This is a genomic window from Edaphovirga cremea (assembly GCF_003332275.1).
Lineage (GTDB): Bacteria > Pseudomonadota > Gammaproteobacteria > Enterobacterales > Enterobacteriaceae > Edaphovirga > Edaphovirga cremea.
In genome coordinates this window covers 57,672-115,342 of record NZ_QOVA01000011.1, presented here as the reverse complement: position 1 = coordinate 115,342, position 57,671 = coordinate 57,672, and the positions used below count along the sequence as shown (strand labels likewise).

General features: G+C 49.3%; 53 protein-coding genes and 1 pseudogene (2 of these 54 cut by a window edge). 24 read left to right on the top strand and 30 right to left on the bottom strand.

What is annotated here, in order from left to right; translation table 11 throughout:
- From DRI82_RS15670 to gmk, 6 genes are all read right to left on the bottom strand, one after another.
- A protein-coding gene (locus DRI82_RS15670; protein ID WP_114194844.1) for an AsmA family protein crosses the window boundary here: on the bottom strand, nucleotides 1-1,657 show its 5' portion. The gene continues 35 nt to the left of window position 1, outside the view; 1,657 of the gene's 1,692 nt are visible here — the first part of the coding sequence; it begins with the start codon at nucleotides 1,655-1,657; the stop codon falls past the left edge of the window.
- 145 nt (nucleotides 1,658-1,802) lie between these two features.
- Nucleotides 1,803-3,194, bottom strand: a complete 1,392-nt coding sequence (locus DRI82_RS15665; RefSeq protein ID WP_114194843.1) for a nucleobase:cation symporter-2 family protein — start codon at nucleotides 3,192-3,194, stop codon at nucleotides 1,803-1,805.
- Between the two features lie 259 nt (nucleotides 3,195-3,453).
- The gene (gene recG / locus DRI82_RS15660) at nucleotides 3,454-5,535 is read right to left on the bottom strand and encodes an ATP-dependent DNA helicase RecG (RefSeq protein WP_114194842.1); all 2,082 of its coding nucleotides are present in this window, start codon (nucleotides 5,533-5,535) and stop codon (nucleotides 3,454-3,456) included.
- 126 nt (nucleotides 5,536-5,661) lie between these two features.
- On the bottom strand, nucleotides 5,662-7,767 hold the full coding sequence (gene spoT, locus DRI82_RS15655) for a bifunctional GTP diphosphokinase/guanosine-3',5'-bis pyrophosphate 3'-pyrophosphohydrolase (RefSeq protein ID WP_114194841.1): 2,106 nt from the start codon (nucleotides 7,765-7,767) through the stop codon (nucleotides 5,662-5,664).
- Between the two features lie 19 nt (nucleotides 7,768-7,786).
- A complete protein-coding gene (rpoZ, locus tag DRI82_RS15650) occupies nucleotides 7,787-8,062 on the bottom strand; it encodes a DNA-directed RNA polymerase subunit omega (protein WP_114194840.1) in 276 nt (91 codons plus the stop codon).
- Nucleotides 8,063-8,116: 54 nt separating this feature from the next.
- A complete protein-coding gene (gmk, locus tag DRI82_RS15645) occupies nucleotides 8,117-8,740 on the bottom strand; it encodes a guanylate kinase (RefSeq protein WP_114194839.1) in 624 nt (207 codons plus the stop codon).
- Between the two features lie 280 nt (nucleotides 8,741-9,020).
- Between gmk and ligB the strand changes: the two genes are divergently transcribed.
- Nucleotides 9,021-10,709, top strand: a complete 1,689-nt coding sequence (gene ligB / locus DRI82_RS15640; RefSeq protein WP_114194838.1) for an NAD-dependent DNA ligase LigB — start codon at nucleotides 9,021-9,023, stop codon at nucleotides 10,707-10,709.
- 45 nt (nucleotides 10,710-10,754) lie between these two features.
- On the opposite strand, the gene DRI82_RS15635 is transcribed toward ligB, so the two are convergent.
- Nucleotides 10,755-11,372, bottom strand: a complete 618-nt coding sequence (locus tag DRI82_RS15635) for a trimeric intracellular cation channel family protein (protein ID WP_114194837.1) — start codon at nucleotides 11,370-11,372, stop codon at nucleotides 10,755-10,757.
- Between the two features lie 355 nt (nucleotides 11,373-11,727).
- On the opposite strand from DRI82_RS15635, the gene DRI82_RS15630 reads away from it, so the two are divergent.
- Entirely contained in the window at nucleotides 11,728-12,195 is a 468-nt protein-coding gene (locus DRI82_RS15630) for a DUF3574 domain-containing protein (protein WP_114194836.1), read from the top strand.
- Nucleotides 12,196-12,215: 20 nt separating this feature from the next.
- On the opposite strand, the gene DRI82_RS23890 is transcribed toward DRI82_RS15630, so the two are convergent.
- Nucleotides 12,216-12,485, bottom strand: coding sequence for a hypothetical protein (locus tag DRI82_RS23890; RefSeq protein ID WP_484068167.1), 270 nt, complete (start codon nucleotides 12,483-12,485; stop codon nucleotides 12,216-12,218).
- Between the two features lie 122 nt (nucleotides 12,486-12,607).
- Here DRI82_RS23890 and DRI82_RS15620 point away from each other — a divergent pair, with 122 nt between their 5' ends.
- The 5 genes from DRI82_RS15620 to nagA all read left to right on the top strand — a co-directional run bounded on the left by DRI82_RS15620 (nucleotide 12,608) and on the right by nagA (nucleotide 19,139).
- Complete coding sequence (locus DRI82_RS15620) at nucleotides 12,608-13,228, top strand: TetR/AcrR family transcriptional regulator (RefSeq protein WP_114194834.1); 621 nt, start codon at nucleotides 12,608-12,610, stop codon at nucleotides 13,226-13,228.
- A gap of 149 nt (nucleotides 13,229-13,377) precedes the next feature.
- Nucleotides 13,378-14,652 carry a beta-ketoacyl-ACP synthase II gene (gene fabF, locus DRI82_RS15615; protein ID WP_114194833.1) on the top strand — a complete coding sequence of 425 codons (1,275 nt, stop codon included), beginning with the start codon at nucleotides 13,378-13,380 and terminating at the stop codon, nucleotides 14,650-14,652.
- A gap of 338 nt (nucleotides 14,653-14,990) precedes the next feature.
- Entirely contained in the window at nucleotides 14,991-16,562 is a 1,572-nt protein-coding gene (locus tag DRI82_RS15610) for a PTS transporter subunit EIIC (protein WP_114194832.1), read from the top strand.
- A gap of 11 nt (nucleotides 16,563-16,573) precedes the next feature.
- Nucleotides 16,574-17,926, top strand: coding sequence for a class-II fumarase/aspartase family protein (locus DRI82_RS15605; RefSeq protein WP_114194831.1), 1,353 nt, complete (start codon nucleotides 16,574-16,576; stop codon nucleotides 17,924-17,926).
- Entirely contained in the window at nucleotides 17,919-19,139 is a 1,221-nt protein-coding gene (gene nagA / locus DRI82_RS15600; RefSeq protein ID WP_114194830.1) for an N-acetylglucosamine-6-phosphate deacetylase, read from the top strand. Before DRI82_RS15605 ends, nagA begins: the two co-directional genes overlap by 8 nt.
- 65 nt (nucleotides 19,140-19,204) lie before the next feature.
- Here nagA and DRI82_RS15595 read toward each other — a convergent pair whose 3' ends face one another.
- The 4 genes and pseudogenes from DRI82_RS15595 to DRI82_RS15585 all read right to left on the bottom strand — a co-directional run bounded on the left by DRI82_RS15595 (nucleotide 19,205) and on the right by DRI82_RS15585 (nucleotide 22,382).
- A complete protein-coding gene (locus DRI82_RS15595) occupies nucleotides 19,205-20,701 on the bottom strand; it encodes a BglG family transcription antiterminator (RefSeq protein ID WP_245956860.1) in 1,497 nt (498 codons plus the stop codon).
- Between the two features lie 191 nt (nucleotides 20,702-20,892).
- The gene (locus tag DRI82_RS15590) at nucleotides 20,893-21,813 is read right to left on the bottom strand and encodes an alpha/beta hydrolase (RefSeq protein ID WP_114194828.1); all 921 of its coding nucleotides are present in this window, start codon (nucleotides 21,811-21,813) and stop codon (nucleotides 20,893-20,895) included.
- Between the two features lie 61 nt (nucleotides 21,814-21,874).
- A pseudogene (locus tag DRI82_RS24770) lies at nucleotides 21,875-22,063 on the bottom strand (hypothetical protein); the annotation flags it as partial.
- Nucleotides 22,050-22,382 carry a helix-turn-helix domain-containing protein gene (locus DRI82_RS15585; protein WP_114194827.1) on the bottom strand — a complete coding sequence of 111 codons (333 nt, stop codon included), beginning with the start codon at nucleotides 22,380-22,382 and terminating at the stop codon, nucleotides 22,050-22,052. The pseudogene DRI82_RS24770 and the gene DRI82_RS15585, both read right to left, overlap by 14 nt.
- 186 nt (nucleotides 22,383-22,568) lie before the next feature.
- Between DRI82_RS15585 and DRI82_RS15580 the strand changes: the two genes are divergently transcribed.
- A complete protein-coding gene (locus tag DRI82_RS15580; protein ID WP_157968087.1) occupies nucleotides 22,569-23,030 on the top strand; it encodes a hypothetical protein in 462 nt (153 codons plus the stop codon).
- A 152-nt stretch (nucleotides 23,031-23,182) separates the two neighbouring features.
- On the opposite strand, the gene DRI82_RS15575 is transcribed toward DRI82_RS15580, so the two are convergent.
- Nucleotides 23,183-24,046, bottom strand: a complete 864-nt coding sequence (locus tag DRI82_RS15575; protein ID WP_114194825.1) for a YicC/YloC family endoribonuclease — start codon at nucleotides 24,044-24,046, stop codon at nucleotides 23,183-23,185.
- A gap of 125 nt (nucleotides 24,047-24,171) precedes the next feature.
- Between DRI82_RS15575 and rph the strand changes: the two genes are divergently transcribed.
- The 4 genes from rph to DRI82_RS15555 all read left to right on the top strand — a co-directional run bounded on the left by rph (nucleotide 24,172) and on the right by DRI82_RS15555 (nucleotide 28,384).
- Nucleotides 24,172-24,888, top strand: coding sequence for a ribonuclease PH (gene rph, locus DRI82_RS15570; protein ID WP_114194824.1), 717 nt, complete (start codon nucleotides 24,172-24,174; stop codon nucleotides 24,886-24,888).
- A 93-nt stretch (nucleotides 24,889-24,981) separates the two neighbouring features.
- A complete protein-coding gene (pyrE, locus tag DRI82_RS15565) occupies nucleotides 24,982-25,623 on the top strand; it encodes an orotate phosphoribosyltransferase (RefSeq protein WP_114194823.1) in 642 nt (213 codons plus the stop codon).
- A 36-nt stretch (nucleotides 25,624-25,659) separates the two neighbouring features.
- Complete coding sequence (locus DRI82_RS15560) at nucleotides 25,660-27,861, top strand: DUF4401 domain-containing protein (protein WP_114194822.1); 2,202 nt, start codon at nucleotides 25,660-25,662, stop codon at nucleotides 27,859-27,861.
- Nucleotides 27,854-28,384 (top strand): GDYXXLXY domain-containing protein, encoded by a 531-nt coding sequence (locus tag DRI82_RS15555; RefSeq protein ID WP_114194821.1) that lies wholly within the window; start codon nucleotides 27,854-27,856, stop codon nucleotides 28,382-28,384. Before DRI82_RS15560 ends, DRI82_RS15555 begins: the two co-directional genes overlap by 8 nt.
- Nucleotides 28,385-28,422: 38 nt before the next feature.
- Here DRI82_RS15555 and slmA read toward each other — a convergent pair whose 3' ends face one another.
- The 3 genes from slmA to coaBC form a co-directional block, all read right to left on the bottom strand.
- Nucleotides 28,423-29,019: a nucleoid occlusion factor SlmA gene (slmA, locus tag DRI82_RS15550; protein ID WP_114194820.1), complete on the bottom strand. Its 597-nt coding sequence runs from the start codon at nucleotides 29,017-29,019 to the stop codon at nucleotides 28,423-28,425.
- Between the two features lie 168 nt (nucleotides 29,020-29,187).
- Nucleotides 29,188-29,646: a dUTP diphosphatase gene (gene dut / locus DRI82_RS15545; protein WP_114194819.1), complete on the bottom strand. Its 459-nt coding sequence runs from the start codon at nucleotides 29,644-29,646 to the stop codon at nucleotides 29,188-29,190.
- Nucleotides 29,624-30,841: a bifunctional phosphopantothenoylcysteine decarboxylase/phosphopantothenate--cysteine ligase CoaBC gene (coaBC, locus tag DRI82_RS15540; RefSeq protein WP_170138721.1), complete on the bottom strand. Its 1,218-nt coding sequence runs from the start codon at nucleotides 30,839-30,841 to the stop codon at nucleotides 29,624-29,626. Before coaBC ends, dut begins: the two co-directional genes overlap by 23 nt.
- A gap of 189 nt (nucleotides 30,842-31,030) precedes the next feature.
- Between coaBC and radC the strand changes: the two genes are divergently transcribed.
- The 4 genes from radC (at nucleotide 31,031) to mutM (ending at nucleotide 33,375) form a co-directional block, all read left to right on the top strand.
- Nucleotides 31,031-31,699: a RadC family protein gene (radC, locus tag DRI82_RS15535; RefSeq protein ID WP_114194817.1), complete on the top strand. Its 669-nt coding sequence runs from the start codon at nucleotides 31,031-31,033 to the stop codon at nucleotides 31,697-31,699.
- A 279-nt stretch (nucleotides 31,700-31,978) separates the two neighbouring features.
- Nucleotides 31,979-32,215, top strand: a complete 237-nt coding sequence (gene rpmB, locus DRI82_RS15525; protein ID WP_032816691.1) for a 50S ribosomal protein L28 — start codon at nucleotides 31,979-31,981, stop codon at nucleotides 32,213-32,215.
- An 11-nt stretch (nucleotides 32,216-32,226) separates the two neighbouring features.
- The gene (rpmG, locus tag DRI82_RS15520; RefSeq protein WP_004392084.1) at nucleotides 32,227-32,394 is read left to right on the top strand and encodes a 50S ribosomal protein L33; all 168 of its coding nucleotides are present in this window, start codon (nucleotides 32,227-32,229) and stop codon (nucleotides 32,392-32,394) included.
- 171 nt (nucleotides 32,395-32,565) lie between these two features.
- Nucleotides 32,566-33,375, top strand: a complete 810-nt coding sequence (mutM, locus tag DRI82_RS15515; protein ID WP_114194816.1) for a bifunctional DNA-formamidopyrimidine glycosylase/DNA-(apurinic or apyrimidinic site) lyase — start codon at nucleotides 32,566-32,568, stop codon at nucleotides 33,373-33,375.
- On the opposite strand, the gene coaD is transcribed toward mutM, so the two are convergent.
- The 3 genes from coaD to waaA are packed head-to-tail and all read right to left on the bottom strand — an operon-like array spanning nucleotide 33,372 to nucleotide 35,917.
- Nucleotides 33,372-33,860: a pantetheine-phosphate adenylyltransferase gene (gene coaD / locus DRI82_RS15510; RefSeq protein ID WP_114194815.1), complete on the bottom strand. Its 489-nt coding sequence runs from the start codon at nucleotides 33,858-33,860 to the stop codon at nucleotides 33,372-33,374. The genes mutM and coaD overlap by 4 nt on opposite strands.
- Nucleotides 33,857-34,639: a glycosyltransferase family 2 protein gene (locus DRI82_RS15505; RefSeq protein WP_114194814.1), complete on the bottom strand. Its 783-nt coding sequence runs from the start codon at nucleotides 34,637-34,639 to the stop codon at nucleotides 33,857-33,859. The genes coaD and DRI82_RS15505 overlap by 4 nt, the downstream gene beginning before the upstream one ends.
- Complete coding sequence (waaA, locus tag DRI82_RS15500; RefSeq protein WP_114194813.1) at nucleotides 34,640-35,917, bottom strand: lipid IV(A) 3-deoxy-D-manno-octulosonic acid transferase; 1,278 nt, start codon at nucleotides 35,915-35,917, stop codon at nucleotides 34,640-34,642.
- A gap of 121 nt (nucleotides 35,918-36,038) precedes the next feature.
- Between waaA and DRI82_RS15495 the strand changes: the two genes are divergently transcribed.
- Nucleotides 36,039-37,055 carry a glycosyltransferase family 9 protein gene (locus tag DRI82_RS15495; RefSeq protein WP_114194812.1) on the top strand — a complete coding sequence of 339 codons (1,017 nt, stop codon included), beginning with the start codon at nucleotides 36,039-36,041 and terminating at the stop codon, nucleotides 37,053-37,055.
- A 40-nt stretch (nucleotides 37,056-37,095) separates the two neighbouring features.
- On the opposite strand, the gene DRI82_RS15490 is transcribed toward DRI82_RS15495, so the two are convergent.
- The 3 genes from DRI82_RS15490 to rfaQ are packed head-to-tail and all read right to left on the bottom strand — an operon-like array spanning nucleotide 37,096 to nucleotide 40,399.
- Nucleotides 37,096-38,193 (bottom strand): glycosyltransferase, encoded by a 1,098-nt coding sequence (locus DRI82_RS15490; RefSeq protein WP_114194811.1) that lies wholly within the window; start codon nucleotides 38,191-38,193, stop codon nucleotides 37,096-37,098.
- A gap of 2 nt (nucleotides 38,194-38,195) precedes the next feature.
- A complete protein-coding gene (locus DRI82_RS15485; RefSeq protein WP_114194810.1) occupies nucleotides 38,196-39,323 on the bottom strand; it encodes a glycosyltransferase family 4 protein in 1,128 nt (375 codons plus the stop codon).
- Complete coding sequence (rfaQ, locus tag DRI82_RS15480; RefSeq protein ID WP_114194809.1) at nucleotides 39,323-40,399, bottom strand: putative lipopolysaccharide heptosyltransferase III; 1,077 nt, start codon at nucleotides 40,397-40,399, stop codon at nucleotides 39,323-39,325. Before rfaQ ends, DRI82_RS15485 begins: the two co-directional genes overlap by 1 nt.
- A gap of 210 nt (nucleotides 40,400-40,609) precedes the next feature.
- On the opposite strand from rfaQ, the gene DRI82_RS15475 reads away from it, so the two are divergent.
- The 4 genes from DRI82_RS15475 to DRI82_RS15460 are packed head-to-tail and all read left to right on the top strand — an operon-like array spanning nucleotide 40,610 to nucleotide 44,829.
- Nucleotides 40,610-41,566, top strand: coding sequence for a polysaccharide deacetylase family protein (locus DRI82_RS15475; RefSeq protein ID WP_114194808.1), 957 nt, complete (start codon nucleotides 40,610-40,612; stop codon nucleotides 41,564-41,566).
- 1 nt (nucleotide 41,567) lies between these two features.
- A complete protein-coding gene (locus DRI82_RS15470; RefSeq protein WP_114194807.1) occupies nucleotides 41,568-42,719 on the top strand; it encodes a glycosyltransferase family 9 protein in 1,152 nt (383 codons plus the stop codon).
- Entirely contained in the window at nucleotides 42,701-43,624 is a 924-nt protein-coding gene (locus DRI82_RS15465) for a glycosyltransferase family 2 protein (RefSeq protein ID WP_157968086.1), read from the top strand. The genes DRI82_RS15470 and DRI82_RS15465 overlap by 19 nt, the downstream gene beginning before the upstream one ends.
- Nucleotides 43,612-44,829, top strand: coding sequence for an O-antigen ligase family protein (locus tag DRI82_RS15460; RefSeq protein ID WP_114194805.1), 1,218 nt, complete (start codon nucleotides 43,612-43,614; stop codon nucleotides 44,827-44,829). Before DRI82_RS15465 ends, DRI82_RS15460 begins: the two co-directional genes overlap by 13 nt.
- A 34-nt stretch (nucleotides 44,830-44,863) precedes the next feature.
- Here the strand turns inward: DRI82_RS15460 and waaB are convergent, their stop codons facing one another.
- The gene (waaB, locus tag DRI82_RS15455; RefSeq protein WP_114194804.1) at nucleotides 44,864-45,946 is read right to left on the bottom strand and encodes a lipopolysaccharide 1,6-galactosyltransferase; all 1,083 of its coding nucleotides are present in this window, start codon (nucleotides 45,944-45,946) and stop codon (nucleotides 44,864-44,866) included.
- A gap of 27 nt (nucleotides 45,947-45,973) precedes the next feature.
- The gene (locus DRI82_RS15450) at nucleotides 45,974-47,071 is read right to left on the bottom strand and encodes a glycosyltransferase family 9 protein (protein WP_114194803.1); all 1,098 of its coding nucleotides are present in this window, start codon (nucleotides 47,069-47,071) and stop codon (nucleotides 45,974-45,976) included.
- 659 nt (nucleotides 47,072-47,730) lie between these two features.
- Between DRI82_RS15450 and DRI82_RS15440 the strand changes: the two genes are divergently transcribed.
- Entirely contained in the window at nucleotides 47,731-48,315 is a 585-nt protein-coding gene (locus DRI82_RS15440; RefSeq protein ID WP_114194801.1) for a glycosyltransferase family 9 protein, read from the top strand.
- Here DRI82_RS15440 and rfaC read toward each other — a convergent pair.
- The 3 genes from rfaC to rfaD are packed head-to-tail and all read right to left on the bottom strand — an operon-like array spanning nucleotide 48,281 to nucleotide 51,271.
- Nucleotides 48,281-49,261: a lipopolysaccharide heptosyltransferase RfaC gene (gene rfaC, locus DRI82_RS15435; protein ID WP_114194800.1), complete on the bottom strand. Its 981-nt coding sequence runs from the start codon at nucleotides 49,259-49,261 to the stop codon at nucleotides 48,281-48,283. The genes DRI82_RS15440 and rfaC overlap by 35 nt on opposite strands.
- Nucleotides 49,261-50,310, bottom strand: coding sequence for an ADP-heptose--LPS heptosyltransferase RfaF (rfaF, locus tag DRI82_RS15430; protein WP_114194799.1), 1,050 nt, complete (start codon nucleotides 50,308-50,310; stop codon nucleotides 49,261-49,263). The genes rfaC and rfaF overlap by 1 nt, the downstream gene beginning before the upstream one ends.
- Before the next feature lie 28 nt (nucleotides 50,311-50,338).
- Entirely contained in the window at nucleotides 50,339-51,271 is a 933-nt protein-coding gene (gene rfaD, locus DRI82_RS15425; RefSeq protein ID WP_114194798.1) for an ADP-glyceromanno-heptose 6-epimerase, read from the bottom strand.
- 242 nt (nucleotides 51,272-51,513) lie between these two features.
- Between rfaD and DRI82_RS15420 the strand changes: the two genes are divergently transcribed.
- Nucleotides 51,514-52,710, top strand: coding sequence for a glycine C-acetyltransferase (locus DRI82_RS15420; RefSeq protein ID WP_114194797.1), 1,197 nt, complete (start codon nucleotides 51,514-51,516; stop codon nucleotides 52,708-52,710).
- A gap of 8 nt (nucleotides 52,711-52,718) precedes the next feature.
- Nucleotides 52,719-53,744: an L-threonine 3-dehydrogenase gene (tdh, locus tag DRI82_RS15415; RefSeq protein ID WP_114194796.1), complete on the top strand. Its 1,026-nt coding sequence runs from the start codon at nucleotides 52,719-52,721 to the stop codon at nucleotides 53,742-53,744.
- 55 nt (nucleotides 53,745-53,799) lie between these two features.
- Here tdh and DRI82_RS15410 read toward each other — a convergent pair whose 3' ends face one another.
- From DRI82_RS15410 to gpmM, 3 genes are all read right to left on the bottom strand, one after another.
- Complete coding sequence (locus tag DRI82_RS15410) at nucleotides 53,800-54,828, bottom strand: divergent polysaccharide deacetylase family protein (RefSeq protein ID WP_114194866.1); 1,029 nt, start codon at nucleotides 54,826-54,828, stop codon at nucleotides 53,800-53,802.
- Between the two features lie 14 nt (nucleotides 54,829-54,842).
- Nucleotides 54,843-56,108 (bottom strand): murein hydrolase activator EnvC, encoded by a 1,266-nt coding sequence (gene envC, locus DRI82_RS15405; protein ID WP_114194795.1) that lies wholly within the window; start codon nucleotides 56,106-56,108, stop codon nucleotides 54,843-54,845.
- Nucleotides 56,109-56,487: 379 nt separating this feature from the next.
- On the bottom strand, nucleotides 56,488-57,671 hold the 3' portion of the coding sequence (gene gpmM, locus DRI82_RS15400; RefSeq protein ID WP_114194865.1) for a 2,3-bisphosphoglycerate-independent phosphoglycerate mutase. The gene runs 361 nt beyond the window's last position; 1,184 of the gene's 1,545 nt are visible here — the last part of the coding sequence; the start codon falls outside the window, past its right edge — the gene reads right to left on this strand; its stop codon occupies nucleotides 56,488-56,490.

The following is a 57,671-nucleotide window of genomic DNA, read 5'->3' as shown; positions in this document are numbered from 1 at the left end:
TCATTTGCTGGGTCACGTGCTGCCCTTCCGCGGTCGTCGCAGTCAGCGTGCCACGCAGCGTCGATTTGAACGGTGTGTCTGCCGCCACTTGCCCACGTAGGTTGAGTTGCAGATTGCCCTCTCCTTGTAACGGTAACTCCGGCCATCCCCAATTCTGCAATATATTGATCGGCACTGAACGACCATTCAGGGTGGTGCTGAAAGAGCGCTGCGGTTGCTGGCTGATATTCACCGAGGCTTCAAGCAACCCTTTTTGGGTAAAGGCGCTGAGTTCACTGAAGGTAATCTGGCCATCATTGGCTTCCAATGTCAGTGAAGGACGGCGCACATCGACTTTATTGAACGTTGCATCGCTGGCATTCAGATTGAGTTTACCGGCCCATACGCCCCATTTATGATTACGGGCCAGCAGCAGGTTACTGCCATACCCATCCAGAGCCGTTAACTGGAACGGGAAATCAGGTGTGATATCAATCACCAGATTGCGATTGGTGGATAACCGGGAGATCCCCACTTCAGCCAGCCAATTTGGCAATGTCTCCATCCACAATGCCCGCCAATTTTCCGGCAAAGTGTATTCCAGAGCAGCCACGGCCAACTCGTTGAGTTGCAAACGATGGTTTTCCCTCGTCCAATTACCGGTCGTTCGCAGTAACCCTCCCTCCCAACGCGTACTCAATTGTTTGATCTCAATACCTTTCTGGTTAAGGGTCATATCAACAATGGGATCGCTGAAATGAAGATTACCATTAATCAAATCGCTGGCGTTGAAGGCCAGTGAGCCGTCATCCGTCTGCCAATCTCCTTGGGAGAAAGTGATGTTTTGCAACGTTAGATCGAGATCATTGAATGCCCAATCCTGTCCCTGCAAGCGGGCATCAATCAGATCTGCGCGGTTAATTTTCACTTTGGGCAACTGTTCAAAGTCTTTCCAGAATGCAGAGAGTGTTTGCGAGGTTTGCATGCGGATACTGCTCAGCCGCAGGTTATCCACCAACCAACTGCCATCTGGCGCCCGGCTGGCGTTGCCAGTGAGCTGCCCTCGGGCAAAGTCCGCACCTATATCATTGAGAAATAACCGATCATCTCGAATCTCACCCTGAACCAGAACATTGCTGGCGGGAATATCATTGAGAGTCAGTTCCCCGGCACTGAGCTGGAACTGGGCGTTATTGCCCAAAAGATGCTGCTCAGAAGGCAACCAGGGTTGAATTCCGGCATTAACGCGTTGTGCATTGATTTTCCAACTGTCTTTGTTACTGATTAACCGCATATTCGACAGTTGCAACAGGTCAGCTTTTATCGGTAATGGCCGGGCAGGAGAGGTGAGATTCAGGCTACCGTCACGTAATACCAAACGATCAAAATAGCGCGGCTCAGTGATTTGCCGCCAGCTTAAGCCCAGTGTGACATCCCCTGCGCTCAATATTTCTGGTTGATTGGCGAGAGCGAGACGAACGTCAGAAAAACTGATTTCAGTTGGCGATGACAAGGAATGGTTTATCTTGCCCAGTGACACGTGATATTCGCTGTTGTCGCTGACCCAACGGCTGATCCAACCGGATGCCCAGGTTGTTTGTAGCAATACATATAACAGTACTATTACCAATACCAACAATAGCAACAGTGTCAGCAGCAGTTTTCCGATAAATTTCATCGTCCAATCCATGTAGGTCAGGAGTTATACAACTGTTTATGCCGTAAACCGTTGATTATCTCAATAGGCTAACATGTTAAGGACAATAAAAAGCGGTCAGTGTTCCAATTCACTGACCGCAACTGGTGGGGTTTGCAGCAGCTGTTTATTTTTCTTGTGGAAATACCAAATTCAGAATAATGGCAGTGACCCCACCCGCAGCGATACCCGAAGAGAACAGATTTTTAATCCAGTCCGGTGCAAATTGCAGAATCAGCGGTTGTTGGGAGACACCCAGACCAACAGCAAGTGACAGCGCAATAATCATTATCGCCCGGCGATTAAGGGTTTCGCGGGACACGATGCGCACGCCTGACGCGGCGATAGTACCGAACATCACCAGTGTGGCACCGCCTAGAACGGGTTCCGGGATATGCTGAACCAGCGCACTGACGCCGGGGAACAGACCGAGCACAATCAGCATCAGCGCTACAACAAATCCAACATGGCGGCTGGCAACGCCGGTCAGTTGGATCACGCCGTTATTCTGACCAAAACAGGAATTTGGGAAGGTATTGAACACCGCTGACAGCATTGAGTTCAGGCCGTTGGCCAATACGCCGCCCTTGATGCGCTTCATGTAAAGTGGACCGGTGACTGGTTGTTCTGATACGTCTGAGGTCGCCGTGATGTCCCCGATGGTTTCAAGTGACGTCACCATGAAGATCAACATCAGGGGCAATAACAAATTCCAGTCAAAGCCAAGACCGTAGTAGAGCGGCGTCGGAATGACAATCAGTGAGCTTTCTTGCGCAGGCGGTGCAACGGGCAACATATCGGTGGCCCAGGCCAGCAGATAGCCGACGGCCATGGCGATCACCAGTGACGAAACGCGCAGATAGGGATTACGCTGACGGTTGAGCAAAATGATCACGACCAGCACGGCTGCCGCCAGCAGTAAATTCTTGGGTGCGCCGAAAGTATGATCGCTCATTGCGCCGTAACCGCCGCCGATCGAGGTCAGGCCGACCTGAATCAGGGATAGACCGATAATCATTACCACAATCCCGGAAACCAAAGGGGTAATGATACGGCGTGCCAGATGCAGTACGCGAGACAGCAGGATTTCGGTGCACGAGGCAACCATCAACGTACCAAACAGTGCTGCCATCATGGTAGGAACATCGGCTCCACCATTCTTCAGCGCCAACCCGCCCATAATCAGCGGGCTGACAAAATTGAAACTGGTTCCCTGAATGGAGAGAAGCCCAGAACCTACAGGCCCCCAGGTTTTGATTTGCAGAATGGAAGCCAGCCCGGAAGCAAACAGAGACATGCTGATGATGTGTTGGGTATCCTGTGCCGGAAGGCCAAGCGCCTGACAAATCAGCAATGCGGGTGTAATCACCGCGACAAACATCGCCAGTAAATGTTGGCAAGCAGCAAATAGCGTTTGCGGTAGAGGAGGGCGATCTTCCAGCCGGTAAATCAGTTCACTGTTTCGGTGCGAAGTGGGTGCGGACTGCTTAAGTTGTTCTTCAACTGATTGCAAGCTCATGATGTTGGCATTTTCCCGAGGCGCAAAGGGGGCATTTTAATGATCCCCTTCACAAAAGCAAACGTTTGCCTGCCCATGTTTTTAACACATATCGTTATATACCAAGTCGTTATTATTCTTTTTCTCTATTTTTAGCGGCTAGTTTGTCGTGTGAGCAAGATGAAATTGTTGATTAATAATATATATTTCATCGAGTTGCAGGGTTTTGATTGATTTTTTAACGCTAGAATGGAAAACCCACTCCAGCGGGAAGCGAAGATCACGCGTTGGTGTAACGTGCGCGTTCCGGTAGCCAGCGTTCGATTAAGGCTCTGGCATGTTCTGGATAGAGCTGGTGGATATGCCGGGCGACGCGTTGCACTTCAGGAATCATCGCCTGATCGCGTAAAAGATCGGCGACTTTGAATTCGGCACTGCCCGTTTGTCGCGTACCCAACAATTCGCCAGGTCCACGAATTTCCAAGTCCTGCTGCGCAATCACAAAACCATCATTACTGTCACGCAACACTTGCAGGCGTTTCTGTGCCGTTTTACTCAACGGTGTTTTATAGAGCAATACGCAATGGGAAGCGACGGCCCCGCGACCAACACGTCCGCGAAGCTGATGCAACTGCGCCAGACCAAGCCGCTCCGGATTTTCAATAATCATCAGGCTGGCATTAGGGACATCAACACCCACTTCTATCACCGTGGTTGCAACCAGCAGTTGCGTTTCGCCTTGTTTGAACGCCTCCATAACGGCCAGCTTTTCCTGGGGTTTCATTCGCCCATGAATCAACGCCACCTTCAATTCAGGCAACGCTACTTTTAGTCCTTCAAACGTCGCCTCGGCGGCTTGCGCCTCAAGCATTTCCGATTCTTCAATCAGGGTACATACCCAATAAGCCTGTCGGCCTTCCTCAATACAGGCATTTTTCACCCGTGTAATAATGTCGCTACGGCGGGTATCAGGAATGGCGACCGTTGTGACCGGTGTTCTGCCAGGAGGGAGCTCGTCGATAACCGACGTATCGAGATCGGCATAAGCCGTCATCGCCAGCGTTCGCGGGATAGGCGTTGCGGTCATAATCAATTGATGCGGATGAAATCCCTGCTCTTCGCCTTTTTCCCACAGAGCCAGACGCTGATGAACACCAAACCGATGCTGTTCATCAATGATAACCAGTGCCAATCCACTAAAACGAACCTGTTCCTGAAAAATCGCGTGGGTACCCACTACCATCGACACTTGTCCGCTGGCGATGGCCTCTTGCTGCGCCAATCGGGCTTTACCTTTTTGCTTACCTGCCAGCCAACCGACTTCAACGCCGAGCGGCTCGAACCACTGACGGAAATTATTCGCATGCTGTTCGGCCAATAGCTCGGTGGGAGCCATCAACGCAACCTGTTTGCCTTGCGCAATTGCCCGCAGAGCGGCCAGCGCAGCCACCAACGTTTTACCTGAGCCCACGTCACCCTGAACCAAACGCATCATCGGGAAATCTTTTGCCATATCCTGTTCGATCTCTGCCACAACCCGTGTCTGGGCAGCCGTTGGGCGAAAGGGAAGGGCGGCAAGGAATGGGTCTTTGAGCGTATCGTCTGCTTTCAGGGAGAGTGCCTGATAGCTCTGCGCACCCGCACGTACCGCCAGCATGCTGAGGTTATGCGCCAGCAACTCCTCCATAATCAGGCGGCGTTGAGCGGGATGCTGACCTTTTTCCAGGTCAGCCAACTGCATGTCCGGTGGTGGACGATGTAAAAGATGCAACGCTTGTGGAAGTGCAATCAGCGATCTGCCCAACTCTTCAGGCAGCAGTTCTGCTATCGGAACGGTATCCAATAACGCCAACGCCTGATCGGTGAGCTTGCGTAACGTAGCCTGACGAATACCTTCAGTGGTCGGATAAACCGGCGTAAGGGACTCTTGCAGAATGACTTCGGCATTTTCACCCTGAATGCGATATTCAGGATGGATAATTTCAGCGCCATGCGTCCCGCGTTTGATCTCACCGTAGGCTGTAACGCGGCGACCAGTCGCGAGGCTATTTTTCATTGCGGCGTTGAAATTGAAGAAGCGTAGCGTGACCATGCCCGTGCCATCGCTGATCTGGCATGTCAGCATGCGGCGTCGACCAAAACTGATATCAGTACGCAGAACTTCGCCTTCTATAGTGGCAAATATTCCAGGGAGCAGATCATTGATAGGATAAAGCTGGGTGCGATCTTCATAACGGAGCGGCAGGTGCAGCAGGAGATCCTGAATGGTTTCCAGACCAATCTTTGCCAGTTTACCAGCCTGGCTGGCTCCCACACCGGAAAGCGATGTCAGTGGAATTGCGTCCAGCAAGCGACCCTTCATTATGCCTCCGTGGCCAGTATTCCGGCCCAGCTATCACAGTTATCTGACGCTCTTTTGCTGGTGGGCGCTGGCAGCGAGTCTGCTAACAGCGCCGCCTAAACGGCATAAGGCGTTGCGGAGCATGCATTAGTTGCGATTGCGGGTAACTTTAATCACGTCTGGCATGATACGGATTTTACGCATGATATTGGCCAGATGAACGCGATCGCGTGCAGTCAGACGGATAAATGCACTGTATACGCGACCGTCTTTCTCTTCTGTACTCAGACTTTGGATGTTCGATTCTGCGGTATTGATTGCCGCCGTCAGGTTTGCCAAGGCACCCTGATGATTGAACATATCTACCTTGATCTCAGTAATAAATTCCTGCTCAGTTTCCTGGTCATCCCATTCAACCGCCATGAATTTTTCGGGTTCTTTCTGATAACCACGAATATTTCGGCACGACTCGTGATGAACCACCAGACCTTTGCCCGGACTGACGTGGGCAATAATCGGGTCACCCGGAATGGGTCGGCAGCATTTGGCGAAAGTGATCAGAATGCCATCCGCACCTTTGATCGGCAGATTCCGCATGCCTGACACGCCGATATTCGACTGGTCGCCCTGCAGGTTTTTAGCGACGACAACGCTCATTGCGTTACCAAGGCCAATCTCGGCAAGCAGATCGTCCATGGTTGCCAGTTTCATGCGAACCAACTCGTGCTGGATATTTTCTTTAGGGATATCAGATAACTTATGCCCGCTGCCCAGAGCATGATTCAGCAATCGACGACCTAATGAAATAGAGTCGTCACGCTTGAGGTTCTTCAACATCTGCCTGATTTTTGCCCGAGCCTTGGAACTGACAACAAAATTCAGCCAGGCGGCATTTGGCCGTGCACCGGGCGCCGTAATAATCTCGACGGTCTGGCCGCTGGAGAGTGATTGCGACAGTGGATAAGGCTGGCGATCGACGCGGGCTCCGACGCAAGCGTGACCAATATCCGTGTGGACGGCATAAGCGAAATCGACCGGCGTGGCACCGGCTGGTAATTCAACGATGCGACCTTCAGGCGTGAAAACGTAAATTTCATCAGGGAACAGATCGGATTTAACGCTTTCAATAAATTCAAACGAACTGCCTGCACTTTGCTGTAACTCAAGCAGGCTCTGCATCCAGCGTTGCGCCCTGATTTGCGCGGTGGTGCCAGATTCGCCCTGTTCTTTATAAGCCCAGTGCGCGGCAACCCCCATCTCTGCCATCTGATCCATATCTTCTGTACGGATCTGAACCTCAACCGGCACGCCATGTGGCCCGATCAGTGAGGTGTGCAGGGATTGATAGCCGTTGGCTTTCGGGATAGCGATGTAATCTTTCACTCTGCCAGGGCGGGGTTTATAGAGGTTGTGAGCCTGACCCAGTACGCGATAGCAGGTATCGACTTCTTTCACGATAACGCGGAAAGCATAGATATCCATGATGGAGTGAAAGCGCTGCTCTTTCAGGTGCATTTTGCAGTAGATAGAGTAGAGATGCTTTTCACGGCCACTGACCCGGCAGGGGATCCCGGCTTCTGTCAGTCGCCCTTCAATTTCAGAAAGGATCTTTTGAATCATTTCCTTGCGGTTGCCGCGCGCTGCTTTCACGACTTCTTTAATCACGCGATAACGATTGGGATACAGCGCTTCAAATCCCAGCTCTTCCAACTCGGTTTTCAGGTGATGAATACCCAGGCGGTGAGCCAGCGGACTGTAAATCTCCAACGTTTCGCGGGCAATGCGACGGCGTTTATCTGGCCGCAAAGAGCCGAGAGTGCGCATGTTGTGCGTACGGTCAGCCAATTTGATCAGAACGACGCGAATATCCTGAACCATCGCCATGATCATTTTGCGAAAGTTTTCTGCCTGCGCTTCTTTTTTATCGCGGAATTTAAGCTTGTCGAGTTTTGATACACCCTCAACGAGTTCGGCCACACTTTTGCCGAACAACTGTTCCATATCCTGATAGGTGGCTGGCGTGTCTTCGATTACATCGTGCAATAACGCCGCCATCAGCGTTTCGTAATCCAGGCGCATTTCAGCAAGAATGCAGGCCACGGCTACAGGGTGAGTGATATAAGGCTCACCGCTGGAGCGTGTCTGTCCCTCGTGCGCATCGCGCGCGACGAGATAAGCCTGCTTGAGGCGCTTGATTTGCCCCTCTGGCAGGTATTTTTGAATCAGTAGATTCAGGCTCTCAAACAGATACAAGGTATATTCGCAATGCTAATTAACGGCGGCCTTCAGCAATAGCGGTAACCGCTTGAATCTCTGCGGCTTCCTGCTCTTGCTGCTCTTGACGATCGCGAACATCCAGAATCTGGGTGTTGATCAGACCTTCTTCAATTTCACGTAAAGCGATAACGGTAAACTTATCGTTTTCTTCCGCAACCAGAGGATCTTTACCACCAGTTTGAAGCTGGCGTGCGCGACGAGCAGCGACCAATACCAGATCAAAACGGTTACCAATTTTCTCTACAGCGTCTTGAACAGTTACGCGTGCCATATAAATGCTACTCCACAGGTGACGAAATGACTGGGCATAATACTGAAAGTGTCTTCAGTCTGCCAATAGTTTGGTGATTAAAGCGTCATGCCGAAGTTTTTGACGACCCAGTCGCAAACGTTCGGCGCGAATAATCGTCTTCAGATCTGATAAAGCCAGAGCGAAATCATCATTCACAATTAAATAGTCATATTCAGCGAAATGTGTCATCTCAGCAACGGCTTGTGCCATACGTTTGGCAATGACTTCTTCGCTGTCCTGACCCCGGCCACGCAAGCGGCGACCCAATTCTTCCCGGGAAGGGGGCAGAATAAAAATACTGCGGGCCTGCGGCATTTTTTCGCGGATTTGTTTCGCGCCCTGCCAATCGATATCAAGGAAAACGTCTACACCCGTAGACAATACCTGTTCGATGGCAAGACGGGATGTTCCGTAGTAATTGCCAAAAACTTGCGCATGTTCGAGAAAAGCCTCTTCCTCGATCATTTGGCAGAACTCCTCCTGCGATACAAAAAAGTAGTGCTCACCGTGATTCTCACCCGGGCGTTGTGCACGCGTGGTATGAGAAATGGAGACCTGTGTATCGTAGAGCGGTTGTGTTTTCAATAAAGCCTGAATCAGACTCGATTTGCCTGCGCCGCTGGGGGCGGAGACAATAAATAATGTGCCTTGGACCATGATGACGTTTCAGCTGATTACGGTTGATATGCAAATGCAGAAGAGATTTCTCCGCACAGTATACACAGCAACCGCAACAGTTGCAGCGTTCACATACATTTCAACGGATGCTTTACGCTGAAAACAGCGCAAATAACCGTTATTGCGAGGCATATTCCAACATATTACCTCTTTATTGCAATTACCAAGAATTATTACGCAGCCTCTTCCATTATTCTCCGTTCCAACTGGTTTGCCCCTCCAACTCAGCGTTTACTGCTCCATCACCAGGAGGATGACGATGCGTAATAGCCTGCAGTTACTGATAATCGTGAGTGTTTTTGTCTTGATGTCTACCCCAGCGCAAGCGCAATGCCCAACGTGGTCCCCGCAGCAGATGACACAAGAAATCGTCACTCTGAAAAACCAGTTGGAAAAGTGGGATATTGCCTACTATCAGCAAGGGCAAAGCCTTGTTACTGATGAGGTCTATGATCGCTTGCGAAATAAACTGGCAGGTTGGCAACGCTGTCTGGGTGAACCTGTGGATTCGCAACCTCTCCTGCCGCAACAGGGAACGGTTGTTCATCCCGTTGCTCACACAGGTTTGAAAAAGGTGGCGGATAGCCAGCAGTTGGCGAAATGGATGCAGGGTAAAACCGAGTTGTGGGTACAGCCTAAAGTTGATGGTGTTGCCGTTACCCTGATTTACCGACACGGTAAATTGGTCTCTGCCGTCAGCCGTGGTAATGGGCTTACCGGCCAAGACTGGACGGAGAAGGCGTCCGCGATTCCTGCAATCCCGCAGACTATCCCTGTGAGCGAATCACAAACTGTTCTTCAGGGAGAACTGTTTTTGAAGATGACCGGTCATCAGCAGTCTGCGAGCGGTGGGCAGAATGCCCGCTCCATTGTTGCCGGAGCGATGATGAAGCGCGAAGCCTCGCAAACGCTAAAAAATATCGGTGTTTTTATCTGGGAATGGCCTGGCGGGCCTGAACTGATGACGCAGCGGCTTATCCAATTGACAGAAATGGGATTTCCGCAAACCGAGTCGTTTACCCATCGGGTCAACTCGTTGCCAGAGATCGAGCGCTGGCGTGAAGAATGGCATCGCTCTGAGCTTCCTTTTGTGACCGATGGCATTGTTGTTCGCCAGCCTCAGGAACCAGAAGGAAAGTATTGGAAGAACCGACCAGCACAATGGGCGGTGGCCTGGAAATATCCCCCTGTTCAGCAAATCACTGAGGTGAAAGGCGTAGATTTTTCCCTCGGCAGAACCGGGAAAACTGCCGTTGTATTGAATCTTGAACCGGTGCGTTTGGATGATAAATGGGTGCGGAGAGTCAACATTGGTTCCGTCGATCGCTTGAAGCAGTGGGATATTGTTATGGGGGACCAGGTCCTTGTGGGATTGGCTGGGCAAGGTATTCCCCGCATAGAACGGGTGGTGTGGCGAATCGCTCATCGCTCCCCAATAGACTATCCGGAAACGGCATCTTTTAATGAACTGAGTTGTTTCCAGTGGACATCTGCATGCCATGAGCAATTTTTGGCGCGCCTGCTTTGGCTGGGTGGTATGAATGGATTGCAAATCAAGGGTGTGGGTGAAGAAACCTGGGGTGCTTTGGTTAATCAGGGAATGCTACGTTCACTGGTTGGTTGGCTTGCATTGACGCCGGATACATTGCGCTCGGTGCCGGGTATAAGCAGCAAAAAAGCGGAGAAGATCTACGCGCAATTACAAATGACCCGCGAGCAAAGCTTTACGCGCTGGCTCTCTGCATTGGGGTTTCCGTCCGCTGCGCTGGGTAGAATTGAGGGATTGCACTGGGACGATTTGCTCAAGAGAAGTAAAGCCGATTGGATGAGTCAGTCGGGTATCGGAGAAAAGCGAGCAGCGCAGGTGATGGACTTTTTACATCATCCGGATGTAAGCGCAATAGTTGATTATCTTGCTAAAGAACAGGTTGCCGCTTTCTCCAAGTAAAGGCGACAGCAATAAAACCGCTGCCTTTTCCTAAGGTGATTTCTATTAATGCTCTGGGTGCTGGTAATTGAATACCGGGAGTCCAAGCCGGAAGCGAAGTGCAATCAGGCGAGCAGTGAAACCAGCCAGCAACGTGATGATCACTATCATGTTATGCGGTAAAGCAAAGTGTTGCAGAGCGATGTACAACCAGGCGGAAGCAAAGGCGATACCTGCGTAAATCTCTTTCTGAAATACCAACGGAATGCGATTGCATAACATGTCACGCAATACGCCGCCGAAGACGCCGGTAATGACGGCTGAGATTGACGCAATAATCGGCCCGTGTCCCATGTCCAGCGCCACTTGCGTACCGATGATGGAAAAGACAACCAGCCCCAGCGCATCCAGTATCAGAAACAGTTTTCGCAAATGTTTCATGAGAGGGGAAAACCAGGTAGTAACAATGGCTGCTACGGCAACAATAATAATGTTTTCAGGGTGTTTAACCCAACTTAGGGGGAAATGGCCTAAAAGCATATCTCTGACGGAGCCGCCGCCAATCGCTGTGGCTGAAGCGATAATGATTACGCCAAACATATCCATTTGACGACGCCCAGCGGCCAGTGCGCCCGTCATGGCTTCTGCCGTAATTCCAATAATGTAAAGAACGCTGAGTAACATAAAAGCTCGCTGGACAGTAAATTCAGTCCGACAGGGTAGTTTTACCCTTGCATAATGACGACTGACTTTTTTTCACGCGAGATAAATAGATTAGATATTCTAAGTGAAAATTATATATTTCATTTGATATTTATATGTTTTAAAAAATTTAATGTGTTTTTAGGATTAGAAAAATGAATGATAAAAATGATTTCTCCCTTCGTAAATCCATACATAAATAAAATTAATGTGCTGTTGATTGTCGGTTTCGAGGCTGAGTGCTAATTTTTAAAGCCGATGCAGAGCAATGATTAATCGCTGCAAATGAGGGTTCCTGATAACAGTTATTTCCAATAACAACGCGCGAGATAATAAAATGAAAAATGCCTTACATTTTTTACGCGGTGGATTGCCAGGTACGTTGGTATTGGTGGGTAGCTTAATGTTGGCGGGCTGTGTCGTGCCAGCAAAACAGACAGTCAGCGTTGAAAAACCTGCGCCGATTATTGAATGCGCCAAAGGTGATGTGATGACGCAAACCACGCTTTATTTTGGTTTGAGTCGACCGTCAGGTTCCAACATAAGCCAGAGAGAGTGGAGTGGTTTTGTGGATGCGGAGGTGACGCCTCTTTTCCAGGATGGTTTGAGCGTATTTGATGCCAAGGGACAATGGATGGGGAAAAATGGCAAAATAGCCAGGGAAAGTAGTAAGGCGTTGATGATTATCCACGCACCGGGACAAGCCAGTGATGAAAGCATCGAGTCAGTGCGAACTCGCTACAAGCAGGTTTTCGATCAGGAGGCGGTCATGCGTGTTGATGTGCCAGTCTGTGTATCGTTTTGATTAAGGGTATTTAATTGTTTTTAATGGGAAGAGGAAGATAAGTCCACATTGAAAAAGCAAAGCATGCCAACCCGAACATCAACAACCAGCGGAGATCGATTCGCCAGAAAGGCGTAAGCCCCCGACCTTGAGCGGCGATTTCCCACAATACCGTCAATAGGGGCAGTAATCAGCGTATAATCCAGGTGCAGTTTAGCCATATCCCCTCTATACACGGCTTGATTATCCTGCACCGCGACCTCGGTGATGTAACCATCAACCTTTGCGTTTTGCTGGCTGCATTTGAGCATCTGCATCATTGTGGGAGAATGAGACCAGGCAGCGAGACATTTCTCCAATTTTAGGTTACGATTATCTACATTCGTAACCTATTTGTGTCAATAGAATTCTAAAAGCTATCCTGGAGGTACTGATGAATCCCAACACGACGGTGGCCTTGCCACAGAGGGGACCGGCAGAACATGACCGCCGCGAGCAGATCATAAAGGCAGCTAATGAACATTTTCGCCACTATGGTTATTCGAAAACCTCTGTCGCCGAATTGGGCAAAAGTATTGGCGTCTCCAGTGCGTATATCTATAAGTTCTTCGAATCCAAACAGGCGATTGGTGAAGCGGTCTGTGCGCAGTATCTGGGTCATATTGATGCGACATTATTTGCCATTGCCGACAACGGGCAAAGCGCAACATCCCGCCTCAGAAATGTGTTTAAGTCATTGATGAAAAAAGGGCTTGAGCTTTTTTTTGAAGAAAGGAAACTGCATGATATCGCAGCGGTTGCCGCAGCAAACCGCTGGTGCGCTGCGACTAACCACCGGGCGGCGCTGTATGGCATCATTGAGCGGATAATCGTCGAAGGGCGTGAAGCTGGGGAGTTTGAGCGAAAAACGCCACTGGACGAAGTTTGCATGGCTATTCTTAGTGCAATGACCCCCTTTTCACATCCGTTGATGCTTGAACAAAAGACGCCGGAAGAACTCGAAGAGAGAGTTGTCGCTATTACCAACCTGGTTTTACGCAGCCTTGCGTGTTGATGGTTGCGGTAAAATAAGGTTACTTGTTTACAAATTCGTAATTCATCACATAATGACCGGCGGGATTTTGTTTTCGCGGCAGGCATAACATTTCGTTGCTGCGTTTTCTCTGAGGCCATACTTAACTTACTGAAAGAAGGAATTGCCTTATGACTCTTCGTCGAGTAGTCATTACTGGTATCGGGGCTGTCAGCCCTCTGGGCTGCGATGTTGAAACAATCTGGCAGCGTTTGCTGGCCGGTGAATCCGGTATCAGAGCATTACCGGACGACATTGTGGCTACCTTGCCGGTGAAAATTGGCGGACAAGTTCTGACTAAAGAACAAGATCCGCTGGCGGGCTTTGATCCTGATTTGGCCGTTTTGCCAAAAGATCAGAAAAAAATGGACCGTTTTATTCTGTTTGCCATGGTGGCGGCGGATCAAGCAATCGCCCATTCAGGCTGGAAGGCAGAAACGGCGGAACAGCAGGAAAGAACCGCAACCGTGATTGGCTCTGGCATTGGCGGTTTTCCTGCCATAGCTCATGCGGTTCGCACCACCGATCAGCGCGGCGTCAAACGTTTATCGCCATTCACCATCCCGTCATTTCTGGTGAATTTGGCCGCCGGTCATGTGTCGATCAAGCATCAGTTCAAAGGGCCGATTGGCGCACCTGTGACCGCGTGCGCGGCAGGCGTGCAGGCGATTGGTGATGCAGTACGCATGATCAGAAACGATGAAGCGGACATCGCACTTTGCGGCGGTGCTGAAGCGTCAATTGATACCGTCAGTCTGGGTGGCTTCGCGGCAGCTCGCGCCATGTCTACGGGATTCAACGATCGACCTGAGGCGGCATCACGACCATTTGATCGCGATCGCGACGGTTTTGTGATGGGCGAAGGAGCGGGCATGCTGGTGATTGAATCCCTCGAACACGCTCTGGCTCGTGGCGCAACGCCGATGGCAGAAATCGTCGGTTATGGCACCAGTGCTGATGCGTATCATATGACGTCAGGTGCGGAAGATGGCAACGGCGCGGGGCGCGCCATGCGTCTGGCACTGCGTCAGGCCGGAATTGAACCGCAGGATGTGCAGCACCTCAACGCTCACGCCACCTCGACACCGGTGGGTGATATTGGTGAGCTGAATGCCATCCGTAATCTGTTTGGTACCAATCCACAGTTGGCGATCACGTCCACCAAGTCGGCGACTGGCCATCTGTTGGGGGCCGCGGGTGGGTTAGAGGCAATATTCACGTTATTGGCTCTGCGCGATCAAATTGTTCCACCGACGCTGAATTTTGAGAATGCCGATGAGTTGGCCAAAGGGCTGAACATCGTAGGCAATCAGGCAAAACCGCATGCAATGACCTACGCGCTTTCAAATGGTTTCGGTTTTGGCGGCGTGAACGCCTGTGTTCTGCTCAAGCGTTGGGAAGATTGATAATCAAGAGCACGGCGCTGATTTTCGCGCCGTGCTTCTTTTACCGTTCCACTTTTAATGAAATTCAATATGTTTCCCTTCTGAACCAATAATCAGTACGAAACACTCTCCTGTGTTACCTCTCTTCGGATCGATTTTTTGCGTTACAACATCTGGCTGAAAAAGACCGGAACGGGGATTTATCGTTTCGAATAATAGGATTTTTATTAGAAATGTGATGCGCGTCATTCTTTTTTGACGGCCAAAAACTGAGCTTTGAATCAGTCAGTATTTGGCCTTGATGGTAAGAGCATCGGCATTGTTTGATAGGGACGTTAAGTAAACCAGGGGTCCAGAAAATGAAATCCAACTTTAAAAACGAAATACAAACATTCGGACGCTCCCTATTATTGCCTATTGCCGTTTTAGCACCAGTAGGGATGTTAATGGGGATCTGTAGCGCGCTGGGTCAGGCGTATATGATAGACAAGCTACCGTTTCTGGGAAATGCCTATTGCAAGGCGATACTGTCTTCAGTGGGTTTAATCAGCAGCGTAGTGTTCCAGAATATCCCGTTATTGTTTGCCATGGGTGTTGCCTATGGTATGTCGAAGAAAGAAAAGGGAATTGCGGTTTTCTCCTCGGTAATAGCCTATTTGACTCTGTTGATTTCGATGCATGTGCATCTGAAATTAATGGGGCAGTTGGTCACCGATAAGGATGGTATGGCTCTTGTCGGGCAGGGAATGGTGCTCGGTATACATACGCTGAAAATAGAGGCGCTGGGAGGGATCATTGCCGGTTTGCTTGCCGCGAAGGTCACCGACAGGTTCTATCGACTCCAGCTACCGTTGGCATTCGCCTTCTTCAGCGGTAAAAAATCGGTCGCCATCCTGTCGATTGCTTTTACCATCCCCGTTGGACTGGTGATCCCCTTCGTCTGGGACGTCTTCACCTATGGGATGCGGAGCATTTCGACCATCATGATGGCGCCAAACATCGGTGCCGGGATTTACATGACCTTAAACCGTTTGCTGATCCCGTTTGGCCTGCACCACGTTCTGAGTTCAACAGTGCGCTTTACCGAGGCGGGCGGTACCTATCTGATTGATGGACAAACCTACGTCGGCATTCTGCCTGCGATGAATAAAATCCTGTTTGAACTGGGACCGAATCACCCTGCGTGGAATGAGTTTATGCCGACGCTGTCCAGCTATCTGGCATCGTCACAAATGTTGACCACGCTGTTCCGCGTTCCGGCTATCGGCCTGGCGATGTACCACATGGCCTATATCAAGAATAAGAAGTTTGCCAAGGGGATGATTCTGACCGTGGTGCTGACGGCATTCCTCGGTAATATTACCGAACCACTAGAGTTCTCCTTCCTGTTTATTGCACCGAAACTGTTTATTGTTTACGCGATATTGTGCGGCCTGTTAACTATACCTCTCCAGATATTGGAAGTGTCGATTGGCTATATTCGCGGCACTATATTTGACTTCGGTATCTTCGGATTGATGTACGAAAATACCCACTGGGTGAACCTGATTATTCTCGGGGCGATCAACTTCGCGGTGTTCTATTTTGTCTTCCGCTACGCCATTGGAAAATTCGATGTTAAAACTCCAGGTCGTGAGAATGAAATGGCGGACAGTGCTCTGCTGAATAACAAAGAGTACGACAAAGTGGCACAGCTGGTCGTGGAAGGTTTAGGTGGTAAGAGCAATATCAAGCGGGTGGAAAACTGTGTGTCGCGGCTGCGTATCGATCTCGGCGATCAGAAGTTGCTGAACATGGAGTTACTGAAAGAAGCGGGCTCGCTGGGGACATTTATTCCATCCAGCAACCATATTCACGTCGTTTTCGGGCCACACGTCGAGTTTGTCCGCAATGCGGTAGATGATCACCTTGCTGGTGTTACGCAACATTAAGAGGGAACAGCATGCGCGCACTATATGATTCTAAAAGTAAAACCATCGATCATCAGGGAATGAAGGATCTGTTCACTCACGAGGCCAGGGTGCAGTCATGGCTCGACGTAGAGGGCGCTCTGGCTCAGGCGCAGGCAAAGGTTGGGATGATTCCCGCTGCTGCTGCGGAAAATATCGCCGCCAACTGCCGGCTGGAGCGGATCGATCTCGCTGAAGTTGACCGGCTCCTGCGCCAGATTGGTCACGGGTTTGTTCCGGTCATCAAAGTGCTGGTCAAAGCCTGTGACGCGGAAAGCGGTAAGTATGTTCACTACGGTGTGACCACCCAGAATATTCAGCAGACCGCTCACCTGCTGATCGTGAAAAAATTCCATCAGAAGCTGATGAAGTTCGTTGATGACACGCTGGTGAATCTGGCCCGCTTGGCCAAAGCGCATAAAGACACCCTGATGGCGGGGCGTACGCACGGCAAACACGCCCTGCCCATCACCTATGGCTATAAAGTTTCGGTGTGGATCTATGAACTGCTTGCGGCGGTAGAGCGCATGCAGGAGGCGGAAAAACGGGTGTTTACCGTGATGATGGGCGGCGCGGTGGGTGCCTTTCATGCGACGGGAGAACCGGGCAGGACGGTGCAGGATCTGGTTGCGCAAGAACTCGGTATGCACTCGATGCTGGTTCCTTCGCGCAATGCCAGGGTGTTCCGCGCTGAGTACATCACCAATTTGTGCCTGCTGGCGACGACCCTGCATAAAATCGCTGAAGAGGTCTATCAGACCTCAAGTGAGGAATTTGGTGAAGTGTCAGAAGCATTCACTAAAGGCACTGTTGGCAGCAGTACCATGCCGCAGAAGGTCAATCCCAAACTGGCGAAGGGCATCATTGCCAACGCGCAAAAGTTGTATTCGGTGCTGACGGCGGCACTGTACGTGTGTCCGCGGCCATTTGAGGCTGACAGCTCCGCCTATTTTATCTTTGACGCCAGCTTGCAGGAAAGTATCGAACTGATGGCGGAGATTATCCTGCGTGCCGAGGAGCTGACGCGAACGCTGGTGATTAATCCTGAACGGATGCATGAGAACGTGATGCTGACGCACGGACTAATCAACAGTGAGAAAATCATGATGAAACTGGTGGATCGGCTGGGCAAGGATCCGGCTCACGAACTGGTTTACAGCATCGCAATGCGCAGTACGCATGAGCATCTTGAATACAGCGAAGTGCTCAGCAGCGATCCGGTCATGGCAGATAACTTCACGGCGCAGGAGATCGCGGAACTGTTGGATCCGAGCACCTATACCGGGCTGTGTGCCGTGCTGGCCGATGAGTTGGCCGATCGGGTGCTAGGGAGAAACCATGGATAACCACCGTTCTGTGGTCATTAAGTCCAACAGAATCGTGTTCCCTGATGGGATTCAGGCCGGTTATTTAATGGTGCAGGACGGAAAAATCAGTGGGTTTGAAACCCACTTTTCCGGCGAATGCATCGACTACAGCGACCGGATTATCATGCCCGGCTTCGTCGATATTCATGTGCATGGCTGGGGACGTGGCTCTTTCGCCTACAAGGGGAATAAAGACTCTCTGAAGTGGATGAGCCACGATCTGGTCAAGGTCGGCGTGACGTCCTATCTGCCGACGTCCGGCACCATGCCACATGATTTCCTTGAAGCCTCGCTGGTGGATGCCGCCGATTTTATCGCCACGGCGACGCCAGTTGATGGCGCAGAGGTCATCGGCATCCATATGGAAGGCCCTTACATCAGCGAGAAACATCTCGGAATGCAACGGCCTGATTGCCTCCAGAGGCCCAGCATCGAGGGATTCGACCACTTCAACAAGTTGGCGGGACAGAACATCCGACTGATGACGCTGGCACCGGAACTAGAAGGGGCACTGGATTTGATCCGCCATCTGCGGGCGCATGGAATTACCGTCTCGGCGGGACATACCGACGCGACCTTTGCCGAGGTCACGGCGGCAGTCGAGGCGGGTTTAAATCACTTTACCCATGCCTACAGCGGAATGCGCGGTTTTCACCACCGCGAACTCGGCGTGGTGGGGGCGCTGATGTACTATCAGGACACTTATGCGGAAGTGGCGAAACAGAGCGGGATCACGATTAAGCCTGAGGCTTTTGATCTGCTCTATCGTCTTAAGCGCGATCGGCGCATGGTGCTGATGAGTGACTGCATGGGTTATGTGGATTTTCCTGAGGGCTACGAGTTTTATCACTACCTGCGCAAAGAGACGTTCCGCATCAAACAGGGACAGTTGGAGATTGTCTCGGACGGCGGCGAGACGCGCCATATTTGTCCCTGCGACTATGAGGCGGTGAAGCAACTGGAAATGAACTTTCTTGATTCAGTGAAGAACATCGTCGATCGTCTGGATAAAGGGCTGGTTTCTGTGGCGAGAATCGCCTGTGAGAATCCGTCAATTCTCGCCGGGGCCGAGGACAGGAAAGGCACGCTGTGTCCGGGCAAGGATGCCGATATTCTGGTATTGGATGACGACTTGAATCTGGTCGATGTCTATTGTCGCGGGCTTCGTCAAACGCAACTCAGCGAGGTTTAATTTAGTGTGGCAGAACGGCCAACGCTCGGAGGCCGTTCTGTTTCAAATAAACTGACTGTTTTGTTTCAAATAAAAAAGTCCGGATATTTCTGCTCCAGCAAGGCACGCAGTTGCTGCCGATCCAATCCCTCGATCTCCTGAATAAATGCTTCGGTGGGGATCTTCTTTTTCGCCCGGGAAAGTCCATGCTTACCGAGTAACGAAATGTCATCACGGCTCAAATAGAAATTCACCTTGATGTAATCCAACTGATAGTACTTCAGATAGCTGGATATTTTATTGGTGAAGGTAATGAGTAAATCAAAGGGCGTCTGTCCCAGGGTGTGCAGTTCGTTGATATTGACGCACCCAACAATGTCGATATGGAAGTGCGACTTCAAGACCTCCTTGAAATAGCCGACCTTACTTTCCGAAGAGTTGGTGACGATAATAATGCGTTTTTTGTATTCACTATGAACCCGGTTCTGCAACTCGTATTTCTTCAGGATTAATACCAGCGTCGACAGGTGCACAGTCGAAAATGTGGTCTGGTAATACTGTGCTATAGGCGCAGTGGCCTGAGAAACGGCCTGATAGAGAAGGGCATGCCGCGTCTGAACCTCATGCAGCTTTTTGTCGTCAAAGTATAAATTGAACTTGCTCTGTACGATGGTTGAATAGATGAACTGATAGACATCAGCGAAGAACGGTGACGCGTTGTGAATCTCCGCTCTCAACCGCGGGAAAATGTATTCACACAGGTGTCTGACGAGTTTTATCAGTGTAGGATCATAGACATCGAACGGACGCCAGGTATAGGTCAGAGAGGAAATCAGCAGGTCGAGAAAGCGGTTTTCATGCTCATTATCCAACAGCGCAAAATCTAGCGACTGGATAAAGTTAAGGTTATCGCTGTGAGTAATCGCATGCCCGCGCCGCATACGATGCAGCGCAATACTCATATACACCAGAAAATATTTCTTGCTGTTATAGCCCAGTGAAACCGTACCGCTTAGCCGTTGCTCGTACAACGCGGCGGCGGCTCTAACCTCTGGTGCGCACTCCCGCAAAAACTGCGTGGCAATGGACTTATTGATTGGCTCATTGGCTTTATGCGGCACCAGAAGATGGCCTTCACCAATTTCCACGGTTTTGAGGATAGTCAGGCAGATCGCAATACGCAGCAGAATTTCATCGCCATCCAGTCGCGATCCTTGCTTGTGAATGGCGGTGACAGCGAGATGATTGGCCTGTAGGAATGCTGATAGTGCCAGGTTATCGTTTTTGAGCGTGGTCGGACTGACGTTGAATTTGCGGTAGTATTCGCTTTTATTCACCACGTCCTGCAGGCACAGCGCGACGCTGAGATCCTTGATGCGCTCTTCGGCGGTAGTGATATAGCGGTTAAGCGGAATATGCTCCAGAAAACCGATATATTCCCGATAGGTAACCGCCGTGATGATCGATTGCCCATCCATGTGGAGGTGATAATAAGGCTCAAGAAACTCGTTGATTTCTTTCATTGCCCGTTTCAGCGTCGACGTGGTTTTGCCAAATCTGGACGTGACATCCTCGATTAACACAGGGCTGTGTTCCTGAATATATTTTAAGAATGACAGGTCAAAGCTGTTCATTATTGCATCTCAACATCGAGTCTGGATTCAGGTCTACTTTCGGATAGGTGAGAGTATAGAAAATTCCAGGTTCTGTCTGTGAACTGCGTGGGCAGGAAGAGTGAGAGCATCTTCGAAAGCCCACTTTTTCACGCATCACATCAGGCCATTTCACGTACCCAGGCAGAGACTTGTTCGATAGCCAATTGGCTTGAGCGACTGATGCTGGCCAGTTGGAAGAAGCCGTGGATCACGCCTTGATAACAGGTATACGTACACCTGACGTTCTGCTGTTGCAGGCGCTGGAACAGGTGTTCGCATTCATCATGCAACGGATCGAACTCTGCGCTGATGATGTGTGTTTTGGGCAGGCCATTAAAATCATCGCGATAAAGCGGACTGGCTTCCGGATGCTGCTTTTCGGTATTGCCCAATTCTTTCGTGCCCAAATAGTATTCAAACCCACTCAACAGTGTGTCGCGGGTAATGATGTAGTCATCACCATTGGTTTTATAACTCTGACTGCTGCCGCTCGCATCCAGCATTGGGTAGATCAATACCAGTTTTGCGGGAAGCCAGCTTCCGGCGTTTTTTAAACGCAAGCCGGTAACCAGGGCGATGTGCCCTCCCGCGCTGTCACCCATTAAGCAGATCTGATCCGCATTACCGCCCAACGCGTTGGCATTCTCGCGAATATAGTTGGCTGCGGCCAGGGCATCATCATGCGCTGCGGGATAAATATGCTCAGGGGCCAAACGGTATTCAACCGCGATGACCAGAACCTGCGCCTGATTAGCCACCTGGCGTAGCTGCCGTTCGTGGGTGGCGAAATCACCGCTGATAAAACAGCCGCCATGATAATAGATAACAACGGGCAGGATTTTTCCGGGCTGCGGGTGATAGAGGCGCAGACGAATGCCGTTGGCATCGATCGTCTCAACTTTTGCCACCGGCTCAATTTCACCGCCCAATTCCGCAATATACCCATCGCGCCGCTGCTTAATGGACTGCGCCCGCGACGATGGACGACCTGCCGCGATGAACTCCTCAACGAGGGCTGCAATACCCGCTTCCAGTTTCATTTTTCTTCCTTTCTCGTAGCTTCCTGACATTTACAAGGCATACATATACCAACAAACGAGCTTAATCATAAACATCGTCCGGAATAGGGTATTTCAGCTCAATTTTTGGAGCGTCAGGAAGATGCCTTCCCGATTTTTCCATCAAATAACCTGCGATCTCTTCATTAGAAAGATCCACGTGGAAAAGCTCTGGATTATTAAACCATTCATTTGGGTAATAAATAAGATCATTGGGATTAGCATTGAATGATGAATTGCTTTTCTAACGACGCAAGGAGTGCGGTTTGTTGCTGTGCGGAGAGCTCGGAGAATATCAAAATCATCTTCGCCAGGTTGTCATCAGCCGTATAGAAATACGCGAGCGGGACATTCAGCACCTCAGCCAAGCGGTTGGCCGTAGCGAGATTGGCCTCATGCACGCCTTTCTCATAACGATTGATTCGCGCACTGGCAACGAACTCGTCAATTCCGGCTGCGATACCCAACCCTTTCTGGGACAGCCCACGAAGTAAGCGAGCATCCTTAAGACGTTGACTGAAAATATCACGGTATTGTTCTGGAGTTTTCATAGCTACGATATTCGTAGTTATACGGGTTTTTTGATACTACGAATAACGTAGGGGAGACGTGGGGAGCAGGTCAAAAGCCGATTACCTGCGTCGGATAACAAACCGTATTCGTCTATCTTCTCGGGGCCATTATTATAGTGGTAATTATGAATCAGAAGAACATAACCTAGGATGCTGAGGCGCTTAGTGAATAAAATTGAAGCAATAAAAAATGTATTTGGAAAATTCACAGGAGCCACATTGATTGGCTACTCTACCGCAGAGATTTTCTTTGACCTGTGGGAACCATGGAATGATTTACCTATCAGGCTGGAATTTAATAACGGTCAGATAATTGCCGTTGCTTGGTCCAAATTCGATGACTTATGGCTTTCAAATGACCAATCATTACCTTTCGATATCTATGATAGTGAGGTTCGGTGGATTGAAAACGCATTTGATGACCTTAACCGTTTGATCGGCGGTGTCATTTTATCTGTTTCTCTTGGGCAGGATTATTTGGTATGGGAGGGGCAAGAAATTCCCTTGGATACCCACCTCATCATTGAAACTGATCAAGGCGTGATGGATATCTTCAATGCCCTTGATGAAAATGGATATGCTTACCTTCCCACTCGTCCCCTGAATCTTACGCTATGCGTACCATGAGTCATCAGAAAGCTTCAATATATCTCGCTGATATTCCATCAGGACACCGTAACTCCGCGATTTGGTGAAAATTGACTCGATAATATGACATTAAAAAAGCCCGCTGGCGGGCTTTCTGGTTTTTTTGCGACTTCTGGATAGCTCTTGAATATTTACTCAATATTCTGAATCTGTTCCCGCATCTGCTCGATCAGCACTTTCAATTCGATTGCGGATGTCGTTACATCCGCGTTGATCGATTTCGACGCCAGGGTGTTAGATTCACGGTTGAATTCCTGCATCATGAAATCCAGACGACGGCCAACCGCCTCTTCCTTCTTCAGGATCTTATGGGTTTCATTTACGTGGGCTTCCAGGCGATCCAACTCTTCCGCGACGTCGACACGCTGGGCCATCAGCAACAGTTCCTGTTCCAGACGTGTGTTCTCAAGCTGTAACTGCGCATCTTCCAGCTTGCTGACCAAACGCTCGCGCTGCCATTGCAGAACGTTGGGCATCTGGGCGCGGACTTTGACCACTTCGTCACTGACACCAGCCAGGCGCTGCTCGATCATCGCTTTCAGCGCGGTCCCTTCACTTTCACGGGCCAGAATAAAGTCATCCAGCGCGCCATCGAGACCTTTCAGCAGTTCGGCGCTGATCGCGTCCAAATCTTGCTCTTCGGCGGACATAACGCCCGGCCAGCGAAGAATATCAACAGGATCGATTTCTCCTTCATCGCTTTGCATTTTGACCCATTGCGCGGCTTCAACCAGCTGTTTTGCCAGCTTCTCATTCAACACCAGAGAGCTCTGCGCACGTGGATCGAGATCAAAACGGAGGTTGCATTCAACTTTGCCTCGGGTGAGGCGGGAACGGATGCGTTCACGAATTACGGGCTCAAGGCCACGGAATTGCTCCGGCAAACGGATGTAGGTTTCTAAATAACGTTGGTTAACGGAACGCAGCTCCCAAGCTGCGCTGCCCCAGTCGCCTTTAAGTTCGCGCCGGGCGTAGGCGGTCATGCTGCGGATCATCAATGCGTACCTGTTAATGTAAAGATGCAGCGATTATAGCGTTGCTCAACCGGTCATGATAGGCATTACCTCACGAAGCCCGTATAATGCGCAGCCAATCATGATTTGCTAGCCGGAGAAAACCGATGCGTCCAGCAGGCCGAAATGCACAACAGGTGCGTCCCCTGACACTGACCCGCAATTATACTAAGCACGCTGAAGGTTCAGTGCTGGTGGAGTTTGGTGACACCAAAGTTCTGTGCACCGCTACCGTGGAAGACGGGGTACCGCGTTTTCTTAAAGGGCAGGGGCAAGGATGGATTACCGCTGAATATGGCATGTTGCCGCGTGCTACCCACAGCCGTAATGCCCGTGAAGCGGCAAAAGGTAAGCAAGGTGGTCGCACGCTGGAGATTCAACGTCTCATTGCCCGTTCGTTACGTGCAGCGGTTGATCTGAAAAAACTCGGCGAGTTTACGATCACCCTGGACTGCGATGTTTTGCAGGCCGACGGTGGCACCCGTACCGCATCCATTACCGGTGCCTGTGTCGCTCTGGCCGATGCGTTGAATGCGCTGGTCGCAGCAGGCAAACTGAAGGCCAACCCAATGAAAGGTCTGGTCGCTGCGGTGTCAGTGGGTATCGTTAAAGGTGAAGCCGTTTGCGATCTGGAGTATATAGAAGATTCAGCCGCTGAAACTGACATGAATGTCGTGATGATGGAAGACGGCAAAATGATTGAAGTGCAGGGCACCGCAGAAGGTGAACCCTTCAGTCATGAAGAATTGCTTGAGCTTCTGGCCCTCGCACGAGGGGGAATCGATACCATTTTCCAGGCGCAGAAAGCGGCGCTGGAACAATAGAATTTTTTTTTAAGAGGCGACCGAGAGGTCGCCTTTTTTATGGTCTGTAGTGACCGGTATATTAAAGACAGTAAATAACGAGGAGATGCATCAATGAAAGCCTATCAGCGCCAGTTTATCGAGTTTGCGCTTAACAAACAGGTTTTAAAGTTCGGCGAATTTACCCTGAAGTCGGGGCGTATCAGTCCTTACTTCTTTAACGCAGGCTTGTTTAATACTGGCCGTGATTTGGCGTTATTAGGGCATTTCTATGCCGCTGCATTGGTGGATTCAGGTATTGATTTCGATCTTCTGTTCGGCCCCGCCTATAAAGGTATTCCGATTGCTACCACCACCGCGGTAGCGCTGGCAGAGCATCATGAGCGTGATGTGCCATACTGTTTCAATCGTAAAGAGGCAAAAGATCACGGTGAAGGCGGTTCGCTGGTGGGCAGTCCTCTGCAAGGGCGGATCATGTTGGTTGATGATGTGATCACCGCAGGTACGGCAATCCGTGAATCAATGGAAATTATATCCGCGCACGGTGCCACGCTGGCTGGCGTACTGATTTCACTTGATCGTCAGGAGAAAGGTCGTGGTGAGGTATCTGCTATCCAGGAAGTTGAACGCGATTATCATTGCCAGGTCATTTCAATTATTACATTGAAAGATCTCATCGCGTATCTTGAAGAGAAGCCAGAAATGGCTGACCATCTTGCCGCCGTCAGAGCCTATCAGCAGCAATACGGCATCTGATATCCCTTTTACTGTTCAGAGACAAGGATGTAAGTCATGGCAGAACCGAAATCAGCGTCTTGGATGCCTTCACATGCGGCAGCGCAACTCTGCCGCCAGTTGCAGTCACTCTTGCCAATGCAGCTTCTTACACCTGCGGTCTTTGAGCAGATAGTACGCTATTGCGGTGTAAGACCTGGACGTCAGGCCTGGCGTTTGTTTCTCAGCAGAGTGCTGCTGCTGGCCGGGTCCCTCGCTATAATTTGTGGCGTCATCTTTTTCTTTGCATGGAACTGGGCGGCAATGCCCGTGATGGCAAAATTTGGTGTCATCGAATTACTGATCGTGGCCCTGGCCATTCTCATCTGGTGGCGCTGGTATGATGCAGTCAGTCGCACTGCATTGTTGGCCGCTGGATTCTTTTTCGGTGCGCTGTTTGCTGTGTTCGGGCAGATTTACCAAACCGGTGCCGATAGCTGGGAATTATTCCGCGCCTGGACGTTGGTTCTTATCCCTCTGGCTTTGATCGGCAGGCAGGTGGGTTTATGGTTTCTGACCTGGCTGGTGGCAAACATTGGCCTGAATCTCTTTTTTTACAGTTACTCATCGCGGTTCACGACCTCTTTTTCACTGCTCGACAGCGCTTTTTATGTCAACACTTTCCTCACGTATGGCTATCTGCTTTTTCAGGGATTATGTCTTTTGACCTGGGAAGCAACGGAAAGATTCGGCAAAACCAAATCACCCGATAAAACGACGAACCACTGGTTTCCGCGGATTATGGCGGCTTATTTTTTACTGTCACTGACGATGCCGGTAATTGAGGAGATCATTGACTTTAGCTTCCGTCAGCATGGTTACGTTTTTCTCCTTTGCTGGTTAGTGGTTATGGCAGGCGGCTACGGGTGGTATCGCTATCGCCAACCGGATTTATGCATGCTGACATTCGGTATTTGCAGCCTCTTAGCGGTGGGAACTGCCGTTATCGTTACCTCGGTGAGTTGGTCTGGCGATATCGGCTCTCTGTTTCTGATTGGGATAGCGATAGCCCTGTTGTTTGGTGCCGGGGGGAAATTGTTACTCCACTGGCGCCGACAGATGTATCCAAATCAAGCGGTGGAGTTGTCCCAGTCTGAATACGACGAACTGTTACTTGCTCTTGAGCAGCGTGCTTTGATCGACGAAAACCAGAAAGCAGAATTGCTTGGTGAACAAGGCAAGTTGACTCTGCCTTGGTATATTCGCGCCGCTTTTGCGCTTGGCGGATGGGTCGCGGCATTAATCCTGTTAGGTCTGTTGATATTGCTGGGATTTGTGAGCGGGATACTTGACGATCTCAAGGCCGGAACAATTATTGTTTTTTCACTGATGGGCGGTGCCCTTGCCGCGTGGTTGCTCTCACTGCCGAGTCTCGGGAGACAGCAGATTGGTCTGGTATGGGCGATAGCTTCCTCGATCGGATTATGTATCGGGATCACGATAATCCAGGACTCTAGCAGCAGATCTATGCTGGTGCAAAGTCTGTGGTTCATTCCTGTTTTGGCGGTGCTTATTGTGGTATTCCGCAATGATATGTATCGCCTCCTGGCGACGGGCACTTTAGTCTTCATGAGTATTGTTGTGACAAGTTACGCCCTGATATGGCATTTGGCACCCGATAACCAGTGGCTCATTTTCCTCACGCCGATAGTGATAGTGACCGCCATTGTCATGCTGATTCTTTGGCTGATTTGCAACGAAGTCAGATTACTGGCTACGCCCAATGCGCCGCTGATTCACCCGTTAATGTATGGCGGTATCGGGGGTCTTCTGGTGGTTTGCCTGCACAGCATTCAGATGGGAAATGCCCATGAATTCTACTGGATGTCAGATACGGGACCTTATTTGGAACATAGTCTGGGCTATGGGATTCCCGCTGCTTTCTTGTTGTTTACGCTGATTCAATGGGCTTTGCATCGCGGTGAGTTCAAGCCACTCTGGTTGATCGCGGCGGTCGTGACCTCCCTTGTGGCCCATTTTGCGCCGGGAATCGGTTTTGGCCTGGCACTGTTATTGATTGCCCGTTATCAGGGGAATCAATGGTTACTGGGTGTTGCGGCGAGTTTTCTTGCAGTTTATACCAGTGGCTGGTATTACTTCCTCGGATTCAGTTTGTTGTATAAGTCATTGTTATTAATTGGGTGTGGTGTCTTGCTGCTGGTTTTGGCCGGCGTATTAAATCGGATGCTGTCTGCTGGGGAGGTCAATCAGAATGCTTAAGAGAAAATGGCTCAGCATCGCGGTAATTGTCGTTGCCCTGATCGTGGTGAATATTTCTATTTATCAGAAGCAACATTTGTTGGCCAAGGGTGACATTATTATTCTGGAACTGGCCCCGGTTGATCCCCGATCGTTGATGCAGGGTGATTATATGGCGCTAAATTATGCGCTTGTAACGCCAATCAATGAACAATTCTACGCTGAACAAGAGAAATGCAGCGAACAGCCTTCACTGCCTTGTCCTGAGTCTAAAGGCCGTCTGATTGTTGATCTTGACGATCGCCAGCGGGCAACCGTTGCCAGAATCGATCAGGGTAAGCCTCTGACAGATAATCAACATTATCTGCAATACCGCTTTACCGGCAGGTCGGTTCAGATAGGAACGGATGCTTATTTTTTCCAGGAGGGACATGCGGAAGATTACGTCAATGCCCGCTACGGTGAGTTTCGTGTTGCTGAGGATGGTTCGGCGCTGCTGACTCACTTACTGGATGCCGATTTGAAGCGCATAGAGAAGAAGTAATCCTTCAACATTAAAAAAGGGCCGTCTGGCCCTCAATGTTATTGCAACTGTGCGGCCACCAATGGCCAGCGAATTTCAAATTCCTGTGTAGGACGGTAGCGAAATTCTGAACGCACAAAGCGGGAAAGCATACCTTCGCAGAAAGCTAACAACTGACTGGCGAGTAGCGTTTCATCACAGGTGAAACCTACGCCTTCTCGCATTTTCCGTTCTCGCAAAACCTGCCTGAGCTGGACTTCAATACGCTCAAACAGTTGGTTTATCCGACCTTGTAATCGATCCTGTTCAAACATCAACGCATGCCCCGTCATAATGCGGGTCAGCCCTGGGTTGCGCTCTGCAAAACCAAGAATGAGCAGCAGGATCAGGCGCAAACGGTTAAAAGTATCCTTTTCATCCTGCAATATCAGATTGATGCGACTTATCAGACTGTCTTCAATAAACTCAATCAGACTATCAAACATCCGCGTTTTGCTGGGAAAATGCCGGTAAAGTGCGGCTTCGGAAACACCGACATTAGCAGCAAGTTTTGCAGTGGTAATGCGTTGGCTGCCATCACTGGACTCCAGCATTTGTGCCAGCGACTGCAATATTTCCTCGCGCCGATTCCTTTTGGTATTTTCTTTTTCTGCCATGTCCGAGTAGACCCTTGCTAAAGACGGCTTGACTGATCAAAACCCGCACAACGGCCGCATGAGCATAATTGACTCTGCGGTTTGTGTGATTGCTTTTTTACGTTGTAGGGGCTGTATGGGTAAGGAGCCATTCAACACCGCGTTCAATACGCGATGTTGAATAGTGTTTTATTGGCGTCCTGAATGACCAAAACCACCTTCGCCACGTTCGCTGTTTTCAAAATCCTCAACCAAGTTGAATTCAGCCTGTACGACAGGGACGAAAACCATCTGAGCAATCCGCTCACCCGGTTCGATAATGAATGCTTTCTGCCCACGGTTCCATACGGAAACCATCAATTGACCCTGATAATCGGAGTCGATCAGGCCAACGAGGTTACCAAGTACCACACCGTGCTTATGACCCAGGCCAGAACGCGGCAGGATCACGGCGGCCAGATCGGTATCTGCAATGTGAATTGCCAGCCCTGTCGGCAAAAGTGTGGTTTCGCCAGGGGCGAGGTCTACCGCACTGTCCAGACAGGCACGCAAATCCAAACCGGCAGAACCCGGTGTCGCGTAGGTCGGTAAAGGAAATTGGTCTCCAATACGCGGATCAAGAATTTTAACGTCGATTTTTTTCTTCATAACGGCGGACAATCTCGTCTATTAAACGTCGGCCAAGGAGTGATTTATCGCTATGCGGTAAATTCAGGTCTCCATTCTGCCAAAAAAGATGCAGGGCATTGGTATCGCTATTAAAGCCATGCTCTGCGAGTGAAACATCATTAGCGCAAATCAGATCCAATTTTTTCCGCACCAGTTTCTGTCGTGCATATTCTTCCACATTCTGGGTTTCGGCGGCAAACCCTACCACAAAAGGCCGATTTTCGGCCATTGCGGCAACGCCTGCGACGATATCTGGATTTTTTACCATTTTGACGATGATTTCATCGCCCTGTTTTTTGATCTTTTCATCAGCAATGTGTTCTGCACGATAATCGGCAACGGCAGCGCAGCCGATGAAGATATGTTGTTCATCTGCTTTGGCCATCACCGCTTGCTGCATTTCCAGTGCACTGGTGACATCGACACGCGTCACCCACGGCGGTGTGTCCAACGTTACTGGCCCTGTCACCAACGTAACTTGTGCTCCACGCTCTGCGGCGGCCTGAGCAATGGAAAAACCCATTTTACCCGAGCTGTGGTTGGAGATGAAACGCACCGGATCCAGAGCCTCACGGGTAGGGCCAGCGGTAATCATAATCTTCAGGTGTTGCAGATCTTTTACGGCAGAAAAATGCTGATTTGCCATTTCCACGATCGTCAGCGGATCGAGCATGCGCCCTGGGCCGACATCTCCGCATGCCTGACTGCCGCTATCAGGTCCCCACAGTAATACGCCGCGTGAGACCAGCGTATTGAGGTTTGCCTGCGTGGCACTCGCACGATACATCTGTTGGTTCATGGCCGGTGATGCCGCAATTGGGGCCGCCGTTGCCAGGCAGACTGTCGTCAGCAGATCGTTGGCCATACCCGCCGCGATGCGCGCCAGAAGATCGGCGGTTGCAGGGGCAAGAATGACCAGGTCGGCCCATTTCCCTAATTCGATATGGCCCATTGCCGCTTCTGCCGCGGGATCGAGCAGATCGTCAGAAACCGGGTAACCTGAAACTGCCTGTAGCGTTAATGGTGTAATAAACGCTTTTGCGGCTTCAGTCATTACTACGCGTACTTCTGCGCCCCTGTCGCGTAAGCGACGTACCAACTCAGGCGCTTTGTAGGCCGCAATGCCGCCACTGACGCCGAGTACAATATGCTTGCCGGAAAGTCCCGTCATCATGATTGCCCGATTTCTAATCGAAAAGAGGGTCATTTTAGCATAACCATCATAGAGAACAGCTAGCGTATGCCTCCCAGAAAGGTACTTTGAAATTTTTGCGAGATATCTCGAGGAGTTAGCAACCTTTCTTTGTGCCGAATTCTGTAAGTGCCATCATTGGGCACAGGTTAAGCGAGTTAGGAACTGGTGATGGAGCCATGGGGAAGACCTTTAGCACCTCGGGAAAAGCTAAAAATGTATGGCCCGGGTGTGCTGTCAGATGCGGAATTACTGGCTATTTTTTTACGCACGGGAATACCTGGGATGCATGTGATCCAAATGGCTGAGCATCTTTTGGCGGAATTTGGTTCCTTACATCAGTTGGTATTCGCCGAGTTTTCCGCACTTTTGGAGCATAAAGGGCTGGGTAACGCCAAATCCGCACAGATCAGTGCGGTGTCCGAATTGGCGCGACGCTGTTACGGCAGCCATATGGCTCGGGAAGATGCGATGCTGAATCCACTGATTACCGAGCAATATTTGCAAAATTTACTGAGTCACCGTGAAAGAGAAGTTTTCGTTGTTCTTTTTCTGGACAATCAACACCGCGTGATTCGCCATCAGGAGATGTTTACTGGTACCATAAACAGCGTTGAGGTACATCCGCGAGAAATTTTGCGTGAAGCGATGAAGGCTAATGCAGCCGCATTAATTCTGGCGCATAATCACCCGTCGGGTGAGGCTGAACCTAGCCAAGCCGATCGATTAATAACCGAACAGGTGATTAAGGCCTGCCAACTGCTGGATATCCGCGTACTCGACCATTTGGTCATTGGCCGCGGCAAATCGGTGTCTTTTGCCGAGCGCGGATGGATTTAGATGCATTTTTCGCGATCCTTTGGGATCTTTAGCTGTTCGGGACTTGAGCACTTACGCTTCAGAGCGTATACTACGCCACCTTTGAGAATCTTGGGTTTGGCGTTAAGAGCCTATCTCAGCAGGTTTCTGACCTGATGATGGTTTTTAAACCTGATGACTGTTTTAAACCTGATGACTACGAGTCTTCTCAGTGAAATTTGCTGAGATGGGCTCTAAAGCCTGACGAGGCGGCCATACCCTATACGAAGCTCGAGCTGATTTGATTTTTGGAGAATAGACATGTCCCGAGTCTGCCAAGTTACTGGCAAGCGCCCGGTGAGCGGTAACAACCGTTCCCACGCAATGAACGCGACCAAACGCCGTTTTCTGCCGAACCTGCACTCTCACCGTTTTTGGGTTGAGGGCGAGAAGCGCTTTGTAACTCTGCGTGTATCTGCTAAAGGTATGCGTGTTATTGATAAGAAGGGTATTGAAACGGTCTTGGCCGAACTTCGTGCCCGCGGTGAGAAGTATTAAGGAACTGAATCATGGCTAAAGGTGTTCGCGAGAAGATCAAGCTGGTTTCTTCTGCTGGTACTGGTCACTTCTATACCACCACGAAGAACAAGCGTACTAAGCCGGAAAAATTGGAACTGAAGAAATTCGATCCAGTTGTCCGTCAACACGTGATCTATAAAGAAGCTAAAATTAAATAATTTTGGTGGATTAATAAAAACCCGGCTTCGGCCGGGTTTTTTTTTCAGGGTAAAAAGTTTTTTAGCGTTAAACCTCCCTTCCTGGAGGGGCTTTCACTTATCGTTTCTGAGTTACCTATATTTGATGTGTATCTAGTCAGCTGTGACCAGTTTTTCGTTGAGGGAGGATAAATGCCAGAGTTACCAGAAGTTGAAACCAGTCGTCGTGGAATAGAACCTTATCTTGTCGGACATACGATCGTGCATGCTATCGTCCGTAACGGGCGTCTACGCTGGCCAGTCTCAAATGAAATTCTGGCGCTTAGCGATCAACTGGTACTGAGCGTGCAGCGCCGCGCCAAGTATTTATTGATTGAGTTGAAGCGCGGCTGGATCATCATCCATCTTGGTATGTCAGGAAGTCTGCGCGTATTGCCGGAAGAGATCGACGCAGATAAGCATGATCATGTTGATCTGGTCATGGATACGGGAAAAGTCCTGCGCTATACCGATCCACGCCGTTTTGGTGCGTGGCTATGGAGCGAAGATCTAAGCGCCAGCAATGTCTTGGCGCATTTAGGACCAGAACCACTCGGTGAAGACTTTAGCGCCGCCTACCTCTTTGAGAAATCGCGCAGCAAACGTACCCCGATTAAACCCTGGTTAATGGATAACAAACTGGTCGTGGGCGTGGGTAACATTTATGCCAGCGAGTCACTATTTGCTGCTGGCATTTCACCTGACCGGGCGGCCAGTTCACTTAGCGAAGAGGAAGCCGGTTTGCTGGTGGCGACCATTAAGGCCGTATTGCTGCGATCCATTGAGCAGGGGGGAACAACGTTGCGCGACTTTTTGCAGTCGGACGGAAAACCCGGCTATTTTGCGCAGGAACTTCAGGTCTATGGCCGGGCAGGGGAACGTTGCAGAGTATGCGGCACGCCGATTCTGTCAAAAAAACACGCGCAAAGAAGTACGTTTTATTGCCCGACCTGCCAGCATTAATTTGGTGCGATAAGCTTCGCTTTCAGCGCGTCAGCAATAGTGGGGGGAAGGAAGTCGTTGATATCCCCCCCGTGGCGTGCGACCTCTTTAACCAGAGAGGAGGAGATGAAGGACCATCTCTGTGAGGGCATAAGAAAAACACTCTCCAGGGTCGGTAACAGATGGTGATTCATACTTGCCAACTGCATCTCAAATTCAAAATCGGATACTGCACGTAATCCCCGCACCAGAATGTTGGCGTGATGTTTATGGGCAAAATGCGCCATTAGTTCACTGAAACCCAACACCTCAACATTATCGATATGTGATGTGACGTGCTTCGCCAACGCGACTCGTTCCTCAAGTGAAAAGAGCGGTTTCTTGCTGGAGCTGGCGGCAATTGCCACGATGAGGTGATCAAACATCTGTGCTGCACGGGTAACCAGATCCAAATGCCCATTCGTGAAGGGATCGAAAGTGCCGGGATAAATTGCTTTGGTGCTCATAATGACTCGCCCTTCTCAGATTGCCTGCCTAATGCCCAGAGACCTGCATATTTATTGAACGTGTATTGTGCATTAACCACGGCCAGCAATAAACCTTGTTTACCGTCGAGAAATCCCGCCCGCAGCAGCCAGGTTTTAAGAAAGGCTGTCAACGTATGGCTTAGGATAGAGAAAAAGCTGCATCGCTTTCCCTGCTGATGCCGTTGGGTAGCCCAGTCACGTGCATACCCCAGCTGTTTACGCTGGAAATCAAAAAAGTCACGACAAGTCAGGTGTAGCAAATCTCCGTCAAGCCGCATTATGCGCGCTTTGCCGATATTCAGGGATTCATGGACGAGATTATCATTGTAGGCATATAAGCGTGAGCAATACAGACGGTTGACGCGATCGGGGTACCAACCGCTATGGCGCATAAAACGGCCAAGAAAAAGATTACTGCGCGACAGACTATAAACGACATTATCATCGGCATTATCAAGCACTTGTTCAATCGAGTGCCGAAGCGCTGGCGTCACCCGCTCATCCGCATCGATCATCAGAACGTAGTCGCACGACGCGTAACTCTGGGCTAATTGCCTTTGTTTGCCAAACCCTTGCCAGTTGAGGTTACTGAAAACTTTAGCACCGTAGCGTTTGGCGATCTCTTGCGTCGCGTCATTGCTGCCTGAGTCCAGCAGTACGATTTCGTCAGCCCATGCGACAGACTGTAGGCACTCATCCAATAAGTGCGCTTCATTCTTGGCAATCATGACCACGGACAGGCTTTTCCTGTTTTTCATTTACTGGCTCCTGGGGGGAAGATGCGGCTCCAGTAAATGCAGCAAGCGTTGCAGCGCGCCCTGATTTTGGTGTAAAACTTCCACCGCCTGGCGGCCATGATAAAGGCGATAATCCTCATCGGTCAGCAGCGTCGTAATCTCTTTGACCAGCGTAGTGGTATCACTGATGGTGATTAAGCCGTCGGCTTCTGCCAATTTGTTGCAGATATCTTTGAAGTTAAAAGTGTGAGGCCCCATAAGAACCGGAATGGCGTGAGCCGCCGCTTCCAGCGGGTTATGCCCCCCTCTTTCAACCAGACTGCCACCAACGAAAGCCAGATCGGCAATGCCATAAAGCAGCATCAATTCGCCCATCGTATCGCCGATAACCACCTGGGTACCAATATTCGGGATTTCACCTGTGCTGCGTTGGGTGTAACTCATGCCCGCTTTCTGGGTCAGATCTTTTGCCACCGAAAAACGTTCGGGGTGGCGCGGAACCAGTATCAGCAGCAAATTTGGGAATTGATTCAATAATTCGCGGTGAGCCTGAAGAAGAATGGCTTCTTCACCCTCATGGGTACTGGTGGCGATCCAGACCGGGCGATGCGGTGCCCATTGCCGTCGTAATGTAATGGCTCTGGCGGCGAGTTCTGGAGTGACGGAAATATCAAATTTAAGGCTGCCCGTGATGGTGAGCTGTGAACGTTTAAGTCCCAGATTAATGAATCGTTCACCATCTTCCTGATTTTGTGCGGCAATCAGGGTAATACGGCTCAGCATGACTTTCATGAAACTGCCAATCTTTTTATAACCCGCGGCGGAACGCGCCGATAGGCGGGCGTTGGCAATGACCAGTGGAATTTTGCGCTGATGCAGGGCATTAATCATGTTCGGCCACAGCTCGGTTTCCATAATGATAACCAGCTTGGGATTGACCTGATCAAGAAAGCGACGCATGGAACCGGGCAGATCATAAGGCAGATAGACGTGATGGACATCCTTACCGAATGCAGACTGTACCCGCTCAGAGCCCGTTGGTGTCATGGTGGTGACAGTGATGGGTAGCGCCGGATAACGGTGGCGCAGCGCCCGTACCAAAGGGATCGCGGCAAGGGTTTCACCGACTGAAACAGAGTGCAGCATTATCCCGCCCGGCACGACCTTGCCTGCGCAGAATCCATAGCGTTCGGCCCAGCGTTTACGGTAAGATGGAGCCTTACGGCTTCGTAGAAGTAGGCGGAGCCAGACCAAGGGTTGAATAAGGTAAAGTAGTACCTGATATAAACGCAGTAACATTCTATCAATTTCATTTATATGGGTTATTAATAATAGTACCATAAGTGTGTCCGAAAGGCGCAAATTTGATAACCAGATACGTTAGTTCAGATGGGCGATGGATTTCGCTGATAGGGTTGTTATGAAGAATATCTTAATTATTCGCCGCGATAATATTGGCGACCTGGTATGCACCACCCCTTTGATCGAAGGCACGCGTAATGCCTATCCTGATGCAAAAATATATCTACTTATCAATAAAGTAAGCCAAGATGTGGTGATGAATAACCCTCACATTGAAAAGGTCTTTGTTTATAAAAAAGCAAAACATAAAGCCAGGAACGAAACGACTCTCGGCGTTTATTTAGATCGTATCCGAATTATTCTTAAGCTGAGAACGATTAATTTCGATGCGGCAATCCTGGCCAATCCAGTGCCTTGTAAATATAGTTTGCGGCTGGCGAGAATGGCTGGGGTAAAGAATATTATCGGTGCTGACCTTGACAATAAATATATTACCCATCCGTTTAAAAAATCCGACTTTCACGGAAAACATCAGGTTGAACATGCCTACTCTTATTTATCGGCAATAACTGAAGATGTAGGGGATATTCCACCGGTAAGGGTATATTTGGGTCAGGAAGAGCGTAAACAGGCGGTTCAGAAGCTCAAGGGATTACTTCCTGATGCCGATAATATTTACGCGGTTCATATTAGTAGTCGGGGTGCTGACAGGCGTTGGCCGGTTGAACGTTATGCAGAAATTATTCGGCGACTAACCTTGAATCCACTGGCTTCCGTTCTGATTTTCTGGTCTCCACAGGGCACATTGGACAAGGATGATGTTGGCGATCAAGTGCGCGCTGAGAAGCTACTTTCCTTATGTAAGAACGAGCGTGTTGTTTTATATCCGACGGCGTCTGTTCGCGAATTACTTGCTGCATTCGATCTGTGCCAATTAATAATTTGCAGTGATGGCGGGCAAATGCATTTGGCCTCCGCATTAAATAAAAACATGGTCGTTTTCTTTGGTGATACCAATCAGGATCGCTGGCGTCCATGGTCAGGAAAGTACGTAATATTACAAACTGAATCGGGTGATTGTCAGGATGTTAGCATTGAAGATGCCTGGCAGGCAGTATCTGTTTTCCTAAAATAAAATCATCAGGCAGGGAAGTTTATCTGCCTGATGATTACCGTTATTTATTCAACGTCAAATATTGCTGGCAAATAGTGTCCAAATCATATCTCTGCATTAGTGCTTTCTCAATGTTCGGAGGATTCTTATAGACATCCCGAATTTTCTGACCCAATGAATCCTCATTCAACTCTGCAATGGCATCTGTCATCCCTGCATTCACAAGAATTTCTGTTGGACCACCTGGACATCGGGTGCTGACAGCGGGTGTTCCGCACAGTAACGCCTCAACAAGGACATTGCCAAACCCTTCGCTATCCGAACTCAACACCAGCAGGGCGGCATGTTTGATCAGGGGATAAGGATTTGCCTGGAACCCCAGAAACAGAACCCGCTCTGCAATATTCAGCTCTTCGGCCAGATTTTTTATCTTTTGGATATCACTGTCGTTACCTGTTCCAACCAGCGCCAGAGGAGCCTGAACACCCGATAATGCGTAAGCTTTTAACAGACGATCGTGTCGCTTATGCGGATGGAAACGTCCAACGTGGATCAGATACTCTTTTCCAGCTAGTTCGCATGGGGCGTTAGCTAACTGTTCAATTTCAGCGATATCAAATGGATTATTGATTATTGCCAATTGTTTTGGGTGAATATTCAGGTTATCCCTTAAGTCTTCGCCCACCGCCTGTGAAACCGCAACAATATTTTGCCCTTGATAGATATCGGCAATTTTTCTACGTTTCAGCCAGCGATCCACTCCCTTTCTATGTCCCAGATAGGAAGTGGAGAGAATGCCATGAATACAAAACCACAGGTTATCGGTAGAGAGGATGCGACTCTTTCTTACTATGCGATCCGTTTTGTGCAGATTGGAGAAAACCAGATCAAATGTGCCCTGCTGACGCTCAAGATCGGCGATGGCATCGTCCAATAACCGCGCCCTGCGTGACAATTCGGTGATTTTTCTCCAGGGTTTGCGGCAGGTATCGGTTACCACCTGATAATGAATACCGGTCGGAATAGGGTATTTACAGACATCACGCAGCGAAATCAGACTGATATCGTTGCCCAATTTCTGCATGCCCTGACACAGGGTGACCACCACCTTCTCTGCGCCGCCACCTGGCAAGCCGTCAATAATCATTAGGATACGCATAATTAATACAATAACCCTTTGTAGAGGGAAACTAATTGTTCAGAGAGATGCGTCGGTGTCGAAAACAGAATGCGCTCTCTCGCAGCTTGCGCCATTGAAGAACCAACCGCCTGTTTGGGTAGTGACTGTATCGCTAACGTCAAAGACTTCAGATCGAAAGCATCACACACAAAACCGTTTTTCCCTGGAGTGATAAATTCGGCACCGCCACAGGTTGTGCTGGTTATCACGGGTAACCCACATGCCATGGCTTCAAGGATCACGTTCGGAAAGGGGTCATATTGCGTTGGCAGCAGCAGTCCGTCTGCCGCCTGGTAGAAAGGCAGCGTCTGGTTCTGTAGCCCCATGAAATAGATACGGTTCTGACAACCCAGGGATGCCGCCAGTGCGCGGTATTTCCTCTCCGCTTTGTCTTGCCCGACGACCAGCAAATAATTGTCAGTGGCGGCCACCGCGCGAATAGCAGCAGCCAGACCCTTGCGTTCAAAACCTGAACCAACATAAATCAGGCAGGTTGCGCTGGATGGGATCGAAAGTTTTTGACGCAATGCATGGCGCAACGCTTCGTCCGCAGGCACGAAACGCTGATTATCAATAGCATTATAGATGACGCGAATTTTTTCTTCGGGAACCGAGAAGTCCGCCATAATCTCACGCTTAATCATCTCTGCATTACAAATCACAGCTTTCAATTCAGGTGCTGCATACATGGCGCGTTCGGCGCACATCACATAGCGATGATAATGATTTGCAAACAACAATTTCCGCCGCCAGGTGGGCATTATTCGTGCACGTTGCAACAGCCAGCGTCGATGAACACCGTCCCCGGCCCGATAGATATCGCATCCGGGGATACGTTCATGGCTCTGTACCAGATCGAATTTCTGGTTTTGCCATAACTCCCTGGCTGCCATCGCGAAACCACGTTCGCGACTGATGCGACCCCACTTTATGGGGTTACAAATATGGATGTTCCAATTTGGATTAATCTCGCCCTGCCATGAACGGGTAATGACGTTGAGTTCAAGATCTTGCTTTTCCAGGGCTTCGAGCGCGCGCGCAACAAAACGTTCTGCGCCACCATCCGGGCGATATTTCTGGCGAACAATCGCTAAACGGAAAGCGCTCATTACAGTTGACTCCTTGCGGCAGCAATGACCACATCGGTAGGGATAAGGTTGAGAAAACGTTCATCGGTATGAGTATCGACACGATCGGGATCGGGCAGTGAACCGTAATCTCCGGCCCAGATAACCTCTCCATTAACCTGCCAGGGACGCCAGAAGGTGAGTTTTGACGGCCCGAACAACGCGATGCAAGGCGTTTTCAGTGCTGCAGCCATATGCATGGGTACAGAATCCACGCCGATAAACAATTTGGCGTGGTCAATCAGCGCGGCAAGCTGACGAAGTGTGAGTTTTCCAGCAAGAGAGACGACGCCTTGGCGGGGGCAAAGCGACTGGATTTTTTCAATCATCGCCAATTCCTTCGGATCCGGCCCGGAGGTTAACACCAGAGTATGCCCGTCAGCCTGTAATGCGGCTATCGTTTCTGCCATTTGTTCCTCACTCCAGCATTTGAAAAACCAGCGTGAAGTTGGTTGAATTACGATATAGTCGTCATCAATCACTTGTTTTTCAAGTAATTCTACGCATTTTTGCCAATCTTGCAGGCGATAACTCATCGTAACTTGTGGATTTGAATCATTCAGGCCAAGAGGTGCCAGTAGAGTCATGTTTTGCTCAACCGTATGTAAATGGTTGTGCTCGGTGACGGGAACCAATTGTGTATAGCAGTTGCGCCATAAAAACCCCTGGCGTTTGGGGAAGTCGAAACCCAGGCGGATACGGGCACCTGTCAGACGGGTAATAATTGCGCTGCGCCATTGATCGGCTAAATTAATCACCAGGTCATAACGCTGTGCCATAAGTTGTTTCAGAAGATGGGCTTCCTGCCGTAAATGCTCCAGTGTACCCATCTTCTTCCATTGGCGATCAATGACAAAAATGTGTGAAAGAGAAGGATTACTGGCCAGTATTTCCTGTGTTTCCTTGTAAAGCAGCATGTCAATTTCAGCTTGCGGATAATGTTGCTTCAGCGTGTTGATGACGGGCGTAGTCAGCAACATATCACCGTGATGGCGAAGTTTGATGATAAGGATACGTTTTACTTGAGTAACAGGAATTAGAGCTGGCGTATCATTCATTTTTTGTCATTATCAAAGAAACCAACCGTTGATTCTAAATGACCCGATCGGATGTGGCTACACTTCACCGTTTTTCTTATGGACTCATAAAAAAAATTCAAGTTTGAGACAAACAGAATCCGTCGTTGTCCAACTCCTGTACGAAGCCGTTTGCGCACGCGAAACGGCCTGCGTAATATATGCACTCTGTCGAATTCAGGTCTGATATTTATGAAAAAACCGGCGTTTATCATCACCATCGATACTGAAGGTGATAATTTGTGGCAAAACCATGACCGTATTTCAACGGAAAACACGCGTTTCCTGCCGCGTTTTCAAACGCTTTGTGAGAAATATGGCTTCAAGCCGGTCTATCTGACGAACTATGAGATGGCGATGGATGAGGCATACGTTGAGTTTGCCCAAGACGTCATTGCGCGTGGTCAGGGGGAGGTCGGTATGCATTTGCACGCCTGGAACAGCCCGCCTCTTCAACCATTGACCGACGATGACTGGCGACACAAACCCTATTTGATTGAATATCCGGCAGAACAGATTCGCGATAAAGTCAATCACATGACAAAGTTACTGGAAGACAGATTCCAGACCAAAATGCTTAGTCACCGTGCAGGCCGTTGGGCGTTCAATGAATATTATGCGTCATTGCTGCTGGAGTATGGCTATCAGGTTGATTGTTCAGTGACTCCGCGTGTGACCTGGCAATATTCACCTGGCAACCCGCAGGGTAAAGGTGGCACTGATTATCGTGCTTTTCCAACCCACGCCTATTTTATCGACCCCAGCAATATTTCCCAGCCAGGAAACTCCAGCCTGCTGGAAGTGCCGATGAGTATCCAGTTTAAACATTCTGCGTTGATGAATACCCTTAAGCAGGGTTATGATCGCCTGCGTGGTAAACAGCGTTCACCTTCAGTCCATTGGCTACGTCCTTCCGGGAATAATGTTGATAAAATGCAGCGAGTGGCGGAGCAGTCTTTGGCGGAAGGAAATGATTATATTGAATTTATGCTGCATTCGTCTGAGTTTATGCCAGGCGGCAGTCCCACATTTAAAACAGATCAGGATATAGAAGGCTTATATAACGATCTGGAAGCATTGTTTGCATGGTTACATGAGCGGGCTGTAGGGATGACATTGGCTGAATATTATCAACATAAAGTGAAATAAAATGTCGAAAAAGTGGAAATTGGAGCTAATTAATAAGTTTCTTCACCTCTATACCAAGGTTGGGGGAAACTTAAAAGATAAGCGTTCATTCAATCGTCATATCGAATTTAGCCGTATTGTTATTTATTCAACCACTGCACTCGGCGACTTGATGTTTAATACGCCAGCGATCCGCGCCATCAGGGAGCGATACCCTGCGGCTGAATTGACACTGGTTTCGAGTAAGAAAAATAGGATGCTGGTAGAGAAAAGTGAGTACTTTTCGCATATAGTCTATTGGGATCAAAAAGTTATAGATATCTTGCCTGCCATATTTCGAATCAGAAAAGCCAAACCACAGCTTGCCGTGTTACTCCATTCCAAGCAGCCCTATGATGTTTTGAGTGCGGTTTTATCTGGTTGTGAATATATCATCCGTGACAACTATGACCCGAAACCTATGGGTATGGAGCAGTGGCTGGCTGATTATTCAAAACCATTTGATGGGCATCTCATTGATCGCAAATTAAAACTGGTTTCCGTACTGGGTTGTGAAACGCATAATAATTCAATGTTCATCCCGATTTCTTTCACACCCGTTCCCCGTGATTTGCATACAGTGATCATTGGTTTCCAAATGGGCGCCTCTGAAAAAATCAGGTGCTGGCCAGTAAACCGTTTTGTTGAATTGGCAAATTTATTATTCTCCGACAATGAGAAATACCGGATTGCGTTGATTGGTTCAGAAAAAGAGCTGCCTTTGGCTGATGAGTTTTTGCAGTCATTGCCGTCTGACTATGCGTCCCGGGTCGTTAATTACATAGGTACGTCAACGCTACCTGAACTGCTCTCTTACATTAACAATTTTGAATTTTTGGTTACGGGTGATACCGGGCCGTTGCATCTGGCTGTGGCGATGAAAACCAAAACCATCAGCTTATTTGCGACCGCGAATCCTGACAGTACGGGGCCACTGCAAGATCCACATTTGCACCATATCATTCAGGTACCTCCTCAAAAATATCAGGATGACGAACTATACAGTCAGCAACCTTTGGCGCTTATCTCGGCTGAGGATGTACTCAGTAAGATTAAGGGCGGTCAGGAACAAAACCGCGGGCAGAACCCTTTTGATGGATACGGATGGCGTATAACATGCCCACACAGAAAATAGTGCTCAGTATTATCATTGCTGCACACAATAGTGGAAATTATCTTCAGGAAACCCTATGCAGTCTGCTAGAGGCATTAGCTAAAAGCATAACGCAATGCGAAATTATTCTGGTCAACGATGCTTCTACGGATGGTACCACCGCTCTTTTAAAGGATTTCGCCCAGTCAGTACCACAGGCGCGCTATTTCCACGTTGAATTCAAAAATATTGGCAAAGTACGCCATTTTGCTATCGCCAATAGTCATGGTGATTATATCACCATGCTTGACAGTGATGACTTGCTGAAAAGGAACTCACTTCCAGATGTTGTCGCCTTTCTTGAGAAAAAAAATCCCGATCTGCTGCTGACCAAACTGCATGAAGTGCGTGACCTTGCTACCGTAGATAAAGTCTGGAAAGGGTTGCAACCGGAAGAGCTTTCCATTGATGAGGCCATCATTCGCTTCCTGAATCATAAGGATTTCCAGGCACATCTAATCGGACAGTTTATCAAACGCTCTCTGTTATTGGCTTCGCCTATACCGGATTTTAGCTGCTACGAAGATTTCTACGTCTTCCCAGATTTGCTAGCTCATTCCAAAGCGATCGTTTTTTCACGTGAGAGTCATTACCTGTATATAAAACGCGATTTCAGCTTGTCTAATTCGCCATCAATAGAAAAAATACATAACCTTTTTGTTTGTACTGAAAGAATGGATGCGATCTTCGGTGATAAATATCACGATCTGATTCTATGCCATTGGTTAGATATACAACTGAAACAAAAACAGTGGATAACCGCCCCAGAGAAATTGGATATTTTGGATAAGAAAATAAGGGATACCCACAGGATAGGCTTTTTTATGAATCCATCCATACGTTTGAGCTATAAAAGAAAAGCAGCAGGATTATTATGGAAAAAATAAAAAGAAAGTTATACCTTGCCAGCCTTGCCTTGGCGATGCTGTCGATCGTATTCGCATTACTTATCTCGGGAAAACAACGTGAATTTTTTTATTTCTCCTTCTATCTTGCCATGTTTGGTCTTTTCTTCGAAAGGAAAAAAATCCACTGGAAAAAAATTGATATTTCCTATGCCATTATATTAATAGGCTTGGTTAAAATTGTCTGGACGTTAGTCTTGTATCGCCAGGATCCAAATTACGGACTTGGCGCAACACAGTTGGATGCGGGTAAGAAGCTGATTGTCGGCGGTATCCTCACCTTCTATTTCTCGCAATTTTCATATTACCTGAGCACATTCAATTATCGCCGATACCTACTGGCCAGTTTCACACTGGCATTTGTACTTTCCACCGGCTACGGTCTTTATCAGATCTACCATGGAATTGATCGTATCGCTCTGAGTACCAATCGGGCGACCATTGCAGCCTATCTCTACTCTGCATTGTCGATCCTGCTAATTTATCTACTGATAAAAAATAAAAGCGCTTCCGTCTACTACCATCTTGCATCAGCGTTGGTGTTTATTGTTTCTTTTCTGATTATCACCATGACGGGAACGCGCGCTGCGATACTTTCGCACCCGCTGCTGATTATGCTGATGGTGCTGTTCCATTACCGCAAGATTCATCTCAAATCCTTGTTGATCACCACAGTAATAGTCGGATTAGGTATAGCGGTGTCTTACGATAAGTACCTCAAGCCCAAGATCGAACAGACCAGCATGGAAATCAAGCTTTACCAGCAAGGTGACGATTTCTCTTCCTTAGGTTCACGCTTCTCATTATGGCGCATCGGTTTGAATATATTCTATCAACACCCCTATGGTAATACTGTTGAGGCACGGCGCGCACAGGCGGAAGAGATCGTTAGTCATGATCGTAAGAACAAAACCGCGATGGTTTATATCGACTCACACCTGCATGATGAATTGCTCGAAGCGGCTTCGCTGCAAGGTATAGTTGGCCTGCTGACCGTCCTTTTCTTCTACGGCTACATCATAACTTTGGCGATAAAGTATAAAAACACGCCGTTGTTGATGATTGGTTGCTGCATGATCGTCTACGGCCTGTCGGACGTTCTGTTAATCAGCTCAGAATCATTGCTGTTCTTTATGGTGTGCATTGCATTGTTTGCAAAAAAAATGCCGGCTCAAATTTGCGGATAGTAACCACTGGCGCTGCGAAATAGCGCCAGTCCCCTCACTGCCTACCATGTTTTTCCAAAATATTATTAATGGCATGGTTAAAGTTGCGGTAATAGCTTTCGTCATAAAATTTGGCGATAGAACGTTTAATCTGCTGTTGATCAACGGTGATGGTCCCGTCAATTAGCGTCTGCAGGGTAGCCGTTAGTTGCGCGATATTGCCCACGTCATACAGTCGGCCATTGCAATCATTAATCACATCCGCAGGCCCTGTAGGGCAGTTTGAACTGACACAAAAGACCCCGTGGGCCATTGCCTCCAGCAGCGTCATTGGTAAACCTTCAAATGCAGATGTCAGCACTAACGCCCTCAAATGTTCGATATTATTCTTCACATACGGCCATGGCTGTGTTTGCCAGCCATGCCATTTAACTTTTGCACCGACGCCCAGCATCTCTGCATATTGCCGACACCGGGCCATGTCATCGCCACCGCCAACCACATGTAATTGCCATTCGCCTCGCAGTCCAACCAGAGAGTCCAGCAGATCCTTCAGCCTCTTTTGCCCTTCGAATATAACTCGGCCAATATAAATAAAATTAGCCGGTGAGCCGCTGAAAGCAATGGGTTCTTCGACTTCTCCTACCGGGTTGAATATTGTATAAATATCACCCTCTTTTACACCTAATTCTTGAACCTGCCTGTTAATACCTGTACTGATAACTAGATGGGCATCCGCCTTCAAAATGTAAGTATATTTATAAAGGTCATAAATTGAAAAATGCAGCCAAGAGACAAGAGGGTATTTACCAAAGGTGAGTTTTCTTGCCACATTTGCAATATAACAAGAAAGTGTATCCAGTGAGATGACCAAATCGGGTTTGTTGCTACTCAAGAAACACGACAGCAAGCAGGCAAAATGTAAGCGCCTTAACTTGGTGTTGCGGATGGAAGAATGAACCGTTTGAGCATCTAGTTTAGCATACCAATCCTCATCACCTCCTTTTTTTTCCTTGAAGAAAATGAACTTCACCTGAGTCTCAGGTTGGTTTTCAGCAATAAGCTTAACCAACCTTTTGCAGACGGTTTCCATTCCACCGTAGCCACCGAGTGAGTACCCGGTTATGATAATGTTCATTCAGACCTTATAATATTTACGCTGGGATCATTGCGAGGCTGAAATTATAGACATACTTTCCAGCGTGGTGTAAACACGCGTTACGGAAATGATTGCCAGCGGCAGTTCAGGCGCGTCTGTAGTGTCATCATAGGTATCTGACAGGTCAATTACCTGATGCAACTCTCTATTTTGGTAGGGGCCAGTAAACCGCGGATTGGCTGTGACAAATAGGCTGAGCGTTGGCACCTTAAGGGCGACAGCCAAATGTAATGGACCCGTGTCTCCAGTCAACAGCACATCTAGGGAATCGATCACTCCAAGCAGCTGCGGTAAAGAAGTTTTCCCTACGTAGCTGGTTATCCGAGACAGAACGTCAGGTTCAATACCAACCATAAAGACGCTTTCCAGGCCACGATCTGCCTGTGAGCCGATAATCACCACCTCAATATTCTTATGTCGGGTAATGAGCAGTGTGGCCAATTCGGAGAAATAATCAACGGGCCAGCAACGTTCGCGGCTGGAGGCACCTATGTTGAACCCTATTCGTATATGCCCTGGTTGCCGGGGCACTTTTTCGAACCGGCAAGGAATTTCCATTTCCACATCGGTGGTATCCCCACCAATGAAACTCATCAGGTTCAGTTTACGCTGTATCAGATGTCCTGTGAAATTCAGTGAGCAGCTATGCACCCAGGAATCTATGCCCTTCGGCAACGTGAGATAATTGTCACGGAGGATATACTGACAACCAGCAAGCACCGCACTAATAATGTCGTAAGGCAAATGCGCATGTAAGATCACTGCCAGCTCAGGTTTTCTTTTTTTGATCTCGACAATGGCCTGGCGCATTTTTCTGAGTTTATTATCCCAAAAAATCACCTCATCAAAACAGGCGTAATCTTTAACCATCCCATGATTTATCGTACCGGCTATCAAGGTGATATGAGCATCAGGGTAACGCCTTCGTAGGGCTCGCATAGCTGGGGTATTAAACATAAAATCACCCAGCGCGGTCGTAGAGTATACCACGATGCGTTTGAACTCATGATCAGACTGTAGCGTCGATTTTGATTTGATTTTACCAAAAAGAAAATTGTAAACAGTTAAAAACCAATGGGCATACTTCAATTTTTTGATTTTCATAAAGTTACTCAGACATGTTCTTTTTCTGATGATACTCGGCCAGCGTCATGCTAGCCGTAGGCTGCTGCTGGACCGCAACCAGTGCGCCGATAGCGAACGTTGCTTGCCACACAGCCGATCGTAAACCTGTATGAATGTATTCAACCGGGCCGAATGATTGTACTGAATGCCCATCGGTACTTCCAGCGACGACGAGATATCCGGCTTGGCAATGTTTTGCGGCTCGGTAAATAAGACTACGATGGGTAGTGGCGATAGTCTGTATCGCCACTACTCTGCAGGATTGCCTGGTGAGAACTGCCAGTTTTGTCATGAATATTTAACCCGATATCAACATAATACATTATGTTACGCAGGCCGTTTCGCCTGAGCAAACGATTTTACTGGTTCTGTCGCGCTGATATGATAAGTATGCCGGAAATCCGGAATGGTCATTTTTTTGCATAGTCACTTGTTAGGTAACGGTGAACTCACTTTGGTGATGATTTTGCAGTGCCCTAGCTTTAAAACCTGGTTTTCTTCAAAACGAGGTTTTCCGTGCCAACATTGTGATACACCTCATGACAACAACAACGTAAGAGTCTCAATAATGTGACTGGGAATCAGATAATGTGTTTTGAAAAGGGGTATTTATTGCGCGTCGCTACAACTATCCGCATTTGGAAAAACACATCACTGGGCGTTATAAAGAAGTCTTATCGTTATTCTCGCTGGATACAGAAAACTATCAATACTCTCTGGCGATACCGCAAACCATTGAGGATGAAGTAAACGCATTTCTCGCGTCACTGGCGATTAAAAGACTGGTGGTCATTAATCCATTTACTGCCAATAAGTCCCGCGATCTTTCCATTGAACAGATTGATGGCATCGTCAAGGGAATCAAGAAGATTGATGAGAGTATCACCATTATTATTATTGGTACTCAGGCATCGCTGAAGGAGATCGCCATTTCGGGCGTAGAGAAAAGTCCGTTTACTACTTTTATGCATGCGGCAGCTTTGGTTAAAGATGCTGATTTGGTGATATCACCGGATACATCCTGGGTACATGTTGCCTGTGCATATCAACACCCCTTAATCGCACTGTATGGTAACAGTGAGATTTTGGGCGGTTTTGTTAACAATAAAGTCTGGGCACCTAACTACAGCCAGGCAACCCAGATTATTTCTCAGGACAGCGCCGTTTCATCCATTCCCGTTGAGCGCATTACGCAAGAGATTGAACGTAACCTCGCTCTATAAGGTGTTGCATGATTCTTTCAGCGGATATTGACGCCATATTATTATCTGCTGCTTTTTCAGATAACTGATTTTTCCCATAGCCCCCAATTAAGCCAGGGTCGGTCGGACCGTACAGGGTTATATTGGGGCGATCCAATGCTGCGGTCAGGTGACTTAGCCCGGTATCAACAGAGACAACGGCTTTGGCACCGGCCAGCACGCGGGCAACTTCTGATAAACTGAGTTTAGGCAGAACGTCCACATGGTGAAATCCTTCCGCCAGGCGCTGCGCGCGCTGATGCTCATGTTCAGCCCCCCAAGGTAACCTGACTTTGAAACCAGTGGGTTCGATGAGTGCGATCAGATCGCGCCAGTGCGATTCCGGCCAATGTTTACCATCGCGGGTGGTCGCGTGCAGAAATACCAGATACTGATTCGCATCTGCTGGCAGTTCGGTAAGAAATCGCTGAGCTATTGCATAGTCGCCATATGTCTGTGGTTTTTCATAACCCAGACTTGTGGCAAAAAGTTCGCGAATGCGCTCAACAGCGTGTTGCTGTTTATCAATTTCATGTCTCTGACTGTAGAACCAACTGGCAAAGGGTTCCCTGGCACTTTTGCAATCCAGGCCATGCTTTTCGCCCTTCGCTATGCGTGTAATCAGGGCGGCACTTTTCATCAGCCCCTGCGCATCAACCACAGCATCATAGCTACGTGACTGAACGATGCGCTTGAAATCACAACGTTGCTGGCGAGTATCCGAACCAAACCAATTCTTCCGCCAGCGGCGGATAGCCACAGGAATTACCCGATCAACCGCCGGGTGCCAGGCTGGAATTTGCGCAAACCCTTCTTCAACGGCCCAATCGAATTTAATACCCGGGATCGCATGCATTGCATCAGTTAAGGAAGGAAGGGTATGCAAAACATCCCCCATGGATGAGGTTTTCACGATCAGGACGTGCATTAACTCTCCTTGACGGTCGCAAGCAGTTGTTCCAGTTCGGCCAAAACGAGCTCAGGCTGAATATCTATCAGGCTTTGGTGGTAACCCTGATCGGCATCGCCTTTTCGCACTTTGTGGTAGCCGGTAATTAAACGGATCACTTTCGCCTGGTGAGAGAGTGGCGGAGTGAAATCCGGACTGCTTGGTCCATACAACGCGATCAGGGGCTTATTCAGGGCGGCAGCAACGTGCATTAGGCCTGAATCATTACTGACGATGGCCTGACAAGAGGCAATTAACACAACCGCCTGATCAAGAACGGTTTTCCCTGCCAGATTGAGACAATACTCTTTCGCCTCTTCAGAGAGTGCATGACGTATGTCTTCACCGGCCTCATGATCTTTCGCGGAACCGAACAAGACGACCTGATAGCCGCGCTCAATCAGTTTTCCGGCCAAAACAGCATAATGGTAGTGGGGCCAGCGCTTGGCGGGACCAAACTCAGCCCCTGGGCAAAAACCGACAATTGGGCGGTTATCGGTAAGATTAAATGCAGAAGTGATTTCTGCGATCTCCTCTTCTTCTACCTGCAATTGCGGCCATAACAGTGGTTGTGGCAGATCGTTCCAGCTATTCACCCGTTGTTTGTCGTACGCCAGGGCGACATAGCGCTGTACCATCAACGGAAATGCAGTTTTATCCAGAACGCGGGCGTCATTGAGCAGGCCATAACGCATTTCACCGCGCCACCCGGTGCGGTGGGGAATGCGGGCAAAGAAAGGAACCAGTGCCGATTTAAAGGAGTTTGGCAGGACATAGGCGCGATCGTAATGATTGCCACGCAACAAAATACCCAATCGGCGGCGCTCACCAAGAGCCAGAGCACCATGACCGAGGGGCATTGCCAATGCCTGATGGACTTCCGGCATTCTGTCCAGTAATGGACGGCACCACGCGGGTGCCATCACATCTATCTGCGCTGAGGGATGGACGGCTTTCAGGGTTCGGTAGAGACTTTGCGACATCATCATATCGCCAACCCAAGAAGGGCCGATGACCAGTATTTTCATACCGTTATCAATTCCTTACAGCGATTACTCAGGCGGAGCGATTAAGCCAGGCCATATATTCAGTTACGCCTTCAGCCACCGTCTTGAATGGCTTGTCATAACCTGTAGCGCGTAAATTCGTCAGATCGGCCTGAGTGAATGCCTGATAGCGGCCTTTCAATTTTTCCGGGAACGGAATGTATTCGACGCCACCGGTTTTGTGATAATCAACAACCGCATCGGCTATTGCCTGGAATGATTCAGCGCGGCCTGTACCGCAGTTGAAAATGCCCGACACACCGTTTTTCCAGAACCACAGATTCACTGCGGCGACATCGCCAACATAGATAAAGTCGCGTTTGAAGTTTTCACTGCCCGAGAATAATTTAGGGTTTTCGCCGTTATTGATCTGGTTGTTCAGGTGGAAAGCAACGCTGGCCATGCTGCCTTTATGCCCTTCGCGCGGGCCATAAACGTTGAAATAACGGAATCCGCACACTTGGGAATCCGCCTGCGGCAGAATTTCGCGAACATACTGATCGAACAGGAATTTGGAGTAGCCATACACGTTCAACGGTTGTTCAAATTCACGTTGTTCGATGAAGTTATCGGTGCGTCCGCCGTACGTTGCTGCCGAAGAGGCATACAGGAACGGGATAGCGCGATCCAGGCAAAAGTGCAGGACGTCTTTGGAGTATTGATAGTTGTTATCCATCATATACTTGCCATCCCACTCGGTTGTTGAGGAGCAGGCACCTTCATGGAAAATAGCGTCGATGTCACCGAGATCGTCGCCTGCCACAATGCTGGCAACGAAATCTTCTTTGTCCATATAGTCTGCAATATCAAGATCGACCAGATTGACGAACTTGGTGCCGTCTTTCAGGTTGTCCACCACTAAAATGTCCCGGTAACCTATATCATTCAGCGACTTAACGATATTGCTGCCAATAAATCCGGCTCCGCCAGTGACAATAATCATGGGGCTCACCCTTCTTCAAATTCCCGGTGAGGCACCATGCCCCACACTATATTGGGCGTTATAATAGCACTTCAGGCCAAGGCTGGCAGCGGGAAGCCTCTTAATATCTCGGTTTGCTGAATCTTTCATTGGCATCCCGTGATATATGCTGCAAAACATTAATTCTCTCTCGTGTTTTCTCGTCACCTGAGCAGTAAGTCAGTAAAATGTAGCGTGAATCTATCTATCCTGGAGATAACAGAATGTCGACGTCTTTCTATCAGCAGTTAGAAGACCAGCTTACGGCCACCCGTGCCGAAGGTTTATATAAAGACGAACGGGTGATCACGTCCGCCCAGCAGGCTGAAATCAAGGTGTCCGGTGGTAGCCCGGTGATCAATTTCTGCGCCAACAACTATCTTGGTCTGGCAAATCATCCAGAGCTGATCGCCGCTGCGAAAGAGGGTATGGACAGCCATGGTTTCGGTATGGCGTCGGTGCGTTTCATTTGCGGCACGCAAGATACACACAAAGTGCTGGAACAGCGCCTGGCACATTTCCTGGGTACGGAAGATGCGATTTTGTATTCATCTTGTTTCGATGCCAACGGCGGGCTGTTTGAAACGCTGATGGGGCCGGAAGATGCCATAATTTCAGATGCTCTCAATCATGCCTCGATCATTGATGGGGTCCGGCTGTGCAAGGCGAAACGTTATCGCTATGCGAATAATGATATGGCAGAGCTGGAGGCACAGCTCAAGCAGGCGAAGGCAGACGGAGCGCGCCACATCATGATTGCTACAGATGGCGTATTTTCTATGGACGGCGTTATCGCCAACCTGAAAGGCGTTTGTGACTTGGCCGATCAATTCGATGCGCTGGTGATGGTCGATGACTCCCACGCCGTTGGATTTGTTGGAGAAAATGGTCGCGGGACACACGAATATTGTGACGTGATGGATCGCGTTGACATCATTACCGGCACGCTGGGGAAAGCGTTGGGTGGTGCATCCGGTGGTTACACTGCCGCGCGTAAAGAGGTAATTGAATGGTTGCGCCAGCGCTCCCGTCCGTACCTTTTTTCAAACTCATTGGCTCCCGCGATTGTTGCGGCGTCAATCAAAGTGCTGGCGATGCTGGAACAAGGCGGTGAATTGCGTGAACGCTTGTGGGCGAATGCCCGTCAGTTCCGCGAAAAAATGACGGCGGCGGGATTCACGCTGGCGGGTGCCGATCACGCCATTATCCCGGTCATGCTGGGTGACGCCAAGCTTGCGCAGGATTTTGCCCGTGAACTTCAACAGGAAGGGATTTACGTCACCGGATTTTTCTTTCCGGTAGTGCCAAAGGGACAGGCCCGTATCCGAACCCAAATGTCCGCTGCCCATACGCCACAACAGATTGAGCAGGCGGTGGCGGCATTTATCCGTATTGGCAAGAAACTCGGCGTTATTGCGTAAGGGTCCCTATGAAAGCGTTATCAAAACTGAAAGCAGAAGAAGGTATCTGGATGATCGATGTCCCTCAGCCGGAGCTGGGGCATAACGACATTTTGATTAAAATCCGTAAAAGCTCCATTTGCGGAACTGATGTGCATATCTACAACTGGGATGAGTGGTCGCAAAAGACCATCCCGGTACCGATGGTCGTTGGCCATGAGTATGTTGGCGAAGTGGTCGCTATCGGACAGGAAGTCAAAGGCTTCAGTATTGGCGATCGTGTTTCTGGCGAAGGGCACATCACTTGTGGTCATTGCCGCAATTGCCGTGGGGGACGAACCCACCTGTGCCGCAATACCGTGGGTGTGGGGGTAAATCGTCCTGGCTCTTTTGCCGAGTATCTGGTTATCCCCGCGTTCAATGCATTCAAGATCCCTGACAATATTTCAGACGAACTGGCTGCAATATTTGATCCTTTCGGCAATGCCGTGCATACCGCGCTTTCATTCGACCTGGTGGGGGAGGATGTGCTGGTTTCGGGCGCTGGCCCGATTGGCATAATGGCGGCAGCCGTCTGCAAGCACGTTGGGGCGCGACATGTTGTTATCACAGACGTCAATGAATACCGCCTCGAACTGGCACGTAAAATGGGCGTCACCCGCGCAGTGAATGTTACGAAAGAAAATCTGACGGATGTGATGGCCGAACTGGAAATGACCGAGGGTTTTGATGTCGGTCTCGAAATGTCGGGGGCGCCAGCAGCATTCCGCTCATTGCTTAATGCCATGAACCATGGCGGACGTATTGCGTTGCTTGGCATACCCCCGTCTGATATGTCTATCGATTGGAATCAGGTGATCTTCAAGGGATTGTTCATTAAAGGTATTTATGGCCGTGAAATGTTCGAAACCTGGTACAAGATGGCGGCGTTGATTCAGTCTGGTCTGGATCTGTCACCGATTATCACCCACCGTTTTTCGATCGATCAATTCCAGGATGGCTTTGACGCCATGCGTTCAGGTAAATCCGGAAAAGTGATCCTGAGCTGGGATTAAGTTTTGACTCCCTCAGGCGATGCCGTGAGGGAGTGTCTTTAAACGTAAGATAATCTTATTTTGCTGGAGCTGATGGGGCCGGAATTGCTGGCGCGTCGGGTGTTTTTAACTCTGTGGCTGGCGGCAAATCAGCAGGCGCATTAAAGAGTTCGCTGTTACCCCACATTTCCCATTCATGCTTGATAAAGTTCGCCGCTGGTGAAGCAATGATGCTTTCGCCCAGAATTTTGAACATTTTGTCAGCGTAGACCGGCTCTTGCGGTTGTTTGATCTTGCACTGTTGAATCGCTTTAAACGGATTGCGTGGTTTGGCCGGTATTTGTGGTTTTACTGGTCTTTCTGGCTGTGTTGAAGGCAGCGATCCACTACGCTCAGGCTCATTCAGTAGTTGGCTTGGCCTTACGAGAACAATGTCAGAAGGCAGTGACGGCAGCATTTGTTGCAACACGCGGATCGTCGAAGGATGGGGATGGCCGATAGCGATAGCCGAGCCATTACGCCGGGCCAACTGCACGGCACGCGTAAATTGGCGGCGTATCTCGGCTTCGTTCTGACTGTCATCCAGGAAGACTTTGCGCTTAATCACCTTAACGTGGGTACCGCTCGCAGCACGGCTGGATTGGCTGTTGCCAATTGTCATGCTGTCGAGAAAGTAGAGATTGTAGGCATTAAGGGACGCCATCACTTTTTGCATTGCAGGCAGACTGGATGTCATGGCACTGCCCATATGGTTGTTCAACCCAACTGCATAAGGCACGTTATTCACCGCCTGACGGATGATGCGCTGAATTTCTTCGCTACTCATCGACGGTTGTAAGGTATCGCGTTCAAGCGGTTGTTTGCTTAGTGGCGCCATTGGCAGGTGGATAAGGATCTCACGCCCCTGGCTGTGGGCTTTTACTGCCATTTCACGCGCATGTGGCGCATTGGGCAGTATAGCGACAGAAACAGGCAGGGGCATTTGCAAGACCTGATTTTCATTGTGCAAACGGTAACCAAAGTCGTCAATGACAATGGACAGTTTGCCTGCATGGGCACTGACTGCCAGCAGCAAGGTTCCGCATGAGGCGGCTAATCGAAACATTTTATAGCGCAATACTATCTTCCCAACCACGGCTGTGGGTTAACCGCCTGTCCTTGCCGACGGATTTCAAAGTACAACGAAGGCTCTCCCTGACCTCCGCTGGTGCCAACCAGGGCAATCGGTTGACCCGCTTTAACCTGAGCACCGACACTAACCAGCGCGCTCTGATTGTAGCCATACAGACTCATATCACCCTTGCCATGTTCAACAACGACAACCAAACCATAGCCTTGCAACCAGTCGGCAAGCAACACCCGTCCATCGGCAATTGCTTTGACTTCACTGCCTTCACTGGCGGAAATCACCATACCTTTCCAGCGTAACTCGCCCTGCAAAGGTTCACCAAAACGATGAAGAACCCGACCGCGGGCAGGCCAAATCGCCTGACTTGAAGGGGGACCCAAGCCACCCGTTCGAGCCATCAGCGAACGTTCGCCTTCGGTAGGTTTGAAGCTGGAGCCAGATTTCTTGGCTTGCTGTTCACGTGCGCGAACTTTTTCTGCTTCCCGAGCCTCTTTTTCCGCGCGAGCACGGGCTTCACGCTCAGCCTTGGCAATCTGGTCGCGAAGACGAGTCTCATTCTGGCGTAGTTCGGTCAGACGCAACTGATCTTTTTCCAGAGAACTTTCAAGGGCGGTCAGCGTGTTTTTACGAGCCGCACGCGCCTGTTCGAGTTTTTGCTGTTGCATTTGTTGCTCACTCAGGAGGCTTTTCTGTTGTTCCTGCTTCGACACCAGAGTTTTGCGCTGAACCGCCAAATCAGTCCGTGTCTGCTGCAATTCGACGATGGTTTTTTTCCGTGATTCATTCAGATAACCAAAGTACGCAAGAATACGTTCACTACGCTGACTCTCCTCGCCGCTAAGAAGCAGTTCTATCCCCGTATGCTGCCCCTGTCGAAATGCGGCATCGAGTTGTTTGGCGAGAATGATTTGTTGCGCATTCTGTTGTTTCTGTAATTTCTGAATGGAAGCATTTAATTCGGAAATGTCTTTTCCCAAAGTCGACAACGTACCTTGGGTCTCGCGCAGTCCACGACTGGCCTGGGCAATGGTTTGCTCTTGTAGTTTCAATTGATCCAGCAAGGAACTGCGTTGCTGTTTTTGCTGTTGAACGCTTTTTTCTTTCTCGGCAATACTCTGCTGAATGGATTTGAGCTGTTGCTTATTGTCTTCCGCGTAGCTACTTAACGGCAGGCTGAATCCTACGCATAGCAGAGCACCTGCACACAACAATGCGAAGGGGTGTCGACCCGGTGAACAATAATGGGTGTTTTTCATTGCAATCCTGGTTTGCCGAGCAAAGGGTCTCTTACCCCATAATCGCTGGGTGAATTTCATTTCTATCAATTTGAAATAAAATGATTTGCTCAAGACCTGCATCCGCGGTTTTCTCTACATCCAACGTAATCCGTACTTATCTTTATCGTAGCATTAATCAACAAGCGGGTGCACAAACAAAGAAGTCTCCTTAACAACTGGCTACAAAAGAATTTAAATCGGTAAAAGTGTGAGAAATCAGAGAACAGAGGGTAATGCCCGTCTTTTTTGCGCGTGAAAGTAAGCCGCATTCGCAGTGAGAGGTGGAGAGTAAACGGGGACATATCTGTGAGGAAAAACCCTCACCGCCAGACAAAGGCTGACAGTGAGGGTTTAATCATTATTTCTTAATGAACAGTGGTTTACCTGTCATTTCTGGCGGTATTTCCATTCCCATCAATGACAGCATGGTCGGTGCGATGTCTGACAGTTTGCCACCGCCCACCACATCCGCATCGCCACCAACATAGATGAGCGGGACAGGCAGGCTGGTATGCGCGGTATGTGCCTGACCCGTGGCTGGATCACGCATTTGCTCGGCATTACCATGGTCAGCAGTAATCAGGAGCTGTGCGCCATTCGCCTTCGCCGCCGCAACAACCTGTTCAATGCAATGATCCAGCGTTTCAACAGCGGCCACCGCAGCATCGTACACGCCGGTATGGCCCACCATATCACCGTTAGGATAATTACAGATGATGGCGTCATATTTACCGCTGTTAATCGCACCTAACAGTTTCTCTGTCAGTTCAGCGGAACTCATTTCTGGTTGCAGGTCGTAGGTCGCAACTTTTGGCGAGTTAATCAGAATGCGGTCTTCACCCTTGAACGGCTCTTCAACACCGCCGTTATAGAAGAATGTGACATGAGCATATTTCTCTGTTTCAGAGATGCGCAATTGGGTTTTGTCATGCTTCATCAGCCATTCACCAAAGGTATTGGCCAGTGATGCAGGTGGATAGGCACAAGCAGCATTAATATCGGCGGCGTATTCGGTCAGCATGATGAAATCGCCGAAGTTAACCACTTTTTCACGCGTAAAGTTGCTGAAGTTTGCATCAGTAAACGTGCGGGTAATCTGACGGGCACGGTCTGCACGGAAGTTCATGAAGATCAACGCATCACCATCGTTCATTGCTGCATCAGCTTCACCGGCAGCACGGATAACGGTTGGTTTGACGAACTCGTCATTTTCATCGCGTGCATAGGCAGCTTGCAACCCTTCAACGGCGGTGGCAGCAGTAAATTCACCTTTTGCCTGAGTCAGCAGGTCATACGCCAGTTGCACACGATCCCAGCGATTATCACGATCCATCGCGAAATAACGGCCAATCACTGAGGCTATGCGGCCATGGCCCAATTGGGCGAATTTATCGGAGAATGTTTTTAACGAGGATTCTGCACTGCGTGGTGGTGTATCGCGACCATCCAGGAACGCATGCAGATAGATAGCCTTCGCGCCACGTTTGGCCGACAGTTCGACCATGGCCATAATGTGATCTTCGTGGCTGTGAACGCCGCCAG

Coding starts and splice junctions, on each gene's coding strand:
- DRI82_RS15665 (WP_114194843.1), bottom strand. CDS start 3,194: ATGAGCTTGCAATCAGTTGAAGAACAACTTAAGCAGTCCGCACCCACT.
- recG (WP_114194842.1), bottom strand. CDS start 5,535: ATGAAGGGTCGCTTGCTGGACGCAATTCCACTGACATCGCTTTCCGGT.
- rpoZ (WP_114194840.1), bottom strand. CDS start 8,062: ATGGCACGCGTAACTGTTCAAGACGCTGTAGAGAAAATTGGTAACCGT.
- gmk (WP_114194839.1), bottom strand. CDS start 8,740: ATGGTCCAAGGCACATTATTTATTGTCTCCGCCCCCAGCGGCGCAGGC.
- ligB (WP_114194838.1), top strand. CDS start 9,021: ATGCGTAATAGCCTGCAGTTACTGATAATCGTGAGTGTTTTTGTCTTG.
- DRI82_RS15635 (WP_114194837.1), bottom strand. CDS start 11,372: ATGTTACTCAGCGTTCTTTACATTATTGGAATTACGGCAGAAGCCATG.
- DRI82_RS15630 (WP_114194836.1), top strand. CDS start 11,728: ATGAAAAATGCCTTACATTTTTTACGCGGTGGATTGCCAGGTACGTTG.
- DRI82_RS23890 (WP_484068167.1), bottom strand. CDS start 12,485: ATGCTCAAATGCAGCCAGCAAAACGCAAAGGTTGATGGTTACATCACC.
- DRI82_RS15620 (WP_114194834.1), top strand. CDS start 12,608: ATGAATCCCAACACGACGGTGGCCTTGCCACAGAGGGGACCGGCAGAA.
- fabF (WP_114194833.1), top strand. CDS start 13,378: ATGACTCTTCGTCGAGTAGTCATTACTGGTATCGGGGCTGTCAGCCCT.
- DRI82_RS15610 (WP_114194832.1), top strand. CDS start 14,991: ATGAAATCCAACTTTAAAAACGAAATACAAACATTCGGACGCTCCCTA.
- DRI82_RS15605 (WP_114194831.1), top strand. CDS start 16,574: ATGCGCGCACTATATGATTCTAAAAGTAAAACCATCGATCATCAGGGA.
- nagA (WP_114194830.1), top strand. CDS start 17,919: ATGGATAACCACCGTTCTGTGGTCATTAAGTCCAACAGAATCGTGTTC.
- DRI82_RS15590 (WP_114194828.1), bottom strand. CDS start 21,813: ATGAAACTGGAAGCGGGTATTGCAGCCCTCGTTGAGGAGTTCATCGCG.
- DRI82_RS15585 (WP_114194827.1), bottom strand. CDS start 22,382: ATGAAAACTCCAGAACAATACCGTGATATTTTCAGTCAACGTCTTAAG.
- DRI82_RS15575 (WP_114194825.1), bottom strand. CDS start 24,046: ATGATCCGCAGCATGACCGCCTACGCCCGGCGCGAACTTAAAGGCGAC.
- rph (WP_114194824.1), top strand. CDS start 24,172: ATGCGTCCAGCAGGCCGAAATGCACAACAGGTGCGTCCCCTGACACTG.
- pyrE (WP_114194823.1), top strand. CDS start 24,982: ATGAAAGCCTATCAGCGCCAGTTTATCGAGTTTGCGCTTAACAAACAG.
- DRI82_RS15560 (WP_114194822.1), top strand. CDS start 25,660: ATGGCAGAACCGAAATCAGCGTCTTGGATGCCTTCACATGCGGCAGCG.
- DRI82_RS15555 (WP_114194821.1), top strand. CDS start 27,854: ATGCTTAAGAGAAAATGGCTCAGCATCGCGGTAATTGTCGTTGCCCTG.
- slmA (WP_114194820.1), bottom strand. CDS start 29,019: ATGGCAGAAAAAGAAAATACCAAAAGGAATCGGCGCGAGGAAATATTG.
- dut (WP_114194819.1), bottom strand. CDS start 29,646: ATGAAGAAAAAAATCGACGTTAAAATTCTTGATCCGCGTATTGGAGAC.
- coaBC (WP_170138721.1), bottom strand. CDS start 30,841: ATGATGACGGGACTTTCCGGCAAGCATATTGTACTCGGCGTCAGTGGC.
- radC (WP_114194817.1), top strand. CDS start 31,031: ATGGAGCCATGGGGAAGACCTTTAGCACCTCGGGAAAAGCTAAAAATG.
- rpmB (WP_032816691.1), top strand. CDS start 31,979: ATGTCCCGAGTCTGCCAAGTTACTGGCAAGCGCCCGGTGAGCGGTAAC.
- rpmG (WP_004392084.1), top strand. CDS start 32,227: ATGGCTAAAGGTGTTCGCGAGAAGATCAAGCTGGTTTCTTCTGCTGGT.
- mutM (WP_114194816.1), top strand. CDS start 32,566: ATGCCAGAGTTACCAGAAGTTGAAACCAGTCGTCGTGGAATAGAACCT.
- coaD (WP_114194815.1), bottom strand. CDS start 33,860: ATGAGCACCAAAGCAATTTATCCCGGCACTTTCGATCCCTTCACGAAT.
- DRI82_RS15505 (WP_114194814.1), bottom strand. CDS start 34,639: ATGAAAAACAGGAAAAGCCTGTCCGTGGTCATGATTGCCAAGAATGAA.
- waaA (WP_114194813.1), bottom strand. CDS start 35,917: ATGTTACTGCGTTTATATCAGGTACTACTTTACCTTATTCAACCCTTG.
- DRI82_RS15495 (WP_114194812.1), top strand. CDS start 36,039: ATGAAGAATATCTTAATTATTCGCCGCGATAATATTGGCGACCTGGTA.
- DRI82_RS15490 (WP_114194811.1), bottom strand. CDS start 38,193: ATGCGTATCCTAATGATTATTGACGGCTTGCCAGGTGGCGGCGCAGAG.
- DRI82_RS15485 (WP_114194810.1), bottom strand. CDS start 39,323: ATGAGCGCTTTCCGTTTAGCGATTGTTCGCCAGAAATATCGCCCGGAT.
- rfaQ (WP_114194809.1), bottom strand. CDS start 40,399: ATGAATGATACGCCAGCTCTAATTCCTGTTACTCAAGTAAAACGTATC.
- DRI82_RS15475 (WP_114194808.1), top strand. CDS start 40,610: ATGAAAAAACCGGCGTTTATCATCACCATCGATACTGAAGGTGATAAT.
- DRI82_RS15470 (WP_114194807.1), top strand. CDS start 41,568: ATGTCGAAAAAGTGGAAATTGGAGCTAATTAATAAGTTTCTTCACCTC.
- DRI82_RS15465 (WP_157968086.1), top strand. CDS start 42,701: ATGCCCACACAGAAAATAGTGCTCAGTATTATCATTGCTGCACACAAT.
- DRI82_RS15460 (WP_114194805.1), top strand. CDS start 43,612: ATGGAAAAAATAAAAAGAAAGTTATACCTTGCCAGCCTTGCCTTGGCG.
- waaB (WP_114194804.1), bottom strand. CDS start 45,946: ATGAACATTATCATAACCGGGTACTCACTCGGTGGCTACGGTGGAATG.
- DRI82_RS15450 (WP_114194803.1), bottom strand. CDS start 47,071: ATGAAAATCAAAAAATTGAAGTATGCCCATTGGTTTTTAACTGTTTAC.
- rfaC (WP_114194800.1), bottom strand. CDS start 49,261: ATGCACGTCCTGATCGTGAAAACCTCATCCATGGGGGATGTTTTGCAT.
- rfaF (WP_114194799.1), bottom strand. CDS start 50,310: ATGAAAATACTGGTCATCGGCCCTTCTTGGGTTGGCGATATGATGATG.
- rfaD (WP_114194798.1), bottom strand. CDS start 51,271: ATGATTATTGTCACTGGCGGAGCCGGATTTATTGGCAGCAATATCGTT.
- DRI82_RS15420 (WP_114194797.1), top strand. CDS start 51,514: ATGTCGACGTCTTTCTATCAGCAGTTAGAAGACCAGCTTACGGCCACC.
- tdh (WP_114194796.1), top strand. CDS start 52,719: ATGAAAGCGTTATCAAAACTGAAAGCAGAAGAAGGTATCTGGATGATC.
- DRI82_RS15410 (WP_114194866.1), bottom strand. CDS start 54,828: ATGTTTCGATTAGCCGCCTCATGCGGAACCTTGCTGCTGGCAGTCAGT.
- envC (WP_114194795.1), bottom strand. CDS start 56,108: ATGAAAAACACCCATTATTGTTCACCGGGTCGACACCCCTTCGCATTG.